The organism is Ignavibacteriales bacterium (assembly GCA_026390775.1).
Classification (GTDB): Bacteria; Bacteroidota; Ignavibacteria; order Ignavibacteriales; family Melioribacteraceae; genus Fen-1258.
On sequence record JAPLFF010000003.1, the window covers coordinates 519,043 to 576,713 of the forward strand.

A 57,671-nucleotide genomic window follows, 5' to 3' on the forward strand; every position below is an offset into this window, starting at 1 on the left:
CGTTGTTTGCATAGCACCGGCATCACTGCCTGAAGCAGGTTCAGTTAAACCCCATGCACCAATTTTTCTTCCGCTGGCTAGATCAGGTAAATATTTATTCTTTAGTTCGTCATTTGCAAATACATTAATGTGATTTGTACATAAACCGTTATGTGCCGCAACTGACAGCGATAACGATGGATCAATCCGTGCAAGCTCTTCTACAACCAAGGCATATTCTACATAACCAAGTCCGGCACCTCCAAATTTTTCCGGAACCAATATCCCCAAAAAACCAAGTTCACCAAGCTGGTGCATCAAGTCTAATGGGAATTCTTGACTCTCATCAAATTCCATTACGCGCGGTTTGATTTTTTCCTCTGCAAAATTTCTGATCGTTTCCTTTATTGCAAGCTGGTTCTCATCGAACTCAAGTGTAAAATTGTTTTCGGTTTTTGTCTCTACCATAACGACCTACTGTTTAAGTGAAGTTTTAAAATCATTAAATAATGTTTCGGCAATTTGATAAGGAGAAGTTTCACCTTCAACAACTTTTGAAAGAGAAGCTTGGAGACTTTCAGCACGTCTCTCTTTCCAAAATTCATCTTTCAACAAATGTTCAACAATCTCTTTGATACGTACTTTATAATTTTTTTCACGATTTTGTTTAAGTAATCCATTTTGTTCCAAGAATTGATGATGTCTTGAAATCTCATCTGCAATTTCTTTAGTACCCGAGTTCTCAGAAGCAACTGCTTTAATAATGTTGGGCAGCCAACTTTTTTCATTATGATCGCGCATCATTAAAATAGTTTTGAGTGCTGTCATAGCTGTATCGGAACCTGGACGATCACTTTTATTAAGTACAAAGAAATCAGCAATTTCCATTAAGCCGGCTTTCATTGCTTGTATTGAATCACCGGATTCCGGAACAAGAACAACGATTGTAGTATCGGCAGCTTTTGCAACGTCAAGTTCGGATTGCCCCACACCGACTGTTTCAAAAATAATTATATCGTATCCTGCGGCATCAAGTACATCTGCTGCATCAATTGTTTTTTTGCTAAGTCCTCCAAGACTACCACGAGTAGCCATACTTCTAATAAATACATTATCATCGCAACCAACTTCACTCATGCGGACGCGATCGCCGAGCAAAGCACCGCCTGTAAAAGGACTTGTTGGATCAACAGCAATGATTCCAACTTTTTTATTTTGCTTTCTGTAAAATTTAGTTAGTTGATTTGTTAAAGTTGATTTGCCTGCACCTGGAGGACCGGTTACACCAATTCGATAAGCATTACCAATATTTTTATGAAGATCCTTTAACAATTCGGTTGAATTTGAATTACCCGATTCAATAATAGTTATAGCTCTCGATATGGCACGTTTGTCGTTGTTAAATATTCTTTCAATAAAATTTTCTGATCTCATAAGATGTTTATTTATATAAACCGTGTTTAGAAATATATTCTTTTACTTTTGATGGGACAAGATAATCAATCGTTTCATTATTTTTAACTCGCACTCGAATTTCAGTAGAAGAAATATCAATCAAAGTGGTTTCCAAAAGTATTGCGGAGCCGAAATATTTATTATGCTTAACCGGTATGTTATCAATCTCACGTTTCATCACTACAACTGTAGCAAGTTGAAGAATATCATCCGGGCGGAACCATTTATTAAATACAATCAAATTATCAAAACCAATGATGAGCTCTAGTCTATCGTAAGTCTTTTTTAATTCAACTAAAGTATTATAAGTATAAGACACATCTCCTTTGCGGATTTCAAAATCAGAAGATTCGAAGTATGGATATTTTTCGATTGCTAAGTTTACCATATTCAAACGATGAATATCGTCTGTTGGTTTCTGATCTGTCTTGTGAGGGGATATATGACAAGGAACGAAAATAATTTTTTCGAGATTTCTTTTTTCCAGAACATCATATGAAGTGATTAGATGTCCCAAATGGATTGGATCGAATGATCCGCCTAATATTCCAACAGGTTTCATTTATACCGAGATAAATTATTTGATAAAAGTGACCGAATCGCTTCACGATTCTTTTCAATCTCTGAAGAATAATACAATTTGTTCAAATCTTTTGCTTTCTTGAATAAATCTCTATTGAATGCAAGACGTATCGCAAATCTTGAATATAATTTTCTAATTCGTTCGTCTATCCAACCTTTCCTAAATCTTAAATGACTACTCAATATTTTTATATGTTCTTTAGGAATCAAACCTAACATATTTTCTTCCAATAGTTCACGTTCGATAATTTTCTTTTCATTATTAATGGATAATCTAAAGATAAATATGAAAAAGAGTATTAAAAAAATCATGAATAAAAAACCGAAGAAGAAAGTACCGGAAAGACTAACTGTAGTATTCCAAATAAAATGAATAAAGATTGCAATAAATAATCCGGCTAAGGGCAAAGTGTTCTTCCCGAAATTTGATGAAAACTTTGCAAGTGCAAGAAAAGCTCCTAATGTTCCTGTAGAGATACAATGCATAAGAGCCGAAAATAATGATCGAATAACAACAAGATAGAGCCAGTTTTCTGGTGTATTACCATAAGTTAAAAAGTAAAGAAAATTTTCCGTCATGCCAAAACCAAGACCAATAGCACCTCCGTACAGTAAACCATCGGTAACATTGTCGAATTTTTTTGAATTAACTGAGTAGAGTAAGAATGCGCCTTTGGCAATTTCTTCACTCAGTGGTGCGAAAATTATTGATTGAATTAATTTAGAAATATTTGAAGTTGAGCCGATTATTCCTGTTAAAGCTCCAAGTAGTAAACTTCCGCAAATTCCCAATATAACTGCACCGAAGGCACCCCATAGAAAATGAACCAGTAAAAAAAGCAATGGTTCTCTATCATACTTGTCCATCCTCCAAAGTACGATAAGATAGAACAGCATTGGTAAGATTGCAGCAATAAATGATGAGATAAGCGGCATTTGATTACACTCTACATTTATATAACAAAAAAAAGGAATTCTTGATTATAAAGGATCGGCTGTATATATTTTGACCCAATTTTTCCATGTTCTTCAAATGATAATAAAATATACTAATTTTTCTGACGGAATTCACAGTTTCCATCTTTCAGAATCCGTTAAAAATTTGGGTTTGGAAGAATTGTTCTTTGGAAATGCTGATGTTGAATGTAAAATGGATAAATCACCGCATCAAATTGTACTTAATTGTGATTTAACTATTCATTCAAAGATGATTTGTGATAGATGTGCGAAAGATTTAGAAACTAAACTCACTAATCATTTCCAAATTAGTTACCTTTTCAGTCGTGATTTACAAGAAACTGATGAATACAACGTAAAATATCTTTCACCGGAAGACGATAAGATTAATATCCGGAACGATGTTTATGAATATGCTGAACTTGCTTTACCAATGAAACGTTTATGCAAAGATGATTGTAAAGGATTATGTCCACATTGCGGTAAAAATTTAAATGAAGAAAAATGTAATTGTAAAATTGAAATAACCCATGATATATGGGAACCATTAAAACAACTTAAAGGTAAATTTAACAACTAAATAAACAGGTTATACGATGCCAAATCCGAAACGTAAGATGTCTAAGAGCAGAAGAGATAAACGCAGAACGCATTACAAAGCTACTGTTCCTTCCTTAAGCCGCTGCTCAAATTGTGGTGAAATTAAATTGAACCATAGAGCATGCCCAAACTGCGGTTATTATGCCGGCAGATCTATGTTCGTTCCAGAATCGTAACAATCAATCTCTTAGATGACAGAACTAAAATTAGAAAAATGTAAGATTGCAGTTGATGCTATGGGGGGCGACTATGCCCCTAAGCATGAAATCCTTGGCGCTATTGCTGCAATGAAGGAAGATAAAAATTTCGATCTGATACTTGTCGGTGATAAGGAAAAAATATTAAAAGTTGCCCACCAAGAAAAGATTGAACTTGATGAGAAACTAATCTATCACGCTTCACAAGTAATTGAGATGGGCGATAAACCTGTAGATGCAATAAAATCGAAACAGGATTCATCATTGGTAATAGGTGCAAAATTAGTCAGAGATAAAAAAGCACATGCATTTGTAAGTGCAGGCAATACCGGTGCTGTTGCAGCTGTATCAACTCTTATAATCGGCCGGATAAAAAATGTAGAGCGTCCAACGATTGGAAGTTTTATACCAAGTGAAACCAACGACACATATCTTTTTGATGTAGGTGCTTTTGTTGATGTGAAACCTCAACATCTATTAGAATATGCCATTCTTGCATCAATATTTGTTAAAGAATTACACGGAATAAAGAGTCCTTCAGTTGCTTTGTTAAATGTTGGTGAAGAAGATGAAAAAGGCAATAAGCAAGTAAAAGAAACTGCTGAGCTGTTAAGAAAATCTGAACTGAATTTTATTGGGAATATTGAAGGAAGAGATATACTCAAAGGGAAAAGTAACATTGTTATTTGTGATGGTTTCGTTGGAAACATCATCTTAAAATTTGGAGAAAGCGTTCCTTCGTTCATGAAGTATCTCCTAAAACAACACGCTGAAAAAAATATTTTTGAAAAAATTAAGATCGGATTATTCAAAAATACTCTCAAGAAAGCGTTGAGTCCTCTGAATCCTGACCTTTACGGCGGCGTACCGCTTTTAGGTGTTAATGGAATAAGTATTATTGGTCACGGTTCTAGTTCACCTTTAGCAATTAAAAATATGATTCTTCGTGCAAAAGAAATGTACGATAAAAATTTAATCAAGAAATTTGAGGAAGCATTAAAGACTTATGCAATCAAAAAATAAAAAAATATACAATGCAGCAATAACTGCTGTCGGGATGTATGTACCGGATAAAATTTTAGATAACAAATACTTTGAAAGTATTGTTGACACGAATGACGAGTGGATTGTATCGCGAACCGGGATCCGTGAAAGAAGGGTGATGGAAAACGGTGCTACCAGTGATATGGCTGTTTATGCAATACAAGACCTTTTCAAAACAACAAAAGTTAAACCTGAAGAGATTGATGTAATCATTGTTGCTACTGTTACGCCTGATATGTTTTTCCCGGCAACTGCATGTTTGGTTCAAGAAAAAATCGGTGCAACAAAAGCTTGGGGATTTGATTTATCAGCCGCTTGTTCGGGATTTTTGTTCGCATTGCAAACCGGCGCAAGTTTAATAGAAAGCGGGACATATAAAAAAGTTATTGTAGTTGGATCGGATAAGATGACAGCGATTACAGATTACACCGATAGAAACAACTGTATTCTTTTCGGTGACGCTGCATCTGCAGTATTGTTAGAACCAACAGAAGATTTGAAATATGGAATTAAAGATTCTTTGTTGTATGTAGATGGATCAGGTAAAGAAAGTTTATACATGAAAGGTGGTGGAAGTTTGAATCCTCCTTCACATGAAACCGTTGATAAGAAGATGCACTATATATATCAAGATGGAAAAGCTGTTTTTAAAGTTGCTGTAATAGGAATGGCTGATATTTCTTTTGAAATAATGGAGAAAAATGGTTTGAAGGGTGAAGATGTAGCTTATCTAGTCCCGCATCAAGCAAATTTGAGGATCATAGATGCTACTGCAAAAAGAATGGGAATTTCGAAAGACAAAGTTATGATTAACATTGATCGTTATGGTAACACAACTGCGGCAACAATTCCATCATGCTTAACAGAATACTATCGCGCGGGTAAAATAAAAAAAGGTGATAATCTAATTCTATCTGCTTTTGGTGCCGGTTATACTTGGGGCGCGATCTATTTGACTTGGAGTATGGATTAATTGGGCAAGAAAGCTTTCATATTTCCCGGACAAGGTTCTCAATATGTAGGAATGGCGAAAGATCTATATGAGAATTCTGTTGAAGCCAAAGAAATGATAAAAATTGCAGAAGATGCAGCCGGAGTTTCTCTTTCACATTTAATGTCTAACGGTCCTGAAGAAGCTCTTAAACAAACTGATATTACACAACCGGCAATTTTTGTTCATAGCGTTATTCTTGCAAGTATAATGAGAACATTAGAGCCGGATATGGTTGCCGGGCATTCTTTAGGTGAGTACTCTGCATTAGTAGCAGCAAAAGCAATCCAATATTATGATGCTGTTGCACTTGTTCGGTTACGCGGCAATTCAATGTTACAAGCCGGAATTGATAAGCCGGGAACTATGGCAGCAGTTGTTGGTTTACAAGCAAATATATTAGAAGAAATTTGCCAAGAAGCATCTGAAAAAGGAATTGTCCAGTGTGCAAACTTTAATTCACCGGGACAGATTGTTATTTCAGGTTCAGTTGAAGGCGTTCATGCTGCAATGGAAATCTCTAAAGCAAAAGGCGCTAAACTTGTAAAAGAATTAGTGGTAAGCGGTGCTTTTCATTCACCGTTAATGAGTAGTGCAAAAGAAAGCTTAAAATTAAAATTGGATGTAACTCCTATTTACGATGCAAAGATTCCAGTTTATTCCAATGTAACTGCTAAACCGGTAACAAGAAGCAAGGAAATCAAAAATTTACTTTATCAGCAATTAGATCATCCGGTTAGATGGGAAGAAACAATTACAAATATGATTAACAATGGCGCTGATGAATTTTATGAAATAGGTCCAGGTAAAGTATTACAAGGACTGGTTAAACGAATTAATCATGATGTGAAAATATTCGGCATAGATAAATATTCCGATGTTGAAAGGTATCTTTAATGCAGACTAAATTTGAAAAGATTATTAACGGGATGTATATAGATCCTCTGATCTTTACACAAAAATTTGTTAAGGGATGTGATGTTTGTATTTGTTCCGGGGAATGCTGCTACTATGGAGTATATATTGATAAAAAAGAATATGAAAAGATCATGTCTGAAAAGGATAAGATCATTAAACATATGGATGATTCCCAAACAAAAAGTCCTGAAAACTGGTTTGAAGAACCGCAAGCTGATAATGATTTCCCATCAGGTATAGCAGTTGGTACAGAAGTTCATAACGAAAAATGTGTTTTTCTTGATAAACAAGGTTTCTGCACACTTCAAAAAATGGCTATGGCGGCGGGAGAATTGAAGTGGAAATATAAACCGCTATATTGTATATTATTTCCATTAGTAATCTCGGAAGGCGTCTTAACTGTTGATGATGAGCATTTGAACGATATGCATTACTGCAGTAAACTCGTTAACCAAATTTCAACAGTTTATGATTGTTGCAAAAATGAACTCAAGTTCTTACTTAGTGAGAAAGGATTCGAGGAATTAGATATTTATCGTAAAGAATATTTTGAAAAAATAGATATTGACGGATCAAAGATTGAAGCTGCTTAATAAGAAAGCGATAGTTACGGGAGGAACCCGAGGCATAGGAAAAGGAATAGTTAAAGAATTAGCGCAAAACGGCTGCAGCGTTGTATTTACATATTTTAGTTCAGATGAATCTGCACGTGCAATCGAAAAGGAATTATCTTCTGATTCAGTTAAAGTATTCGGATTTAAAGCAGATGCTTCTTCTTTTTCTAGTGCTGAAGATACTGTTAAATTTACGATTGAGAAGTTGGGCGGTGTTGATATTTTAGTAAATAATGCCGGAAGAACTAAAGATACTTTAATGCTTAGAATGACTGAACAAGATTTTGATTCAATAATTAATGCGAATCTAAAAAGTGTTTTTAATTATACAAAAGCTGTTTTGAAACTTATGATTGGACAACGTTACGGGAAAATAATTAATATTAGTTCGGTTGCTGGTTTAGTTGGAAATGCAGGACAAGCAAACTATGTTGCTTCAAAAGCCGGAGTAATAGGACTAACTAAATCGAATGCAAGGGAATTGGCGTCTAGAAATATTAATGTTAATGTTGTCGCACCCGGTTTTATTGAAACGGATATGACTGATAAATTAAACGATCAACAGAAAGAAGCGATTTTATCTAATATCCCTATTAAGAGACTTGGTAAACCGGAAGATGTTGCCAAAGCTGTTATTTTTCTTGCAAGCAGCGAATCAGATTATATCACCGGACAAGTTTTAACCGTTGACGGCGGAATGGTAATGTAATTTTTAAATGATTATTAATTCAACAAATAAAAAGGAGCTAAGATGGACGTTGAAGTAAAAGTAAAAGAAATCGTAATGGATAAACTCGGTGTTGAAGAATCACAAGTTGTTCCGGGTGCTTCATTCACAAACGATTTAGGTGCAGATTCTCTAGATATAGTAGAACTTGTTATGGGTTTCGAATCTGCTTTTGATATTTCAATTCCTGATGAAGATGCAGAAAAAATTTCTACTGTTGGCGATGCAATAAAGTATTTGAAAGAAAAATTAGGTAAATAAATTTAGTTAAGACCACGGAGATGATCCGTGGTCGTTCTTTAATCCATCCGTTAAATCCTAAAAATAGGGATCGTATATGAGTAGGAAAAGAGTTGTTGTAACCGGTATTGGTGCTTTAACTCCGATTGGCAATAACACTCAAGAATTTTGGGAGGGATTAATCTCAGGCAGAAACGGAGCCGGTCCTATAACAAAATTTGATCCGTCTGCATTCAACACACGTTTTGCTTGTGAAGTGAAAAATTTCGATCCGCTTAAATATGTAGATAAAAAAGAATTAAGAAGGATGGATCCATTTACACATTACTCTTTAGCTACTGCAGCAATGGCTATGGAAGATTCAAAATTAGACCTCTCTAAAATTAATTTGGAAAGAGCAGGTGTAATTTATGGAAGTGGTATCGGCGGAATGGTAACCTGGGAAGAAGAACATACCGCATATATGAACGGTGGACCTAAACGAGTTAGTCCTTTCTTTGTTCCCAAAATGATTCCCGATATTGCAGCCGGACAAATTTCTATTAAATATGGTTTCAAAGGACCTAATTATGCAACAACTTCTGCATGTGCAACTTCATCTCATGCAATATCTGATGCATTTATTTTGATTCAACGCGGTTCTGCTGAAATTATGATAACCGGCGGAGCTGAAGCAGCGATAACTCAAATGGCAATTGCGGGATTTAATGCCGCTCGTGCACTTTCAACCTGGAATGACCGTATGATGGAAGCATCACGTCCGTTTGATAAAGACCGGAATGGATTTGTTATGGGTGAAGGTTCAGGTACTATTGTATTAGAGGAACTCGAACACGCACTTAAACGCGGTGCAAAAATCTACGGAGAAGTTGTCGGTATTGGTCTAACCGGAGATGCTTACCATGTAACTGCGCCTCCTCCGGGTGGTGAAGGTGCCGTACGTTCTATGAGAGAATGTTTAAGAGATGCCGGTGTTGAACCTATTGTAGTTGATTATATAAATGCGCATGGTACTTCAACAGAACTAAATGATCTTAATGAAACAATTGCAATTAAAACCGTTTTTGGCGATCATGCTAAAAAACTTGCTGTCAGTTCCACTAAATCTATGACCGGACATTTATTAGGCGCGGCTGGTGCAGTTGAAGCTATTGCAACTCTGCTTGCAATTAAAAACAGCATTATTCCTCCTACAATAAACTTTAAAGAAGCTGAACCGGAAATGGATTTAAATTATACTCCCAATATAGCTGTTAAGAAAGAGATCAATTACGCTATTAGCAATACATTTGGCTTTGGCGGACATAATGCGTCTTTACTATTCAAAAAGTTTGTAGGATGATTTTTGTTTGGAAAACTGTTAGATAGGTTTTTCTTTTTTCAAAGAAGAAAATATTTTATTGATCCGGAACTAAGAACTAGATTTCAGAAGAACTATACAATCCTAAAAAAAATTCTCGGTTTTACACCACGTAATAAATCCTATTTCATCAAAGCTCTCACACATAGTTCCTATCTTGAGTTATATCCCGAACTTTCTAAATCGAATGAACGCTTGGAATTTTTAGGCGATTCCGTTTTAAGTATGATCGTTGCTAATTATCTCTTTGAAAATTACAGGAACGAAGAAGAAGGATTTCTTACAAAATCGCGTGCGGCTCTTGTTAACCGTGAACACTTATATATTACAGCGCAAGAAATAGGTTTAGATAAGATTATTCTTTACAATGAAAAATACTTGCGGGATTCGATGGAGGGAATGCAGACAATATACGCAGACGGACTTGAAGCCTTGATTGGTGCAATCTTTTTAGATCAAGGTTTAAGTAAGACTGAAGAATTTGTGATTGAAAGGATAATTAAGCCGTATGAAGTGGATCAAAATTTTTTGATTGACACAAACTATAAAGGACAATTGCTGGAATATGCTCACTCAAAAAAGCTTCAGCATCCGCGTTATATTATACGATCTGAAGAAGGTCCTCCGCACAAAAAAGATTTTATAATTGATGTCTTTTTAGGAGATGAATTATTTGGAACCGGAAACGGTAGAAACAAGAAAACGGCTGAGCAGGAAGCTTCTATGAATGCTATGCAAAAATTAAAAACAGAAGATTGAATAACACTCTGAGCTGTTAGCAATTAGCTTTTAGCTTAGAGTTTTAAGCTGAACGCTAATAGCTGAGTGCTATTAAATTTTCCTTTTTCTGGAGAATATTAAGAAATCATATTTGACTTACTTGAACAATGGAGAAAAGAGAATTGGAATTATGTTATATTCACTAAAAGAGAAGTATCTATTATTAAATGTGATTCAATTCTTTCAGATTAATTTATTGAATAGACTTAAATCATGAAAAAAACTTGTGTGATCATTGTTATTACTATTTCCCTATTAATCTGTTCAAACGGAATAGAGGGACAAACAAATCAAACAAAACTCAATCAGGTCGAATTGATGAAACAGTTTATTGGCTCTTGGAAAGTTGAGAGGTCCACAGACACAACTTTCTTTTGGTATGCGGAATCTTATGGAACTGGATTGGTAGGAAATTATAAAACAGTGACCAATGGGAAAACAGTTTCGGAAGGGAAATTCCTTCAGGGATATGATAAAAGTACTGATAAAAGTATTTACGTTGAAGTGGATTTAGGAAAGGATATTGAGATTAATGCAACCTGGTTTATATCAAATACTAAATATAAATACCTTCCATTTAGTGATATTTCAAATTTTGAAAAGGCATCTTATAAAATCGAGGGTGAATTTATATCTCCCGATATGTTTGTAGAAACTACGATAAGAAATAACAAAACCACTCTAATTGAAACTTATACACGGATAAAATGACTTAATTAAAATCAATGCCCCGCGATTTAACATTTCAGGGCATTTATATTCTGAGCTGCCAGTTAGCGGCAACGTAGTTAAGCAGATTCTATAGAGGTATAATTATGAAACCCGAAAATATTTATTTGATTCTGATTTTTCTTTCTGTTTTACTTTTTAGTTGTACTCAATCAAAACCAGAAAAAGAACTTGCTTCACTTTTAGACAAATATGTTGAGTTTTGGAATACTGGTAACTTTTATGAAATTGAACTGGTCTTACATCCAGAGTTTGAGTTAAGGATGTCGCCGAAATATGAACCTGAAAAAGGCATTGCTCTTTTTAAGGAGAGTGTCGCAAAATGGAGGAAGGCATATCCTGATTTTCACATTGAACTAAAAGAAAAATTTTTTACAAATGAACAAGCTGCTGCGATATGGGAAATTACAGCTACTAACAGTGGTGAAGGATTGCATCCGCCTACGGGGAAATCCATCAAAGTCACTGGGATGAGCATTTTACATTTTTCAAAAGGTAAGATCAAAGATGAGTGGATCGCTTCCAATGATGTTTATTGGATGCAACAACTAGGTTTTGAATTCATCTCACCATTTAAAGCTGAAAAATAAAGTTCTGCCTAACCGCTTATAAGAGAATTAAGTCAATAGAAAATTACCCTGCTATCACTGTGCAACAGTGACAGCAAATGAAATAGATTTTTTCTTCTTCGCCCATTTAATTACATTATAAAAAGGTGAGATTATGAAAAATTTAATTCTGTCATCGGTATTTATTTTTATCTTTTCTTTGCTATTCATTAATTGCAATAATCCGAATTCAATTGAAGGCAAATCAAATCAATGGCTTAAGGGTCAGACAATCTCCACAAAGGTTACTTATGAGAAATATGGTTTTGTTGTTCTATTACATAACGAAACCGCGAAAGACTTTAATCTTATAAATGTTAAAATTACTTATTATGACAAGAACAAAAATGAAATGTTCATAAACCTTTCTGGTCTAAATAATATTTGGTTAGAATCAGGAAAGTATTTTGAATTTCCGCGCTATGGAACTGGTGAAGAGACTATTATTAAGGTCTCTATTTTGCAAAATGATAAAACTATAGAAATATTTTCGGTTACTTTTTAGTCTGCTTAATTATTCTCGGAATAAATCATTTCTTCTACAGTAACAGTACGATCGTGACAACGAGTGATTGTTGCAATTAACTTTAACTTAAAATCCTTTAGCTGAATGCTGATAGCTGAGTGCCGACCGCTGCTAACATTTTCCTTTTGAATAGCTTTTGTTTTTTATAAGTTGTAAACGCAATAAGGGGAATTCCGTAATGGGAAACCAAACAACAACTTCTTTTCTTCTAAACATTCACACGAATTGTACTTCGCAAGAATTAATATAGATTAGATTTTTTTATTAATAAAAAAATTGTTACTGGTTTACAGCGATATCGTTATATACTTGAATTATTTCTTTATCTTAATAAAATATTATTTACTTGGATAGACAGTATGAGAATAAAAAAGATTTGCATCAAAAATTATTTGCCAATTAAAAATTTTGAAATTGATGAATTAGATGATATAGTTTTAATTGCAGGTGCAAATGGTGTAGGGAAAACAAGATTAATCCAAGCTATTATTGGATATCTGCGTAATCCTAATACCAATCCAAATTACTCAATTGAAATTGAAGCTACTTCCAAAACAGAACAGACTGATTGGGGGAATAAAACACTTCTAAATCTATCTGATAATCAAGACCAGCGTTATTTCAATAGCACATTACAACATAATAGAAAAAGAAGAAATTTTAAAAGCAGTCTTTTATGTTATGAAAGTAATCGTCAAATTACAAAAGTTCAACCATTAGCTTTTACTTGGGAATATGCAGACCCATGGGAAGAAGATATAGGTTGGGATTTTTCTTTTAGTCCTTTTCAAAATAGATTCCAAGATACTTTACATTCATTATTTAGAAAAGTACAAAATCAGAAAACTTCGATTGCAAATAAAGCAATTCAACTTAAAGAAGAAGGCAATACTTCAATGCCGCTTAGCTTTTCTGATCCTCTTGAACCATTTAAGGAATCTTTTTACCAGTTATTGTCTCCCAAAAAACTCCAAGGCTTAAATATCCAAAATAATTCATTGTTAATAAAAGATGGAGAAAATACAATAACTGAAAACAATCTTAGTTCTGGAGAACGGGAAGTACTTAATATAATATTTGATTTTTTATTAAGAGACCCATCAGATTGTATAATATTTTTTGATGAACCAGAATTACATCTTCATCCTGAACTAGCCAATAAATTACTAAATACATTAAAAACGATAGGTAAAAATAATCAATTTATATTTTGCACTCATTCTGCAGAATTAATCTCAAGTAATCTTGATAATTCAATTGTATTCGTACAGCCCTTCAATAATGATACTGATAATCAAGCCGTCCTCATTTCGTTAGAAAATCAAACTTATAATGCCTTAAAAGCAATAGGACAATCAATTGGCGTAGTTTCTCTTGGTAAAAAAATAGTTCTTGTTGAAGGGACTACAGCAAGTCTTGATAAAAAAACTTATTTACAAATTCTAAAAGGAAGATTCCCGAATTTAGTGTTAGTCCCTTGTGAAGGGAAATATACTATTCAATCCTTTAGTAATATTGCAAATAATGTTTTAAATAAAACAGTTTGGGGTGTAGATTTTTTCCTTCTCTGTGATAGGGATGCTTACCCCGCCGAAATACGAGAGAAAATAAATAAAAAAGAATTACAAGATAAAATCAAGTCGTTAGACAAATATCATTTAGAGAATTATTTTTTAGACGAGAATATTATTGCAGCTATTTTTAAGGAAATGGAGAAAGAAGATTCTTGGTTGTGCGATCCTGAAAAAATAAAAAATGAATTGGTGAAAATTGCTCAACAAAGAATTTCTTATTCCGTGTCTTTGGCGGTATCAAAATTATTTAGAGATATTATTGGGAATATTGATATAATGCCAAGTAATTGCTCTAATTTGATCGTTCAAGATTTGGAATCAAAATTCGATGAAACGATAAACTCTGAATTGGAAAGAATATCCGACAGTTTGACAAAAGATTCTATAATTCCAACAATAAAAAAATATTATAAGGATTTTGAAGATTCATTATCTAACGATGAATGGAAAGCAAATATTCCAGGAAAACAGATTCTTAGCATTTTTACAAGTAAAGCAAAAATCGGGGAAGATAGATTTAAAACATTATATATTAAGAAAGCTTTTGAATCTACTGACAATCCTTTTAAGGATATCATTGAAATATTTAAAGGATTTTCTGAAAATAATATTTAAGTATATTCCTCAACTATCGCGATGAAACTGTGAAAGCAAGTGGATTAAATCATGCACCTAAAGAATAACTAAATTATTTATCCATTTTTCATCCTTCCGATTTTCATCTTTTACTTATATTTAAAAACAAAAATCTCACTTTTTACTAATCTATTTAATGTGAGAATCATTCCTCGACTGTCACTGTGCACCGTGACAACAAATGAAAGTTGTTTTGGCAATTGCTGCTTTGTTATTTTGTGCAGCACTTTAGTAGCCACATAGTTACCTGATAATTTGTTTTAGTAGAAGAAAAAAATTATTTTTGTGGTATTACAAATGGTAATACCGGAGGATAATATGGCAACAACATCTAAAATTGCTATTTCGATAGATAAAAAGATTCTGAATAGAATAGATAGATTAGTTGAAAAAAAAATGTTTACTAACCGAAGTAAAGCTATTCAAACTGCTATCGAAGAAAAAATAACTAAACTTGATAAATCCCGATTAGCGATTGAAAGTGCTAAATTAAATAAAGCCGAAGAGCAACAATTATCTGAAGAAAATATAAAAGTAGATTTAGCAGAATGGCCAGAATATTAAGAGGTGATATAGTCTGGGCAAATCTGGACCCAACAATAGGAAACGAACAAGCCGGGAAAAGACCGGTTTTGATATTAAGCCATACCATATTTAATGAGAATTCCGGAACTGTTATAGCCGTAGCTTTAACAAGTAAAGAACAAATAGCTGGATTTCCACTTACTCTCGAAATCAATTCTAAAAACCTACCGAAGAAATCTTGGATAAAAATTAGTCAAATAAGAACATTGTCGGTTAATAGATTAGGCGAAAAAATTACTCATCTTAAAGAAGATGAATTAATTAATGTAATAGAAGGACTTAATGAAATAATTGGCGGCTAACATGTTGCCTAACGTTCACTTAAAAAATCCTTAACCATAAGATCTCTCAACTTTTCTGCCTTCCGGTTTTTATCTTTTACTTATATTTGAAAACAAAAATTTCACTTTTTACTAATCAAATTAATAAGAGAATCATTTATGAATAATTTTGAGTTTTATGATAAGTTCGTTGACCGCCACGTTGGTCCAAATGAAGAAGAGATTTCTAAAATGTTATTTGCAATTAGTGTTTCATCTCTTGATGAGTTAATTGATAAAACTGTTCCATCATCAATAAGACTAAAAGAAAAATTAAAACTCGATCCGCCGCAATCCGAATTTGAATTTATGAATCACCTAAAACAAATTGCCGGCAAGAACAAAGTATTTAAGAATTACATCGGACTCGGATATTATCCAACCATCACTCCCGGAGTTATTAAAAGAAATATTTTAGAAAATCCGGGCTGGTACACACAATACACTCCGTACCAGGCAGAAATTTCTCAAGGCAGACTTGAAGCACTGTTAAATTACCAAACGATGATTGTTGATCTTACTGCAATGCCGATAGCAAACGCTTCATTGCTTGATGAAGCAACTGCCGCCGCAGAAGCAATGACAATGTTCTACTCGCTCCGCAAAACTGCAAAAAAGAACGCAAATGTATTTTGGGTATCTGAAAAAGTATTTCCTCAAACAATAGATGTTCTTAAAACACGTTGCGAACCATTAGGAATTCAATTAAGAATTGGTAATCATAAAAATTTAGAACTCACGGATGATATTTATGGAATACTAGTTCAATATCCGTCTGCAGACGGCGAAGTTTATGATTACACGGACTTGTTCAAACAAGCAGAAGCTAAAGGAATATTAAAAGCAGTAGCGGCAGATCTTTTATCGCTTGCGTTATTAACTCCTCCGGGAGAATTCGGTGCTGATGTTGTGCTGGGTTCAACACAGCGTTTCGGTGTGCCAATGGGATTTGGCGGTCCGCACGCTGCATACTTTGCTACTAAAGATGAATACAAAAGACAAATTCCGGGTAGAATAATCGGCGTATCAATAGATTGCAAAGGAAGACGTGCACTGCGCATGGCTCTCCAGACACGAGAACAGCACATCAAACGTGAACACGCTACAAGCAACATTTGCACTGCACAGGTTCTTCTTGCAATCATGGCGGGAATGTATGCAGTTTATCATGGACCGAAAGGAATAAAAGCAATTGCCGACCGTATTCATAAATTGACTTCTCTATTAGAACATTCTCTAAAAAATATTGGAATCAAACAAACGAATAAAAATTATTTCGATACTTTAAAAATAGAATTGAACTCATCTTTTGAATCAGAACAAATAAAATCAGAAGCCTTAAAGAATGAAATTAATTTTAGATACTTTGGTGAAAAGGCGATTGGTATTTCTATTTCCGAACAAACAACAATTAATGATGTAAATCAGATTGTAAAAATATTCTCAACGGCTCTTAACAAAGCTAATGATGAGAAAATAAATATTGCTGAAGCTCAAATCGTAAATCGTAATTCACTAAATCGTAAATCCAGTTTCTTAACACACCCGGTTTTTAATTCTTACTACTCAGAAACAGAAATGCTTCGCTACATCAAAGGATTGGAGAAAAAAGATCTTTCGCTAACTACCTCAATGATTCCTCTCGGTTCATGTACTATGAAATTGAACGCATCGACAGAAATGTTCGGAATCGGTTGGTCTGAATTTGCAGAACTGCATCCTTTTGCACCGCTTAATCAAGCGGAAGGATATTTGCAGATCTTCAAAGAATTAGAAAATGATTTAGCGAAGATGACCGGATTCAATTCCGTTTCTCTTCAGCCGAATTCCGGTGCGGCAGGCGAGTATGCCGGATTAATGGTAATACGTGCCTATCATAATTCACGCGGAGATCATAACCGAAATGTTGTTCTGATTCCATCATCTGCACATGGAACGAATCCCGCAAGCGCAGTTATGGCAGGAAGTAAAGTTGTTGTTGTTAAATGCGATGATCACGGAAATATTGATATGCCGGATTTAAAAGCAAAGGCAGAACAATACAAAGAAAATCTTTCAGCTTTGATGGTAACATATCCATCAACTCACGGAGTATTTGAAGAAGCGATAGTAGAAGCGTGCAAAATAATTCATCAAAACGGCGGATTAGTTTACATGGATGGCGCAAACTTGAATGCACAACTTGGTTTAACAAGTCCGGGATATATCGGCGCCGATGTCTGCCATTTGAATCTTCATAAAACTTTTTCAATTCCTCATGGCGGCGGCGGACCGGGAGTTGGACCGATCGCAGTTGCAAAACATTTATCGCCATTCCTTCCGGGGCATACATTAGTAAAAGTTGGCGGAGAGAAATCTATAACAGCAGTTGCTGCAGCGCCGTGGGGAAGTGCAAGCATTCTAACTATTTCTTATGCATACATAAAAATGATGGGTGCGGAGGGATTAACTCATGCAACTAAGGCAGCAATTCTTAATGCAAATTATATTTCGGCAAAGTTAAACAAATATTATCCGGTGCTCTACACGGGTAGTAATGGATTTGTTGCTCATGAACTGATTTTAGATTGCCGTCAACTTAAAACATCATCTAATGTTGAAGTTGAAGATATCTCAAAAAGATTAATGGATTACGGATTCCACGCACCAACTGTTTCTTTCCCTGTTCATGGGACGCTTATGATCGAACCAACGGAAAGCGAATCGTTGTATGAACTCGACAGGTTCTGCGATGTGATGATTTCTATTAGAAAAGAAATTGAAGATGTTGAGAAAGGAATTATGGGTAAAGAAGATAATCCGTTAAAGAATTCTCCGCATACTGTAGATGATGTAGTGAACGATGTATGGGAACATTCCTATTCACGAGAGCAAGCAGCATTTCCAAATGCTCAGGTTAAACTAAATAAATTCTGGCCGAGTGTTGGAAGAGTAAACAATGCTTACGGAGATAGAAATTTAGTTTGCAGTTGCGTACCAATTAGTGAATACGTTGAGGAAAAAGTAAAATGAACGATGAACAAGAGCTAAAAGAGATATGCAAAATTCTTTCTGAAGCGAAAACTATTGCTGTAATTGGTTTATCGGATAATCCGGATAGAACAAGCAGACAGATTGCAGAATTTCTTGTTGATAAAGGTTACAAAGTTGTTGGTGTTAATCCTAAAATAAAAAAGAGCGGAGAGATTGATGTATATCCAAGTCTCTCTGATGTTCCTTTCGAAGTTGATATTGTTGATGTCTTTAGAAGATCAGAAGATATTCCGGAAATTATTCCTGAAGTACTTAGGAAAAATCCTAAAACACTTTGGCTTCAGCAAGGCATCAGAAATGATGATGCAGTAAAACCGGTTATTGAAAAAGGTATCTATACTATTCAAGATAAATGTATTGCAGTCTATTATAGTTTGTGTAAACCATTTCGAAAAAATTAATTCCACTAAATGAACTTTCATTTCCAACTTAAATATATTTTAGCTGTAATTTCTTTTGCGTGCTTAATCCAGAATTATTTGTTTGCCGTTGGACCGGATTCACTTTTGATAAGAAACGAAGAAACAGTAAAAATTGATTCGATCAGAATAGTTGGGAACGAGACGACAAAAGATTTTATTATCCTTCGTGAATTGACATTTAAAATCGGCGATAGTGTCTCTGGTAAAACATTACGCTTTAACCGCGAGAGAGTTTTTAGTCTTCGTCTTTTCAATCAAGTTGAATTCAAATTAGAAAAAGCAGAAAATAAAAATATACTTGTAATACAGTTAACAGAGAGCTGGTATATATACCCGCTTCCGTTGTTTAGATTACAAGACCATGATTTTAAGAAATCAACATATGGTGTAAATCTATCTTACAGAAATTTTCGCGGAAGAGACGAATCCTTACGTGCAGCAATTGGATTCGGGTATGATCCTTTTTACTCGTTTAATTATGAAAATCCGTCTTTAAGTTATGAAAACGGAATTGGTCTATCATTTGCTTTTGCGTATGTGAAGAGTATAAACAAAAGCGAGAATGCAAAATCAATTATTGGAGAAGATTACACAAACAAAATATATCTCCAAAGTATTTCGATAAGTAAAAGATTTAATCAATTTAATATTGGATTTTTTACAATTGGATTTAATTATATCGAAACTCCTTATTCTCAACCTGGAATAACTGCTTCAGGGAAAAATATAGATAGAGTTCCTTTCGCTGGTTTAAGTTACATATACGATTCACGCGATCTAAAACAGTTTTCAGAAAATGGTTTATATACGTTTGCGTCGTTCACTCATAACGGATTTTCGATAAATGATATCAGCTATAATCAATTCATCATTGATTTTAGAGAGTATAGAAAAATAGTTGATGATTTTGCTGCTAAGTGGCATGTAAAGTATCAAACTGCATTCGGCAATGTTGTACCGTTCTATGATTACTCTTATCTGGGTTATTTTGATTATGTGCGAGGACATTTTCATGACGTTCGTGAAGGTAAAAGTTTTATTTTAACTTCGCTTGAAACTAGTTACCCCATTTTAAAGGAGTGGAATTTTCATGTTAAGATTCCTTTCTTGCCTGAGAAACTAACATCTGCACGAGTTGGAATTTATCTAACAAGTTTCTTTGATGCAGGTAATGCTTTCGATAGGTATGATAAATTAGCAATTAAGAATTTTTATTATGGTTACGGTTTTGGAATTACTTTATTGTTATTACCTTATAACGCAGTTAGATTTGAATACGCAGTTAATGAAAATGGAAAAGGAGAGTTTGTAATTGGGACAGGATTTTCTTTCTGATGTAGAACTTTACTGCACTTCACATTCAATTATTGATGATGTAATTCTGATTGATGGAGAAGAGGCACATCATATCACTCACGTTATGCGTCACTTTAAAGGTGATAGTATTCATATAACTGATGGTAACGGTTCAATTTATAAATCAGTTATTTCAGAAATCGGTAAAAGAAATGTTTTGGCTAAAGTAATCGAAAGAATTCAATATGAGAATAAATTTAGTAAAATCACTTTTTGTATTCCAAGATTAAGAAATATTGACCGCTTTGAATTTGCTTTGGAAAAATGCATTGAATTAGGAATTACAAATTTTATTGTTTTCGATTCTACCAGAACAGTTGCAAAAGGAGAAAAGATAGAACGCTGGCAAAAGATTATACTCTCTGCAATGAAACAATCACTCCGTGCCTGGCTGCCGAAAGTATCTTATGTAAAAAGTATTGATGAATTGTACAAACTAGATGGAACGAAAATTCTTTTCGATCAAAATGCAGAAAAAACTTTTCAATCAATTCTCAACCTGCCTGCCGGTAGGCAAGGTTCTCAATTCTCAATTGGCAATTATTTTTTCATCTTCGGTCCCGAAGGAGGATTTACGGAAGAAGAGAGTAGAGTGATGAGTGATGAGTGCAGAGTGAAATTGACTGATAATCGTTTAAGAAGTGAAACAGCAATTATTACTGCGGCATCAATACTTACAACAACTCTATAGTTTTTTTGATGAGCCGTTCAAAATCTTTTTTAACCATCTCAGCCGTTTCCATAACTTCATTGTGAGAAAGTTTTTGCGGCGAGAGTCCGGCTGCAAAATTTGTAATACATGAAACCGCTGCCACTTTTAAACCGAGTGAAGAAGCATAATACGCTTCGTGAACAGTTGACATACCTACTGCATCTCCGCCAAATTTTTGAATCATCTTTATTTCAGCCGGAGTTTCATAGCTTGGTCCTTTTGTTAACCAATAAACACCTTGTCGCAGAGATATTTTTTCTTCAAGAGCCGCACATATAATTTTATTATTCATTTCGGAAGATGGGAAATCTAAAAATGAATTTTTCTGTTCAAGATTAGCCAAACCTACTAATCCGGTCAATTCGGATTTTATGTTAACTCCGTTAAACGAAGTTGCAAGCATAAGATCGCCGGGTTCAAAATTTTGATTAACTCCTCCGGCTGCATTTGTTAAAATTATTTTCTTACAATTTAATTTTGAAGCAACATGAACTGGCAATACACATTGCGATAAAGAATATCCTTCATAAAAATGAATTCTTCCCTGAACGATCAGTAATTTTTTATTTTCATATTTTGAAAAGTGGAGAAAACCTTGATGACCTTGAACTGTTGATTTAGGATAATTTGGAAGGGAAGTAGTTGATATTGATTTTACAGTTTCAACTTTATCGGCAAAATCACCGAGTCCGCTTCCGAGGACAATACATATTTCCGGTTCAAATGGAATTTGTTTTGCTACAGCTTCAACTGTTTCGCGGTATTTAGCGTTCATATTTATCATTGAACAAGAATACCTGCAAGTGTTGCAGTCATTAATGTAGCCAGTGTTCCGCCAAGAACTGCTCTCAATCCAAGTGCTGCAATATCTTTTTTCCTTGAAGGTGCAAGTGGACCGATGCCGCCAATCTGAATTGCGATTGAAGAAAAATTTGCAAACCCGCATAAAGCATAAGTTGCCATCATCATTCCTTTTGCACTCATGCCGCCGGCTTTAATAATTGTTGTTAAATCTAAGTAAGCTACAAATTCATTTAGAACAACTTTGGTTCCGATTAAGCTTCCAAAATGAAAAGCATCATTCCATGGAACACCAATTCCAACTGCTAGGTATCGTAAAACAATTCCAAATATCAATTGCATAGAAAGAGGTGCACCAAAAGTAGCTTTCAAATAATTGTTAATACCTACCAAATCACCAAAGCTTGTGAACAAATAATTCACTAATGCAATCAATGCAATAAATGCAAGAAGCATTCCCGCAACATTTAATGCTAATTGCAAACCATCACCAGCACCTGTTGCTACTGCCTCAATTACGTTGGATGCATTCTTTTCCACTTTTAATTTTACTGTACCGCGTGTAACCGGTTCTTCAATTTCAGGATAAATAATTTTTGCAATTACAAGTGAAGCAGGTGCTGCCATACAACTAGCTGCAAGTAATTGAATAGCAAACTTAATCTGTGCATCCTGGATCGAGATTTTATAAACTTCCGCAAAAGCCTGTCCAAGTATTTGAATATAACTTGCCATTACACCGCCGGCTATTGTAGCCATTCCTCCAATCATAATTGTAAGGATTTCTGAGTTTGTCATTTTTTCAATATATGGTCTAATCAATAGTGGAGCTTCAGTTTGTCCGACAAAAATATTTGCCGTGTTGGATAAAGATTCGGCTCCGCTAGTTCCCATTAATTTTGCCATTACCCATGCCATTCCTTTAACAACAAGCTGAAGAATTCCAAGGTAGTATAGAAGTGAAGTAAGTGCAGATACGAAAATTATTGTCGGTAAAACTTGAAAAGCAAAATAGAAACCTAGACTTTCCGGGCCATAACTAATAGCGAGTTTACCAAATACAAATTTAGATCCTTCCATTGTGAACCCGAGCAAGCTGACAATTGCAGTACCTAACCAATTGATTGCATCTTTAGGCCAGCCAAGTGGGAAGAACCAGCTTCGTAATGTTTCGCTATGAATAATAAAAATCGCGAAGAGAACTTGTAATCCAATTCCGGTTGCTACAAGTTTCCAATTAATTCTTTTTTTATTGTTTGAAAAGAGAAAAGCTATTCCAAGTATTAGTATTATTCCGCCAATACCTCTTAGAAGAGAAATAAAAAATTCCATTTAGGTCCTCAGATTTATTCGGGAATGTAATGACATTTTCTGCATCGCGCTTCATAACTATCGGAGGCACCGACGAGAACTCTTTCTGTTGAAACTATTTTACGTTGTGTTTTATCGGCGGGATTTCCGCACACAACACAAATTGCTAAAGTTTTAGTAATGTATTCTGCAACTGCAAGTAATTGCGGCATTGGTTCAAAAGGAACTCCACGATAATCTTGATCGAGCCCGGCAACTATAACTCGTTTACCTTGATTTGCCAATTTATTGCAGACTTCTACAAGTTCGTTATTAAAAAATTGTGCCTCATCAATTCCAACAACTTGTGCTTCATCCGAGAGAGTTAATATTTCATTTGGTGAATCTACAAGAATTGATGGCAATGATTGATCGCTGTGAGAAACAATTTCACTATCGGAGTAACGGATATCAATTTTTGGTTTGAAAATCTTTGTATTGAGTTGTGCTATTTTTGCTCTTCGTAATCTTCTAATTAATTCTTCTGTTTTTCCACTGAACATGCATCCGGCTATTACTTCGATCCAACCGGTATTTTTTGGAGATGAATGAGGTGTGAATTCTGTCATGGTTTTAGAAATTCCTCGCCAAATGAATAGGGAAGTAATTCATCGAGAGTTGTTTGTTTATATTCTCCCTTTTGATTGATCATATATACCTGAAGATTTTTTCCGCACAATTCCATTAAAACTTGTCTGCAAGCGCCGCAAGGAGAAATATAATCTTCTGAATCGCCAGCGATTGCAATTGCTTCAAATTCTCTTTCACCTTCAATTATTGCATTGAATGCTGCAGTTCTCTCTGCACAAATAGTTAATCCGTAAGATGAATTTTCAATATTAGCACCAAGAAATATTTGACCGCTTTTTGAAAGTAATGCAGCTCCAACGTGAAAATTGGAATAAGTGGGCAAAGCTTTGCTTTTTGCATCTATTGCTTTTCTGACTAATTCTTTTGCGTCAAACATTTTTTTACTTCTATTTTCTTTATTGCAAGATAATTGATAGATAATTGAAATGGAATTTATTTTTAATAAAAAGAAATCAGAAATAAGAATACAGAATTATCATACTAAAATTCATAACTCATAAATAATAATTATTCTTCAAGAAGCCATTGCTCAGCAGTATCTTCATTTATTCCTTCGATAAAGCGTGAAGGTTTGGCAAATGTAATTCCTTTGGCGCGATCGAAAATGTGCATCGGGTAACAAACATATAGATTTTGTTTCGCACGTGTGGAGGCAACATACATCAAGCGTCTTTCTTCTTCGAGAGTTTCTAGTTTATCAAATGATTGGGAAGAAGGGAAGAATCCGTCAAGAGCATGAATGATAAAGACCGAATGCCATTCTAAACCTTTTGCCGAGTGAATAGTAGAAAGAGTGAGAAATTCATTTTCTTTATCCGGAGCTTCAACTTCAGCAACACTATCTTGCGGCGGATCTAATGCCATATCGGCAAGTAGACTATTAAGACTTTTATAATTTTGTGATATGTTCATAAAAATATCTAAATCTTTTTTGCGTTTATTGAAGTCATCATATTTTTCCATAAAGAGCGGTTCGTAATATTTATAAACAAGTTCGGCTTTATCTGCAGGTAATTGATTCTTAGTTGATATATTATGAATCAATTTGAATAGATTAAAAATCTTATCGTTATATTTTTTTGAAACAGATTTCTCCGGTTCAGATTTGATAGTAATTTGTGAAGTCGCCAATTCATCCATGATCTGCTGTGCTTTCTTAGGTCCAATTCCTTCGTGCAAAAGAAGAACGCGGTACCAGCTTACAAAATCATTTGGATTGGTCGCAATTCTAAGAAACGCTAACATATCTTTAACGTGAGCGGTCTCAATAAATTTCATTCCACCAAATTTTAGGTAAGGCACATTTGCTTTGTTCAATTCAATTTCAAGATCGAATGAATGATATGATGAGCGGAATAAAATTGCAATATCATTTAGAGGAACACCTTCTTCACGTAGTTCTAAAACTCTTTCAACTATAAAACGCGACTGCATACTTTCATTTGCGGAAGAGACTATACCCGGTAGTTCACCGCCTATCTTTCTTGTAAAAAGATGTTTCGGATATTTTTCGATTGCATGTTCAATAATGTGATTGGAAAAATTTAATATTTCTTGAGTGCTTCTGTAATTTTCTTCAAGTGTGATCAATTTTACATTTTTAAATAGTTTTGGAAACTCCATAATATTTCTGAAGTTAGCTCCACGGAAGGAATAGATAGATTGCGAGTCATCACCAACCACCATAATGTTCTGATTAACTTGAGTGAGTCCTTGAATTAACTCGGATTGGATTTTATTTGTATCTTGATATTCATCAACCATAACAAATTTAATTGTTGATAGAAAAGATGTTGCAGCCGGACTAAGTTCAAATAAAAAATTACGCAGATAGATCAATAAGTCGTCATAATCGAGAAGAGTATTTTTCTTTTTATATGATTGATATACTTTTTGAATATTTAAAAACTTATCAAGATAATCTGCAAAGTGAGGATAATCTTCGTTTAGTATATCTTCAATCGTTTTCTCTGTATTTGCACTTAGACTTAGAACTTTGAAGATCGTGGCTTTGTTAGGAAATCTTTTTTTGTGTTGAGACAGATTTAATTGTGCGCGTATTAGATTTATAACATCTTCACTATCGCTTTGATCGAGTATTGTAAAGCCATTATCAATTCCAACTGCTTTTGCATATTTACGAAGTGTAAGATTAGCAAATGAATGAAAAGTACCGCCGTTAATTTTAGAACAACGGTTATCCAGAAGGATAGCCGCCCGGTCAAGCATTTCTTTTGCGGCTTTACGTGTAAATGTTAGAAGAAGAATTGATGCGGGATTATATCCAAGTTCTGTTAATCTTGCAACGCGGTAAACTAGTGTTCTTGTTTTTCCGCTACCAGCACCGGCAATTACAAGATAAGCGCCTTCTAGTGCAGTTACAGCTTCGTACTGTGCGGCATTAAGTTGTTCACGGTAGTTAATATGAAATTTAGATTCATCAATTATTGAACTGCGGGCGGGGATTTCTCCAACTTTCTTAAGAACATATTTCTTGGTCATTATCTGCGGATTGCTTTGGGCTTATTAATTATTTCGGAGATCAAATATAGTTCTCGCAGCGATGCCGGATTTTTTATTTTTTGTTTTATATCCATTGTCCTACGATTAAAACTAAATCCAACTTCATAAGCTATATGTGGTTCATCCGAAAGAGTTTTGGTTTGTTGAGCTTCAAGCGAAATAAGTTTATCGTAATTAATATCCGGGATATTTCTCTTTTCAGAATCTGACACTTTTTCGATCTCAGGTAAGTCAATCTCTAAATTACCAGGATAATTTCTCTGCGGTAAATTTTCATATTCATCACCAGACTTTGGAATTTTTAAACCGAATAGATCCTGAAGAATATCTGTTGTTGAAGAATACTGAGGTTGGGGAGAAGCTTTGGTATTTGCTTCTCCCGTTTCATTCCTCGGAAAATTGTTCTGTGGCCTTTGCGGTTTCTTTTTGCCAAAGAGAGAATTAATAATCGTATAAATGACAAAAAGAAAAATCAGTAACTGAAATATATTATCCATTTGTGTCTTTATTCTTTTTGTCTTCCGGTTTAGCAATCGCATTTCTCATTTCAGTATCGGATTGAATATTTCTAAGATTGTAATAATCCATAACACCAAGATTTCCTTTATGAAATGCATCGGCGATAGCTCTAGGAATTTCCGCTTCAGCTTCAACAACTTTAGCACGCATACGTGCAACTTCGGCGCTCATTTCTTGTTCTAGAGCAACGGCGGCAGCGCGTCTTTCTTCTGCTTTAGCACGTGCAACTTTTAGATCGGCTTCTGCTTGATTGGTTTGTAAAATTGCGCCAATGTTTGAACCAACATCCACGTCGGCAATATCAATCGAAAGAATTTCATAAGCGGTTCCGGCATCCAATCCTTTTGCTAATACAACTTTTGAAATTTTATCCGGATTTTCCAAAACTTCTTTGTGAGAATTACTTGAACCGATTGTTGAAACAATTCCTTCTCCAACTCGTGCAAGAATTGTTGCTTCACCGGCACCACCGACTAATCTTTCAAGATTAGTTCGGACTGTTACTCTTGCCATTGCTTTCAACTGAATACCATCTTTTGCAACACCGGAAACAAGCGGCGTTTCAATTACTTTTGGATTCACAGACATTTTCACTGCTTCCAAAACATCTCGTCCGGCCAAATCAATTGCAGCTGCTTTAGAAAATTCTAAATCCAAATTTGCTTTGTTTGCAGAGATCAAAGCATTTACAACTTTAGTTACATTACCCCCTGCAAGAAAGTGAGCTTCTAAAAGGGAAGTGTTTAATGGAATTCCGGCTTTGGTAGCAGCTATTAAATTACGGACGATCACTTGAGGTGAGACTTTTCGTAATCGCATTCCAATCAGATCTTTGAAGATTTTTAATGTTACTCCGGAAAAGTATGCGGTAATAAACAAACCGATCGGAACGAAATACAAAACCATAATAAGAATAAATACGGCAACAATAATCACCAATATTGATACACCTGTCAAAGCTTCCATTTTTTCTCCTTAATGTTCTTTCATTAACTGAATGCAAAATATCAATTCATTTAGACTAACACAATTAATAGCTTTTAATCTTTTAAAACTCGTGTGATATAACTTGACTAATGAAATTATTCTACATGATTAAGGAAGGAATTTGTTCAATAAGGAAATATTGAATCTTATTATTATATTAAATCATGCAAAAAACAGAAAACTATAAACATAAAATTAGTATAAATGTTCGCTTCTCTGATTTGGATGCAATGGGTCATGTTAATAATGCAGCGTTTTTAACATACTTGGAAGAAGCTAGAATCGAATATTTCAATAAGCTATTCACAATCCCAAGAAAAAATTTAGCATTTGGTGCAGTGATTGCCAGAATTGAAATTGATTATATAGATCAAATTCGGTTAGGAGATGAAATTGAGGTTTATTCTCGTTGCATTAAAATTGGGAATAAAAGTTGTGACATTGATAATCTAATTGTAATTAGGAAAGATCTTAAAAACAAAATTGCCGCACATTCCATTACTAAAATAGTTTCATTCGATTATTCGAAGGGAATTTCTGTCCCAATCCCGCAAAATGTAAAAGAGACAATTGAGGAATATGAAAAATAGAAGGAAGCTCATCCTTCACATTTCATCAACTACTTTTTTAAGCGTCCGTTCTATTTTTTCAATGTTTGTTTTACTCTCCAGAATTTTAGGAGATTCAACTCTTTCTCTACAATCCGATATTTGACAACGTTCGCAAGTATCATTAACAATTATTTCAGGAATTTTAGGATCATTCCAAAAGTTTATCTTCTTTATCAATTCTTCATTCAATAATAAACCGAGAGTAACACTATAATTAGTCTCTCGAAATAATGTAGAACTCTTCGCGATTGATATCATAAGATATTCATCACCTGAGTTAAAAAATTTGGATTTATGAATACCGGCAAGAGGCGAATTATTATTTTTATTTTTCATCTGTTGTTTTTTAAAATCTTCCAGAAGCTTTATCGAAACTAACCTACGGCAATAATTTTCGTCATTTTGATTACTTCCCGGGATAGACCTCGCATTAAGACGTAATTCTTTTGCTAAATAATAATTTATCGAATTAAGAGGGGTATCAAAACGAAAAAAGAAAAAGCTATTAATATTCCAGACAATAGATAATAAATTTGTTATCCGCTGGAAGAGCATATCAGGTGAAGCATTGTATTTAGTAAGTAGCGAGATTATGAAATTATTGTCCCATACTTTTTTGTTAAATAATTTGTTAAGATCATTTATTAGATCATTCTTCTTTATTATTAAAGCTGATGAAAAGTATGAAGCCCTCACATTGTTTAACAATTGATCGAATGAATCAACTTTTAGATCGGAATAAATGAAAGAACGATCTGAGATATTTAAATAATTGTATGCTATCTCTTTCCCGACAATAAATGCCTTCTGAGAATCAGTTAACCTACTATTGATCAATATTTTTTTAGAACCATTTTTGAAAACAACAATTGCTCTTACAGTGCATAATTCATCGTACTCGGAAATGACTTTTTCGTCTATCTCATATTGAAATTTGTTTTTCAAGATATTCATCAAAAAAGAATACTTAATAGGTAAAGTAAAACGATAATCACTCTGCCCACAGAACTTTTCCACCGACTCTTCAAGATCTTCAAAATAATTATCATTGAATTCTTTGTAGGTTCTTATTGCAATACGACTAAAATTATTCTGACTTAATTCTGAGCTTTTCGCCATTTCAATTACTGTAGACACCAAAGCACTTAATTGTAACGAAGCTTTTGACATGAGCTGCAAAAACTTGTTTACATCAATTCCATAGTGATCTAATGGAAGTTCTTTAAGAATATTTGATTCGAGTAGCTCGCCTATAGGAGCCATATTCTTCGATAGTTTTAAAGAAACCATTTTGTCATATGAAACATTTAAGGCATTTGCCAATAATGCAATTTTATTGGTTGTCGGATACTTCTTACCGCTCTCAATTTCATTTAAATAAGAAATTGATAATGTGCTCCTGTTGGAAAGGTCAGATAACGACATTTTATTTTCCTGTCGCAGCTGCTTTAATTTTAGTCCAAAGACAAGTTTTATATTTTTTTCAGATAGTATCATTTGGTATAACTCTTTCGTCATTTTATTTATAATAATAAGACATCCCACATTCAAAAGATAGCATAAATCCTTCAATAGCGAAATTTCGCTTGCTATTTTGTTTCATTAGGTATAATTTAAAATCAAAAGATCATAAATAAATTTAGGATCTAAAATGAACCGACCAATACTTTCTCAGAATAGATTAATTGATTTGATACCATATCAAATTGAGCACTATCCTATAGCCGATGCTTTTTGCGATAAAGTTCTTGGCTCGTGGAGAAAATTTAGTTCTGTTGAAGTTAGTCTGGGGCTTTTAAAGTATGGTATAAAGCCAGGTGAAAAAATTGCTATCATTTCAAAAAACAGAGTTGAATGGAACTTTGCTGATCTTGGGATTCTTCAAATAGGAGGAATTGTTGTTCCACTTTATCCTACTGTTAGTGAAGAAAATTATGAATTTATTTTTATTGATGCAGAAGTAAGGTTGGTATTTGTTGAGGATAAAGATTTATTGAAAAAAGTTCGAACTGCCGCTAAAAAAGTGAAAACAAAAATTGAAGAAGTATATACCTTTACCAAAGTTGATGGCGCGCATCACTGGTCTGAATTGACTGATATGGCTGACGAAAAATATCGCGACGCTCTTGATGAAATCAAAAAGGCGATTAAAGAAAATGATCTTGCAACAATAATTTATACTTCCGGTACGACAGGTGAACCAAAAGGTGTGTTGCTGTCTCATGGGAATATTTTAGCAAATGTGAATTCATTAACGCAAATAATGCCAATTAAATATTTTAAAAGAACCATCAGCTTTTTACCTCTTTGCCACATTTTTGAAAGAACCGCAGCATATTTTTATATGATATTGGGTACGTCAATTCATTATCCGGAAAGTATGGAAACAATTGCAGCAAACATTAAAGAAATAAAACCGCATTTTTTTATAACAGTACCACGACTGTTGGAGAAAGTATTTGAAAAAATAATGGCAGAGGGTTTCAAATTAAGTTTAGTTAAGAAAGTAATTTTTGGATGGGCTGTTAATTTAGCCAACCATTATGACAAAGAAGGAAAAAATAATTGGTTTTACAATTTTAGACTTTTCTTTGCAAGGAAGATTGTCTTTGTAAAATGGGTTGAAGCCCTAGGTGGTGAGATAAAGGGAATAATTAGCGGTTCTGCTGCTTTGCAACCAAGATTAGCTAGAATTTTTACTGCAGCCGGAATTCCTGTGGTTGAAGGATATGGTTTGACGGAAACTTCGCCCGTGCTTACTTGTAATGGGTTTGAAAAAGGATACTATTATTGCGGAACTGTTGGCGAAACAATCCCAGATGTTTCTATAAAGATTTCTGACAAAGGTGAAATACTTGCTAAGGGACCAAACGTAATGGCAGGTTATTATAACATTCCAAAATCTGATCAGCCGTTTGATGAAGAAGGATGGTTTCATACAGGAGATTTGGGTGAATTGATTAACGGAAGATATTTGAGAATCACCGGAAGATTGAAAGAAATGTTTAAAACAAGCGGGGGAAAGTATATTACTCCTGCGCCGCTGGAAAATAAAATTAAGGAATCTTTCTTTGTTGAACATATTATGGTGATAGGTGAAAACAGAAAATTTGCGGCGGCAATCATACAGCCGGAATGTGAGTTTATTAAAAAATGGGCTAAGAAGAAAAAAATTATTCTTTCTACCAGAGAAGAAATAATTGGATCCGAAAAAGTTCAAGAAAGAATATGGGAGGATGTTTCAAAATACAATAAACGGTTTGGTCATGTAGAACAAATAAAAAAAATTGCATTGGTCTCAGACCTTTGGTCAATTGATTCAGGTGAATTAACTCCAACCATGAAAGTTAAAAGAGAGGTTATTTCCGAAAAGTATAAAAACTTAATTGAAAAGATATATATCGAATCAATTGATAAAAATGTAATAACATAATCTTTCATTCATTAATACAATCATTTAATTAGAGAAAAGTTATGAAACGAACAATAACAAAAGTTGCTGTTCTTGGTTCAGGTGTAATGGGTTCACGCATTGCTTGCCACTTTGCAAATATCGGTTGCAAAGTTTATTTGTTGGACATCGTTCCTCAGTCTTTGAAGGAAGAAGAAATCAAAAAAGGATTGACATTAGACAGCAAGCAATTCCGGAACAGGATTGTAACTGAAAATTTTAATAATGTTTTAAAAGCTAAACCGGCACCGCTTTATCAAAGTACATTTATTTCGAGAATCCAAACGGGTAATTTTAATGATGATCTTGGCTGGATAAAAGATTGCGATTGGATAATTGAAGCAGTTGTAGAGAATCTTGATGTAAAGAAAAGTGTTTTTGAAAAAGTTGAAAAATTAAGGAAACCCGGAACACTCATAACAACTAATACTTCAGGAATTCCGATTCATTTAATGTTGGAAGAAAGAAGCGAAGATTTTCAACAACATTTTTGCGGTGTACATTTCTTTAACCCTCCACGTTATTTGCCACTGATGGAAATTATTCCTACTCCAAAAACAAATAAGGAGGTAATTGAATTTCTGTTGTATTATGGTGATCTATTTCTTGGCAAAACTCCGGTTTTATGTAAAGATACTCCGGCATTTATAGCAAACCGAATCGGCGTCTTCAGCATTATGGCTGTCTTCAAGTTGATGAAAGAGATGGATCTAAAAATCAAAGAGATTGATAATCTTACCGGTCCTCTCACAGGTAAACCAAAATCTGCTACTTTCAGAACTGCTGATGTTGTTGGAATTGATACATTGGTGAAAGTTGCAAAAAACATTTACAATGATTGTCACGATGATGAATCACGAGAGTTGTTCCAAATTCCAGATTACGTTGAAAAAATGGTTGAGAGCAATTGGCTTGGTGACAAAACGAAGCAAGGTTTTTACAAAAAAACAGTTGATGAAAAAGGGAACAAAGATATTTATGAATTGAACATTACTACTTTTGAATACGAACCATCCGCTAAAACTAAACATGCATCCGTAACTGCTGCAAAACAAATTGAAAATCTTCCCGGCAGATTAAAATCCCTTGTCTCATCTAAAGATAAAGCAGGTGAGTTTCTTAAAAAACTTTTCTTAATGATCTTTCAATATTCATCAAACAGAATACCTGAAATTGCGGATGAACTTTACAAAATAGATGATGCTCTTCGTGCGGGATTTGGATGGGAATTAGGACCGTTTGAAACTTGGGATGTATTGGGAATAGAAAAAACTATGAAATTCATGGAAGAAGGAAATATTAAACCGGCTGCTTGGGTTTCAGATATGCTGGCTAAAGGATTTAAATCTTTCTATAAAATTCAAGATGGGAAAAAGCAATTTTACGATATCTCAACATCATCTTATAAAGAAATTCCCGGCAGAAATAATTTTATTGTTCTTGAAAACATTAGAACTAATACACCGGTTTGGAATAATGTTGGAGCTGTATTGCATGATATCGGAGATGGGATCGTAAATTTAGAATTCCAGACTAAGATGAATACTATTGGTTCTGAAATCCTTGAAGCAATCAATAAAGCAATAGAGATTACGGAGAAAGATTTTAAAGGATTAGTAATTGGAAATGATGGGCAGCATTTTTCTGCGGGTGCAAACCTTGCAATGATGTTCATGCTTGCTGCAGAACAAGAATACGATGAAATAGATTTGGCTGTGAGATCTTTTCAAAACACAATGATGAGAATTCGTTATTCAAGCATACCTGTAGTTGCAGCTCCACACGGACTAACATTAGGCGGAGGTTGCGAATTATGTTTGCACTCCGATAAGGTAGTAGCCGGAGCTGAAACGTACATCGGTTTAGTTGAAGTTGGAGTTGGAATAATTCCTGCCGGCGGCGGTTCTAAAGAAATGGCGCTTCGCTCTTCTGATAGTTTTACAGAAGGCGCGATTGAATTTCCGGAATTACAAAATAGATTCTTAGCAATTGCTCAAGCAAAAGTTTCAACATCAGCATTAGAAGCATTCGATCTTGGGATTTTCAGAAAAGGAAACGATAGGTACATAGTTAATCAGAACCGGATTATAAGCGAAGCCAAAAAAGCTGCCATGGAATTAGTTGAGCATGGTTACACACAACCTCAACAAAGAGAAAATATTCTTGTCCTTGGCAAACCGGCACTTTCAACATTGTTAGTGGGTGCATATTCTTTCTTCAATGCAAAATATATTAGCGAGCATGATAAAAAGATCGTAGAAAAACTTGCTTATGTAATGTGCGGCGGAGATTTATCAGCTCCAACTCTTGTATCTGAACAATATTTACTCGATTTGGAAAGAGAAGCATTCTTAAGTCTGATTGGAGAAAAGAAAACGTTAGAACGTATTCAAAGCATTCTGACAACCGGTAAACCACTCAGAAATTAATTAGCATTAGGATTAATAGTTGATCAAAAATAATTTATAAAAAAATCAGAAGAATCATTATGAACGAAGCATATCTAGTAACAGGTTACCGCTCAGCTGTTGGAAAAGCAAAAAAAGGCGGGTTCAGAAATTATCGTCCTGACGATTTAGCCGCCGAAGTCATTAAATATTTACTAAGTAAAGTTCCGCAACTCGATCCGAACCGCATTGATGATTTGATTGTAGGTAATGCAGTTCCGGAAGCTGAACAAGGATTACAAATTGGAAGAATGATTGCACTCCAGTGCCTTCCAATAGGAATTCCGGGAATGACAGTTAACCGTTATTGCGCTTCGGGTGCCGAAGCAATTGCAATTGCTGTTTCGAAAATACGAGCCGGAATTGCTAACTGTATCATTGCTGGCGGCGCAGAATCAATGTCATTAGTTCCAACTGCAGGATGGAAAATATCTCCAAATTATAAAATTGCGAAAGAACATCCGGAATATTATTTGAACATGGGATTGACTGCTGAAGAAATTGTCCGTGATTATAAAATATCACGACAAGCTCAGGATGAATTTTCATATCACTCACATCGAAAAGCTATTAACGCGATTAAGCAAGGATATTTTAAAGATGCGATAGTACCTATAGAAGTTGAAGAAGTATTTCTTGAAGGAGGGAAAAGAAAATCTAAAAAATATGTAATTGATACTGATGAAGGTCCAAGAGAGGACACAACAATCGAAGCATTAGCAAAATTAAAACCGGCATTTGCTGCCGACGGAACTGTTACGGCTGGAAACTCATCTCAGATGTCTGATGGAGCTGCGTTTGTTCTTGTTATGTCTGAGAATTTGGTAAAAGAATTAAATTTAACCCCAGTAGCAAAATTAAAAAGTTATGCTTTAGCCGGTGTTGATCCTAGAATTATGGGAATTGGTCCTGTTGAAGCTATTCCAAAAGCATTAAAGCAAGCCAGCTTGAAGTTAGCTGATATTGACTTGATAGAACTTAACGAAGCTTTCGCTGCTCAATCCTTAGCTGTTATTCAACAAGCGGGATTAGATAATGAAAAAATAAATGTGAACGGCGGTGCTATTGCATTAGGTCATCCGCTTGGTTGTACCGGTGCAAAGTTAACCATTCAAGTTTTGAATGAACTCCGAAGAAGAAAAATGAAATACGGAATGGTTACAGCATGTATCGGTGGTGGACAGGGTGTGGCTGCTATCTATGAATTATTAAATTAATTTTAATAAATAAGGAAATGCTCATATGTCAACAGAACAAACTAAAGTTGGTGTATTGAAAGGCGGAGAATTTCTAATAAAAGAAACAGATCCGCAAATTGTTTTCATACCGGAAGATCTAACTGAAGATCAACGGATGATGGCTAATTCTGCAAGAGAATTTGTTGAAAAAGAAATTTGGCCAAAACTCGATGCAATTGATAAACAAGAACCTAATCTTACTGTCAGCTTACTTGAGAAAGCTGGTGAACTAGGATTGCTTGGTACCTCAGTACCGGAAGAATTTGGTGGATTAGGAGAAGATTTTAATACTAACACTGCAATCGCTTTGGAAATGGGTGCAAGTCATTCATTTGGAGTTTCGTTTGCTGCGCATACCGGTATAGGTACATTACCGATACTTTATTATGGAACAGATGAACAAAAGAAAAAATATTTACCAAAATTAGCAAGTGGTGAATTAAAGTCGGCGTACTGTTTAACAGAACCGACCTCAGGCTCAGATGCACTGGCTGCAAAGACTACTGCTAAACTTTCGAATGATGGAAAGTATTATGTTTTGAATGGACAGAAAATGTGGATAACGAACGGAGGATTCGCAGACATATTGATAACTTTTGCTCAGGTAGACGGAGACAAATTTACTTGTTTCATCATTGATGCAAAATCGGAAGGATTTAATAGAGGAGAAGAAGAAAATAAACTTGGAATTAAAGGCTCATCAACACGAGCACTTTTCTTAGACAATGTAAAAGTTCCTAAAGAAAATATATTAGGTGAGATTGGCAAAGGACACTACATTGCGTTCAACATCTTGAACATTGGCAGATTTAAACTTTGTGCCATGACCACAGGAAGTGCAAAAAAAGTAGCAACAATCTCTGTAGCGTATGCCAATGAACGAAAACAATTTAATCAACCCATATCTAATTTCGGCGCTATCAAACATAAGATAGCAGAGCAGGCAATTAAAATATTTGTTTCAGAATCCGCTACATATAGAGTAAGTGATTTAATAAATAAAAAAATAAAAGAACTTCAAGCTAAAGGAAGTAAATACGAGGAAGCCGCATTAAATGCAGCCGAAGAATATGCAATTGAATGTGCCATGCTAAAAGTTTATGGTTCGGAAATTTTAGATTATGTTGTTGATGAAGCTGTTCAGATCCATGGTGGATATGGTTATTCTGAAGAATATCCTGCCGCAAGAGCTTATAGAGATTCGCGTATAAACAGAATCTTTGAGGGGACAAATGAAATCAATCGTCTTTTAACTGTTGATATGTTAATGAAGCGTTCGATGAAGGGCAGACTTGATTTAATAAGTCCGGCAATGGCTATTCAAAAAGAGTTGATGTCTGTACCTGAATTTGGCGGTACTAACAACGCATTGCTCGCCGCTGAATATAAAGCCATTCAGAATGCAAAAAAAGCAATTTTAATTATTGCCGGTTCCGCTGTCCAAAAATTAATGCTGAAACTTAAAGAAGAGCAAGAATTAATTATGAACGTTACCGATATGATGATAGAACTTTTTGCATGTGAATCGGCTTATCTTAGAACACTTAAATTATCTGGGATGAAGAACGCAACTGAGCTACAGCCATACATTGATATGACTCAAGTGTATATAAGCGACGCGATTGAGAAAATAAATCTTTACGGAAAACATGCAATTTCTTCTTTCGCAGAAGGTGATGAATTAAAAATGTTATTGATGGGTTTGAAACGATTTACTAAATATGACCCGATCAATACAACAAAGTTACGCAGAAGTATAGCAGATAAATTAATTGATGCGAATTCATATTGTTTCTAAGAGCGAATATTTACATCTGACAATTTTTGCATTTGTATGTTTGATAAATTATTACCACACTGGCAATGATTTTGTAAAATAATTGGAATATTATGGACAAGAATTATTTAAAACCGATGCTCAAAGAAGATTCCTTGAAAGACAAAGTAGTAGTTATAACCGGTGGGGGAACGGGATTAGGTAAAGCGATGGGGCAATATTTTCTAGAGCTCGGCGCTGTTCTTGTTATTACAAGTAGAAAAATAGAAGTGTTAGAAAAAACGGCTGCTGAGTTACAAGAAAAAACTAAAGGAATTGTTCTTCCTATAAAATGTGATGTCTCAGACTATAAAGATGTAGAACAACTGCTCGCTACTACAGTAGAAAGATTTGGTAAAGTTGATGTCCTGGTTAATAATGCGGCTGGTAATTTCATCAGCCCGACAGAACGTTTATCTAATCGAGCTTTTGATATAATCGTGAATATCGTATTAAAAGGAACTTACAATTGCTCTTTAGCTTTTGGTAAGCATTGGATTTCAAAAAAACAAAACGCAACTGTTCTAAATATTGTTACAACATATGCATGGACGGGATCGGCTTATGTTGTCCCGTCTGCTTGTGCAAAAGCCGGAGTACTTGCTTTAACGCGTTCTTTAGCTGTCGAATGGGCAAAATATGGAATTCGTTTTAATGCCATCGCTCCGGGTCCGTTTCCTACCAAAGGTGCGTGGAGTAGATTACTACCCGGTGATTTAATGAAGAAATTTGATTTTACACAGAAGGTTCCTCTCAAACGTGTTGGTGAACACCAAGAACTTTCTAACCTTGCTGCATATTTAATTTCTGATTACTCGGCTTACATTAATGGCGAGGTGATTACAATTGATGGTGCCGAATGGTTAAAAGGTGCAGGACAATTCAATATGCTTGAAGCTGTTTCCGATGAGATGTGGGATGAAATTGAAAAAAGTATAAGGAATGTTAGTTCTACTCAAAAATAGAATTACTTAGATAAGAAACTTAGAATAACTTCAGAATAATTTTTGTTAACGTTTTATTTAATCCAACCTTACGCTTCTACGCAAGTGAAATCTACCAGATCTTCTTGTTTTATAGGTATTAAGTTCCTTGATATGAGGACAAGCAATCTATATATTTAAGAAACGATTTTGACAGTTTTACTGTTTAGATAATAGAATAATAAAGGAAATACGATGGATGGCAATTTTTCAGAACGTGTACAGGAAGTAATAAGACTTAGCCGGGAAGAAGCCTTAAGGTTAGGACATGATTATATTGGTACAGAACATCTGCTTCTCGGGATCATTCGTGAAGGTCAAGGTGTAGCAGTTAAAATTTTGCGAAATCTTGATGTTGATTTGGTAAAATTAAAAAAAACTATTGAAGATACTGTTAGAACTTCTGGCGGAACTTTAACAATTGGTAATATACCGCTAACAAAACAAGCTGAGAAAGTTTTAAAGATTACTCAGATCGAATCTAAAATTTATAAATCAGATGTTATTGGTACAGAACATATTCTTCTTTCACTTCTAAGAGATGAAGATAACATTGCCACACAAATTTTACATCAGTTTAATGTTACTTATGATAATTCTCGTTCCGAATTAAATAACATTCTTAGTAGTAAAGATCCCGCAAAAGCTGCAGCACAACAAGCATTTACTGCTACATCAAAAAAAGTTGATAAAACAAAAACTCCTGTTCTTGATAATTTTGGTCGTGATTTAACAAAATATGCAATTGAAGATAAACTCGATCCGGTTATTGGTCGCGAAAAAGAAATTGAACGCGTTGCTCAAGTTCTAAGCAGAAGAAAGAAAAATAACCCGGTACTAATTGGTGAACCTGGTGTCGGTAAAACTGCTATTGCAGAAGGATTGGCTTTACGAATTATTCAAAAGAAAGTGCCGAGAATTCTTCAGGATAAGCGCGTTGTTACTTTGGATCTTGCAGGATTAGTTGCAGGTACAAAATACCGTGGACAGTTTGAAGAAAGAATGAAAGCTTTAATGAATGAACTTGAAAAAGCCGATGATGTTATTTTATTTATTGATGAACTTCATACGATAGTTGGTGCAGGCGGAGCTTCAGGTTCTCTTGATGCTTCAAATATGTTTAAGCCGGCATTAGCAAGAGGCGATATACAATGTATTGGAGCTACTACATTAGATGAGTACAGAAAATATATTGAAACAGACGGCGCGTTAGACCGCAGATTTCAAAAAGTTATGATTGATCCTCCATCAGTTGATGAAACTATTCAGATACTTGAAAATATTAAATTCAAGTATGAAGAACATCATCATGTGCAGTATTCAAGTGAAGCGATTCATGCAGCAGTAAGATTAAGTGAAAGATATATTACTGACCGGCATTTACCTGATAAGGCCATTGATGTTTTAGATGAAGCCGGTTCCCGAGTTCATATGGGCAACTTTACTGTATCTGATGAAATTCTAAAACTTGAAGAAGAAGTTGAAAAAATAAAACACCAAAAAACTCAAGTTGTTAAGCAGCAAGATTATGAAGAAGCTGCCCGCCTAAGAGATAAAGAAAGAACTCTTCAATCAGATCTTGAAGTTGCTAAACGTGAATGGGATGCAAAGACAAAAGATATAATTTATGATGTAAGTGAAGACGATATTGCAACTGTTGTTTCCATGATGACAGGAATTCCGGTAACTCGTGTTGTTCAAGCTGAATCAGACAAATTGATGAAAATGGAAACTGCTTTGAAAGGCAGGATTGTTGGTCAGGATGAAGCAGTTTTGAGATTAACAAAAGCTATTAGAAGAACTAGAGCTGGATTGAAAAGACCATCTAAACCGATAGGCACTTTCATATTTCTTGGACCAACAGGAGTAGGGAAGACGGAATTAGCAAAAGAATTGGCCAGGTATTTGTTCGATTCGGAAGATGCACTTATTAGAATTGATATGAGCGAGTATATGGAAAAATTTGCAGTCTCACGTCTAATTGGAGCTCCTCCTGGATATGTTGGTTACGAAGAGGGCGGACAACTTACTGAACGTGTTAGAAGAAAACCATATTCTGTCGTTCTGTTCGATGAAATCGAAAAAGCTCATCCGGATGTCTTCAATATTCTTTTACAAGTATTAGATGATGGTGTTTTAACAGATAGTCTTGGCCGTAAAGTTGATTTTAAAAATACTATCATTATTATGACTTCAAATATTGGAACTAAAGAGATAAAATCTACCGGTGGTTATGGATTTAGCGGTGACTCTGATGCTGATCAGTATTCTTACCTAAAAAATACTGTTGAAGATGCAATGAAGAAACTTTTTAATCCGGAATTTGTAAATAGAATTGACGAAACAATTGTATTTAGGAATTTGGATAAAGAGGCTATTAAGAAAATAATTAGTATAGAAATGAAAGATCTAATAAAAAATATCAGCGATAATAAGATGACCATTGAACTTCATAAATCTGCTACAGAGTTTTTAGCTGATAAGGGATTTGATCAAAAGTTTGGAGCAAGACCGCTGAAACGTGCTATTCAAAAATATGTTGAAGATCCATTAGCTGAGGAGCTACTTCTTTCGCATTTTAAGGAAGGCAATAAGATTATAATAAAGCATAAAAAAAATACCGAAGAACTTTACTTTATTGCAGATAAGATTGCTGAAAAAGAAGAACAAGATAATAAAGAGAAGAAAACAATTTAGTAATTCATGGAAACAATTTGAATGCAATCACTTAGTACAGAAGAAGTAAAAAACAGTTTAGATAATTTAGATGGCTGGTTTTACCTGAATAATTCAATTGAGAAAGAATTTACATTAAAATCATTTACAGATGCAGTGGCTCTTATTGTTAAAATTGGAATTGAAGCAGAGAAAATTGATCATCACCCGGATTTGCTCCTTCACTCTTGGAATAAAGTTAAAGTAATTCTATCCACACACTCAGAAGGTGCTGTTACAGAAAATGATTTCAAGTTAGCCCAAACAATAGACGAAATTAGAAAGTGAATAATCAAGAAATCCTCCAAATATTTCAAAAAACAAATGCCCTTTTAAACGGGCATTTTTTATTAACCTCAGGACGGCATAGCAATCAATATTTTCAGTGTGCTTTAGTTTTACAATATTCTGAGTATAATGAAATCATCTGTGGTATGATTGCAAACCATTTTAAGAATTATGAGATTGATATTGTAATTTCTCCGGCTATTGGCGGAATTGTGGTTGGACAAGAAGTAGCCCGACAATTGGAGAAAAAATCAATCTTTGCTGAAAGAGAAGATAAAATATTAACTCTAAGAAGAGGATTTCAAATTGAAGAAGGTAAAAAATATTTAGTTTGTGAAGATGTGGTAACAACCGGCGGTTCTGTGTTTGAAGTAATTGATATTGTTAAAAGTAATGGCGGAATTGTTTCAGGAGTCGGTTTTATTGTAGATCGCAGTAATAACAAAGTTCAGTTTGGAGTTCCGCAATTTAGTACTCTACAATTAGAGGTAGTCTCATATTCACCGGAAGATTGTCCTTTATGTAAACAAAACATTCCGGTTATAAAACCCGGCTCTCGAAAAGTAATATCATAATTTTTTTGAGGATATATAAAATGGAAAAAATGTTGTTAGTCTTTTTGTCTCTAATTGTTACTACAAATGCACAAGTAAAATATGAAGACTACTTTACAGACAATACATTGCGTCTCGATTTTTACCAAACCGGTAATAAAACGTTAGAAACTATTTCCTTTGAGAAACTGGTCGAAGAAGGACAATGGAGCGGTCCGAAGAATAACTTGATAGACAAATTCGGTTACGGAAATTATTTTCTGAAAGTATTAGATGCTTCTTCCAAATCGTTAATCTTTTCAAGAGGGTTTTCATCTTTATATCAAGAATGGCAAACAACAGAAGAAGCCAAAAATACTCTGCGTTCTTTTTCCGGTTCCGTGTTAATGCCTTATCCAAAAGAGAAAATTATTGTGGAAATTTATAAAAGAGACCGCCGGAATAATTTTGAAAAGAAATTTGAAAAGGAAGTTGATCCTAAAGATTACTTTATTGTAAAAGAAAAGATTAAACCGTTCAATAATTTCAAAGTTCATTATTCAGGAGATCCGTCTACTAAGCTGGATATCGTTTTTATACCTGAAGGATACACGAAAGAGGAAATGAATAAATTTCATAATGATTGCGAACGATTTGCCGGGTATTTATTTGATTATTCTCCGTTCAAAGAGAATAAGGGGAAAATAAATATTTGGGGAATAGAAGCTCCTTCGAATGAGTCGGGTACAGATGTTCCGGGTAAGAATATTTGGAAAAATACTCTTCTCAATTCACATTTTTATACTTTTGATAGTGAACGATATTTAATGACTACTGATTACTTTACTGTTCGTGATGTTGCTGCAAATGCACCTTATGATCAAATATTCTTGATGGTAAATACTTCTACTTACGGAGGTGGTGCTGTTTACAATCTTTATTCTATGACATGTGTGGACAATAAAGTTACTAATCAAGTTTTTGTGCATGAATTTGCTCACGGATTGGCCGGGCTAGCTGATGAATACGGAAATGATCCGACTTATCAAAATATGTATCCGCCTGATGTTGAGCCGTGGGAACCTAATCTGACAACACTGGTAAATTTTGAGAGCAAATGGAAAAATTTAATTGAACCGGGTACACCAATTCCTACTCCATCAGATAATAAATACAAAAATAAAATTGGAGTCTTTGAAGGAGGCGGTTATGTCGCAAAAGGAGTTTTCAGACCGACTTATAACAGCATTATGAATTCTTTTACTTCCAATGAATTTAATCAAGTATGTAAAGATGTTCTTCAAAAATTTATAAACTATTATTCAGAATAATTCCAGTATGGATCAAAAAAAATTATATAGAACCATCGAAAGTGTAGCTTCGCAGAATTTTGCTAAGGATAGCGAATTACTTGCAGATGTAGTTCAACAGATCGTTAAGAATGAAAAGATACAATTAACAGGCGGAAGAATTTGGAAATTTGATTTACGAAGAAAATCATACCGTATAATTTTCCAAACAGGAAAAGTGCAAAAGATTTCTGATGATTTCACGCTTCAACTTAAAGACTATCCTTTATTTGATATCATTTCTACAGAACGAACAATACTTGCTGATGAAACTAATAAGACATTACGCAGTAAAGGAATTTTCAAGTACTCTGCTTCCGGAGTTGGTAGAAAAGTCCGGTTAGGTGAAAAAAAATATTATGAATATCTTCTTGCTGTGAACAGTAATATGATTGCGGATGATCTAAGAGATACATTAAATATTGTTGCTACAGTTTTAACATCAAAATTAAATGAGAGATATTTAAGTCAGTCTAGAAAAAATTTAATTGCCGATATTGATAAAGCGAAACAACTTCAACGCAGTATCCTGCCTGCACATGAACATAAATTTCATTCATATGATGTCTTCGGAGTAACAATTCCGGCAGATACTGTTGCAGGCGATTTTTATGATTATCTAAAAATTGGCGATGATGAAGAACGGTTGGGAATCGTTGTAGGAGATGCGGCATCAAAAGGATTAGGCGCTGCAGCTGAAGCAATGTATATTTCAGGCGCATTAAGAATGGCTAGCACGTTCCAGATTAAAATATCACCAATGTTATTTAGATTAAACCAGCTTGTGAATAAAATATTTAGTGATGATAAATTTACAACACTTTTTTATGGTGAACTTTCTAATGATAAAAAAGGTCTCTTTCTTTATGCAAATGCCGGTCATAATCCGCCGATGTTTTACGACAAAAAAAATAATAACATAACTTATTTACAACCAACTGGTCCATTACTAGGTCCGGCGCCGAATTCAAAGTTTGAAACCGACAGCATAAATTTTCATAAGGGTGATATACTTGTAATTTACTCAGACGGAATAGTTGAATCTGCAAATGAGAAATACGATTTTTACGGCGAAGAGCGGTTGCAGAAAATAATTTTGGAAAGTGTAAACAAAACTCCGAAAGAAATTACTTCATTAATATTAGACGACGTTTTAAAATTCAGTACGAGTGAAAGCCAATATCAAGATGATAAAACAATTGTTGTTATAAGACAAAACGGATAAAATGGATCTTGTAAAAAAAATATTTGATGCCGGCGTTGTAGGAGCTGGCGGAGCGGGATTTCCTACTCACATTAAAGCCAAATCAAAAGTTGAGTATGTTTTAGTAAACGGTGCGGAATGTGAACCGTTGATCCATAAAGATTATGAACTGATGAAAAATTTTGCACCGGATATTGTAAACGGTGTTGACTTAATGATAAAGCAAACATCTGCAAAAAAATCTTACTTCGGAATTAAAGCAAAAAATACTGCGGCAATTGAAGAAGTTGAGAAGAATTATAAAAACGGAAAAATTGATACTTGTCTGCTTGGTGATTTTTATCCAAGCGGTGATGAATATGAATTAGTTTATGCTGCAACAAAAAGATTAATTCCTCCTTACGGTTTACCGCTTGATATCGGTTGTGTTGTAAATAATGTTGAAACTTTTTATAACATATCACGTGCGATTGAGGATAAATCTGTAACACAAAAATTTGTTTGTATTGCGGGCTGCGTAAAAAATCCTTCATCGTTTTTTGTCCCGATCGGTACAACATTAAAAGAACTTATTGAACACGCCGGAGGAACAACAGTTTCCGATTACGGAGTTTTTGTAAGTGGAATTTTGATGGGCAAACTTACTTTTGATCTTTCTGAAGTTGTTACAAAGACAACTGCGGGAATAATTGTTCTACCTGCAGATCACTATCTGGTGAACCGAACAAAGAGATCTGCGGAATCTAAAAATAGAATCGGTAAATCAGCATGCGATCAATGCAGTTACTGTACGGAATTTTGTCCGCGCTACCTACTGGGTTATGATGTACAACCGCATAAGGTTATGCGTTCACTCGGTTTTTCTACTACCGGACAAGCTGTGTGGAATCAATATGCCGATCTTTGCTGTTCTTGTGGATTGTGTTCTTTGTATGCATGCCCAGAAGATTTATATCCGCGCGAAGCTTGTGATCAAGGAAAAGTTGAAAATAAGAAAAACGGTACAAGGTACGAACAGCAAAAGCCGGTTAAAGTTCATCCTATAAAAGAGGGAAGACGCGTTCCGTTAAAACAATTAATGAAAAGAATTGATGTGTTGAAATATGATGCACATACTCCGTACACAAAAAATTCACCTATTCCATCGCAGGTTAAAATTTTATTGAAACAGCATATGGGAGTTTCGGCTAAACCTGTTGTTAGACTTGGAGACGTTGTACATGAAGGAACATTGATAGGTGATATTGAAGAAGGCGTGCTCGGTGCAAAAGTTCACGCGTCTATATCCGGAAGAGTAACACATGTTTCTGATGAGTTTATAAGAATTGCAAAATAAATCATTGCGTTCTTTGCGTTTAAATCTTTAACGCAAAGATCGCAGAGGAAAATAAAATAATGGAAATGAATTCACTCGGTTTAATTGAAATGACAAGCATAGCAGCCGGTATGCAAGCGGCAGACATTATGCTTAAAACTTCACAAGTTGAATTGATCTTATCACGTACAATTTGTTCAGGTAAATATATTGTGCTCATAGGCGGAGAAGTAGCCGCTGTTCAATCTGCAGTTGATGCCGCTGCAAACCAAATTGATTTTGCCGTGATTGATACATTCGTTATTCCAAATGTTCATAAAGATATTTTTCCAGCTCTATCCGGACATTCCGATGTAAGTTTACTCGAAGCTTTAGGTATTATCGAATCATTTTCAGTTGCTTCACTAATAGAGGGCGCTGACGCCGCTGTTAAAGCTGCTAACGTAAGAATAATTGAGATCCGTCTTGCTATGGCTCTTGGCGGAAAAGCTTTCTGCACATTAACCGGAGAAGTTGCAGCTGTTACGAGCGCAGTTGATGCCGGGGCAAAAGTAATTGCTGATAAAGGATTGCTTGTAAATAAAATTGTAATCGCTCAACCGCGACCGGAACTACTGAGCGAGATGATTTAAAAGTATTATTCCAAAATTTCAAAATAAATTATTCCGTGGTCGGAATAACGCTTGATCCATTCATCTTTCTTTTCTACAGTTGATTCTTTTGGCCAGCCAAGCACAGTTACTTCAGCACCTGAGTACTTTTTAAATTTAAGATTATCTGAAACAACAACTTGATCTAAATTTGACGGCGGTGTTTTAGATTTACTTCCGTTCCACCAACTTGCCGGTTCATCTTTTTTTAGAATTCTCATTTTAACTTTTAGTGCTTCTTTCTCTGCAAGTTTTTTGATTTCAGTCTTTGCATTGATTGATTTCCCGTACGGATAATCCATTCCCATTGTATTTAGATCACCGAGAAAGAGATATTTGGAGTTCCACTTTGTAGAAGCGTTCTTATCAAGGACGGTTCTAAAACTGCATGCTCTTTTGAACATATCATCCCGCAATCCTAAACCTAAAGGATCATTTCCGCTTTTAGTATGTAGAAAAAGAAATGAATAATTTTCATTAGTTGCAGTTATAGTTAATAATGCACCCGGTCTTAAATATTGATTACCGGATTTGAATTCTAATTTCTGAGTGAAGAAAGACGAAAAATTATTTTTAGCACCGACCAATATTTCCTGAGTTTGCGGTCCTTCCGTTATGTGAAAACTATAATCAGGCATTTTGGAAGTTAGTGCACCAAACACTTCTTTGCCTTCAACTTCGTAGAGAGCAAATACATCAGGATTAAGATTTTTAATCTGTGTTGTAACATCTTCAACACGTTTTTCTACTTCACCTTTGAAATGTTCAACATTCCACGATAAAACAGAAAATAATTTTGCCATTTTCCACCCCTTGTTATTTTGTTTATGAAATTAATTTATAGAACAAGTAGGGAGCTATTCCTATCCAAATAAGAATTAGTATCCACACCCGACCTTTAAATATATTATAGTCGCGTAATATTATCTCCCACGAATTTTTAAATATGTAATGACCGGCAAGAAATTCAAATGCTTCTGTTAAGCAAAGCCACATTAATCCAATAAGAAGAGCTTGATTTGATGATTCAATTTTCCAGTAATTAAAGATAACCCAGAAATAAATTCCGAAAATAATAATGCCGGTTACAGTTGATATTTGATGCGCTAACAGATCGCCTAATGATTTCTTATAAACTCCTTCACGTACCGACCCATTAATAATTGCAATTATTACAAGCGGAAACCAAAGTAAGAAATAAACTAACATTGCACTCTCCATTTTATTTATAATTTATAATTATTTATTTCTTCTTAACGGTGCAATCTTTTGCTCTTGTGCAGAATCGCTTATCAAAATATTTAATCTTCTTAAACGTGTATCTTCAAGCTTAGCGCTCATTACCCAATGGATAGCTGGTTTTTGGTAAGAGGGGACTTGACTGGAAAAAGATTTCCAGGCTTTTTTATTCTTCTTAAAAAGGGTTTCATAATTCTCATCAAACTTTACGACTCTCTGTTCGAATGAATAAATTATAGATTTGCTTTGATCGAGTTTTTTGAATGCAGCAATTCCAGCAGGCTTCATCAACCCGAGTTTAGTAAGATTTTCTACCTTCTTGATATTTACTGCACTCCAAATGCTCTTAGGATTGCGGGGAGTGAATCGAATTGAATAACTGATCTCATCAATTGATCTTCTAATACCGTCAATCCAACCGAAGCATATAGCTTCATCTACAGATTGAGGCCAAGTTATACTTTCTCTTCCGGAATCTTTTTTGTAAAAACCAATTAGAAGTTCTTTCTCCTTCTTGTGATTCTTTCCAAACCACTTTCTAAGATCAGTTTGCTTTGCGAAAAAGATTGGTCTCATAATCTTAATAATTGATTCGAAATTCTTTTTGTCAAACTTCTTTTAGGAATAATTTATGAATTAGTGAACCGGCGTATGAGCCGATGAATGCAATTATCAAAGCTAGTATAGCCGTGTAGTTCTTGAAAAATAAAACATTATATAACGGAATCCACAAACCTACTGTTAATGCCCAAACCCAAGGATGGTTACGCATGATAAATCCAAAGAAGGCACTTACACTAAATATAGCAACGGCAGTTATACCGGTATCATCCCAATTAGGACGTGAATCAATCCAGGTGATAAGAAGACCAAGAGAGATGGAAATAACTAAGGAGATCAAAAATTTATAATTTGATTTCATAAAATACTTTTACATAGTTAATAATTATTTAAAAGTCATGATCATTAATCTTGTTTTTTTACTTGCTTGAGCAAATGTAACAACCGATCCGCCAACTCCGCTCCAGGAATAAGCTGTTATACCAAAAAGGCTTTTTTGTGAAATGGATTGTCCGTACTTTTTTATAAGCACTCCGTTTAAGATATTAAATAATTTCTGTGCATCTTCTTCTGTTTCTTTAGCATTGAAGATCCCTTTGCTAACGGGTTTACCGTCTTTCTTGAACATAAAATTAATTCTAATCGATATCGGTTCGAGCCATTCATAATAAGTTATTATATTAAAAGTACCGTCTAAATTTTCTCCATATTTTTTATCTGCAAGCAGTTCTTTAACTTCAGAAAAAGTTTTATTCAGAGGTTCATCCAAAAATGTTTCAATCGAAAATTGAGCACAAAGTTTAAAATATCCCAATATCAAGAGCAGAGAAATAAGTTTAAGAGTTTTCATACTAATTCCATATTTAATTCACTGTCTACCAATCTTTGATAGCTATTCTTAGAACAAAGCAATAAAAATAAAATAATGCTAGAGGAATCAGCTCGATTACAAATTTGTAAGTTGAATCAATATTCAGAAATAATGTGCCGGAAGCAGGAATAATTACCAGCAAAAAGAAAAATATTATCCATCCAAAACGTCTTTCTTCGAACAATACTTTTAGCATAAATGGAGTAAATATGAATGCGGCTATTATCATCAGAATTAATGCAAGGTTCCAGAACCAGCTTAAGAGCATTAGCATAATTGTGGATAGTTCGTAATCCAGCCATTGCTGAAGTCTGCGTATATTATAATTTTTTGATATTTCAATTTCCATAACAAAAATAATCTGTTCTAAATATTCAAGGTTGATTCCTTGATTGAATCTCAACTACTCTCGTCAAGGAGTGGTCCTTGACAACCAGTGAAATATTTAACCAACTTTATTAACTGGAACTCCTTTCTGTTTTAAGAAGAAATAAATACTGAAATAAAATATTGTTCCTTCAACCATACCTTGAATAATACTTATCGGTAAAAATGAAATAGAAAAATGATTACCGGAGTATTGAAGGATGTTTAATATTTCACCAATAAGTCCATCAACTAAATTGCCAATCGGGACCCAAAGAATAAAAGCCCACCATTTAAATCCCCAAGTCCTCATAGCTAAACTAAGAGAGAGCACAAGGAAAAATGACCAAGTAAAATTGAATAATAAACCAGCAGATGTATTGCTGAGAATTAATCGGAATAACAATGAAAGAATTGATGTCCCAAATCCCATTGCAACGGCAACAAGCCAATCATTGCGTAGTGTATGCAATAAAAAAATCAACAGAACGGAATATAAAATTGCAAGAGGTATTCTAAAAGCAAAGAAAAATGAAGCCGTCGGAAATTGTAAAGTGTAGCCCTCCCATAATGCGTAATAGATTCCGTATAAAAACCATGAGATTACTAATGTCAAAAATAGCCCAAGTCCAACATAATAATTAATACCAAGTTTTTGTTTATTGAAAAGGGAAGTAAGAGTTTTGCCGATTTCAAGTGAAGAATCTACTTGAACCTCTGCTATTTTAGGATATGTTGCTTGTACTCTTTTGGAACGGAAGAAATAAGTCTGCCAAATTGAATTAAGTAATATTGCAGAAAAAATTCCTCTGATTATTTCGCCTTCTTCATTTATAACATAATATCCGCTTGGCGCTTCGAGACCGGTAATGGCAACAATAATACTTCCGATCAAATACGTGATCATATAAATACGAGCAGCCCATACAGCATAAATGTTTCGGACAGTTATTAACATTATAGCCGTTATAAGAGCGAACAAACCAAGCAAGGATGCAACATACGGATTTGATACCAGCATATTTCCACCGCTCAAAAAAGAAGTAGAACCGGTTTGTGCAACAGTTATAAAATTTATCACGGCGCTGACAAAAGTTCCGATTATAAATAGAAGAAGCCATCCGCCGATTCCTTTCAAAGGTGGAAGTGGAGGAACAGGTGGGATCGTACTTTTTTCGTTTTCTAAATTCTCATTGATGTCGGTCATCTTTATTTCTCCTAAATAATTTGAAAATTAATTATTCAAACATTCCAGACAGTAAAGATCCACACACAGAAAAAATTTATATTACTCTAATTAAGGAGCTCTTTTTGACGACCGAACAGTAAGAGATGATAGACGAACAAAAACTACTACAATATAAATTTTGTAAACTATTTTTTCTTTTTCGTGAATTTGGTTAGATCCTTAATTAGAATTTTCTGAATACCATTTTTATTTTCCATAATAATTACTAAAGTTGTACCTGAATGTTCCTTCTCTTCACCGAACACACCGGTGACCTCATTTTGATATATTGTAGATAATACTTTTGGAAATCCTAGGGAAACAAAAGATCCATCCTTTAAAAATTCAATTTGCATACCTCTACTTTTAGTATAAAGCTTTGACATAGCATAAGATATTAGTTCTCCTTCATCGGGTGCTGTTTTATCCTTAAAAGCCATAAGAAGTAGGGGACGTGGTGAAGCTAGCGTATCAATAAGTATTCCTTGTTCATCAATACTTTTTATGACCTTTCCGGAAATTAAATAGTAGTTAGCTGTATAATGAGCTACTGAATCAACTTTTTTTACTAGCGGAACTCTTATAATCAAATTACTCTTAATAGTTCCTTCAACAATTTTTCCGGACTTTAATTTTACTTTGGATATAATTTGAAGTGAATCCGGAAACGTAGCTGCATGAGTATTGTAAACAAAAAAAGAAGAACAGTAAAAAGTAAAATATATTTCGATGGGATTTTATTAATAATATTTGTTCCGTTTATGAATATTAAATAATCTCTAATGCTTAAATTATTTTTCATTTTATTACCTCATTAGAAATTAAAAATGTATTTAACCATCAATTACCACATTCTAAATATAAACTTTCCGCTCCTTCAATTATTCGAAATTAGGAAAAAAATTATAACGGCTTATTGCCTTCACTCTCAGAATCAAATAGCTTTTGGAATAATTTCTTCTCTAACAAATTCTTTTTGATCAATATCAGTATTGATAGAATAAGGGCAAGCAAACTTGCGATAGAGAATATCCACAATCCGGTTCCGGCTATATAATTAGGTTCTTTACCCAAAAAATTATACAGTAAAAGGGAATAGATACCGGAAAAAGCGCATATCAATGAAAAGATAAGTGTGAGTATTCTCCATGCTATGTGTTTATTAGCAAGTGAAATACTAACTATAAAAAGAAGTGTACACAAAATTGACAAAGAATCGAACGCGTAATTTTTAATCCCAAGAAAATAACTTATCCGAGTCAAGTATAAATTTTCTTGCCCGGTGTAGATTTCCCACGGTATAAAGACCGAGACGAGCATAATAATTCCGAAAAAAATACCAATCGCTTTCATAAAATCCTCCAGCTTTAGTAATTATTCTTTTTTATATCGATCTCAAATAATAATTCATCACCTTCTTAATCGTTCCGTATCGAAGATGCGGTCGGTTTAAAAACGTGTTAGGTATATAGTTTTATTTTATTAGCAACATCTTTTTATTAATTGCCGAATTACCTAATTGTAATTTGTAGAAATAAACACCGCTTGATAATTTACTACCATCAAATTCTGCTTGATAATTACCTGGCTGTTTTTCTGCATTTACTAATGTTGAAATTTCTTTTCCAAGTGTATCATAAATTTTTAATGTAACAATACCGGTTTTAGGAATTGAATATTCGATGTTAGTAATGGGGTTAAAGGGATTGGGATAATTTTGAGACAGACTGAATACTAACGGTTTCATTGGTTCTTCAATTGCAACACCGGTTATAATATTGTTGGCTTTATTAATTGCACTGTTAAGCAATAGATTGGTATAAAAATGATTATGAACTCCACCGCTCTCATCAGATTCTGCATATGTCATATTAAATATGGCGTCTTCGAGAGATTTAATTTTTACCAAGTCTGTACTGCCGGTCAACATGGATTGTGCAACAGCAACTTTCGCCTGCGCTAAGGAATCCAATGATTGGAATTCGTCTTTCCATTTTGTTACAAAAGTCATTGAAGCAGCTGCTGACGTTGTTGCATGGCAATTAGTACATGATGAAACAACGCTTCCATCCGGTTCTTTAATAAATACTGACCAGCTATGTCCTTTGTAATTTTTAGAATTCGTTCCATCGGCGTCTGTTTTATACATATGACAGTCCACGCAACTTGTGTTCATTGAAAGCAAATCTGGAATCCCCTTACCTCCAGTGCCGGATTCAATATTGTAACTCAAATGGTTTGTATCTGGAAAGCGTAAGTCACCATGACATTGTCCGCACAATTCGTTGGATGAGTTCATTACTTGATAAGATTTTGTTGATGAATTGAAATAAGAAATTGCGTTTGGATTGTGAGGATCGTGGCAAGTTATGCAACTTACATTCGGCCAATTCAGAGTATCGGCAGGTGCTGTTGCCGATGTGAAACTTCCACTTGAATTAGAAAAGAAATTTCCAAGCGCTTGAGCTTCTGTAATTCCTCCTTTTAAATTAACGGAAGTTGGGGCATGACATGCAATACAATCTTCACCAGAAATAACTTGATCGGGAGTTTCTCCTGCGTGACTTGAGGCTAATTCTGAAGCGACATCGGCTTGACCTTTATGACCGTGTTTGCTCAATTGCCAAGCATTGTAAATACTGTGATCGGTTTCGACAAACTTCAAATTACCATGACATTGCCCGCATAGTTCGTTGGAAGTACGAACGGCATCGTACGTAAGAGTCTTAGAGTTGAATGCGCTAATACCGACAGGATGATTAGCCTGAGGGTTATGACATGACTCGCAAGAAACGTGAAGCCAATCCGAAGAATTATTTGCGACTGTTAAGGCGGTATACTTTCCGTTCACAGAAGAAAAAAAGTAACCCATCGCTTGGATTTCGGTCATCCCGCCTTTTATGGTAACGGATTTAGGCGAATGGCATGACAGGCAGTCTTCGGCTTGAGAGCCAGCTATGACAGAATCGGGCGCTTGCCCAACCCAATTAGCAGCTAATTCATTTGCGACATCATATTGAGTATTTGCGTGTTTGCTCAAAATCCAATGGTTGTACTCTTTGCTATGACAAGTTTGACAAGTAGATTGTTGACCAAAGATTAAATGATTAGAGAATGCTGAAATTAAGAGAGCTGCTAAAGTGATAAAGTGTTGTAATCTATTTTTCATAAGAACCTCTATATGGTTGATCAATCCTTGCATATAATTCATCGTAGATCTCAAAAATTCACAGATACAGTTTATATGAAATAATCTTATCTGCGATTAAAAATTGAATAAGAAGACTTTGTAAGAATAATTAAGAAAAGTGAAAAAAATTTCATTTTTGTTTTTCTTTGTGTTGTTAAAAATATTTTATTAAATATTTTTTCTAATCACATTTTTAAGAACAGCAAACTTTGTAAAGCTAAACCCAGAAAAACTTCACTAAGACCTCATCAACAGATGAGGTCAGGCTGAGACGCTGGTTGTGTGCTGGCTTTTATTCATATTTGATAAACAATTACGGCAATTTAATTTTTCATCTTCACATTAGTTTCGATTTCAGTTAAATGCGTATGCTTGAAGTTGTCTAGATATTTAAAACCATAATCAAATACCCTATCTATAGTTGAATGTGCAAATAAAATAATGCCTATTAATTGAGTTGTCTGAGAGTATATTATTGCTCCAATAATATATAAGGAAATTGAAATAGCCCGATGATGAACAATGTTGTAAGCTATTGCCCCAATTCTAGTGTTGAAAATATAACCAATCATTCCTATATCTGGAATTAATAACAGTGCTGGAAACCACCACCACGATATTTCTAGTTTTGAAAAAAGATAAATAGAAAGTATGAATAAAAATAATTCTTCCATTTTTAGTAAATATTTCATTTAGACCTCTTGACTCACATCATTATAATAATCTGTGTTTTTAAAATAAGTCTACTTACGCATATAATCAAATTCAAGATCTTATAACACTTTTGTTAGCACATAACGGCGTTGCAACTAAAGCGCCGCCAATAACAACGATGCCACAATTGCAAACGACTTTATTATTTTTAAATCAATTCTTTTCTGCAAATCAACTTTGAATAAAAAACAACCTTTAAAATACAAAACCCAATAACATTATCAAAAGACTGCATCTTAGATGCGGTCGCTTTGAGTTGCTGGTTATGTTACCTTTCTTTACAATGAGAATATTATTCTATTTTAATATCGTCAAACCAAACTTTACCGCCATTATTTACCGGAGCTGAAATACCAGCTCTTATGGTAACTGTTGCCGTACCTTCCGGTACTATAAAATCAGTTTTAACTAAAGTCCAGTCCTTATTACCTTTAATTGGATACTCTTTTTGTGTTGTAAAAAACCCTTTCATATTATTACTCTCGTCCCAGCACTGAACCAGGATAGACGGAGGTCTCTTAAGATTTTCTGTTTTTATCCAGCCGCTAATTGAATATTTTTTGCCAATTTCAAAATTTTCGAAATTACGTGTCCAATTGTAATATACTTCATCTTGAGGATGTGTTGAATCGATTGTAATTGAAACAGAATATGAACCACTATGATGTTCTGTTGAATCCCAAGCAAAAACAACAAAATCTTTTGTTTGTGGGACACGAGTTGCGAACCAGCTAACGGGTTCATTTTTAAATAAAGATTTGATTTCAAATCCACCATTAAAATTCTTTTGACCCATTGTAACTTCGGATCCAAATAACATTAGAATAATTATTAAAAATAACTGGAAGCATATAAACCGTGATAAAACACTATTCCCCTTTAACATAATATTCTCCTTTTTTTGGTAACATAACTATTAATTAACCCGCCAACGGATATGATGGCGAGGAATGTTATCACCAACCACTAACTCATTTCACTGCAATGCACTCAATTTCAATCAGTACATCTTTAGGGAGACGAGCAACTTGCATAGTAGAACGTGCGGGTTTGTGAGTTCCAAACTCCTCTGCATATAGAGTGTTCATCTTTGCAAAGTCGTTAAGGTCTTTCATAAAAACTGTACACTTAACAACATTGCTTAGAGTTAGGTTTTCAGCTTTCAACACAGCGCGGATGTTTTTAAAAACTTGCTTTGTCTGTGTTTCTATATCTTTACCAACTATTTGCATTGTAGCGGGATCGAGAGCAATTTGTCCCGAACAGAAAACTAAGTTGCCTACAGATATTGCTTGAGAGTAAGGACCGATAGCGGCGGGTGCTTCCGGTGTAGTTATAATCTTGATTGGCGATTCGGTTTTGGTTTGTGCGGCGAGTGTGATTGCGAGAAGGAAGAAAAGAAAGTAAAAATTAGTCTTATTCATGTTCCCCTTGAAAATTTCTAATTCAATATGCCGAGGATTTGTTAATTTATCAATAAGAAAAAATAATAGAACGCGGATGTCGCAGGTTACGTGGATTAACACTGATCAAAATGGGTACAAAAATGACACTTAAAGAAAAATACGGCAGCTGGGCATTAGTTACCGGTGCATCATCGGGAATCGGGGAAGAGTTTGCAAGACGGCTTGCATCAGAAAATCTAAATTTAATTTTAGCCGCACGCAGAATAGAAAGATTAGAAAAACTTTCTAAAGAGTTGATTGAAAAACATAATATCAAAGTTGTAATAGCTCCCGTTGATCTTTCAAAAAAGAAGTTTATGGATGAGCTGAAAGAGTATGTCGGCAAAAGGGAAGTCGGGCTTCTTGTAAACAATGCCGGTTTCGGTTACAACGGAGAATTTGTTGAAGCTGATCCGGAAATATTTAGAAAGATGATAAAAGTAAACTGCATTGCATCAACCGAAATAGCGCATTATTTCGGAGCGCAAATGGCTAAGAGAAAAAAAGGCGCAATAATATTTTTAGGAAGTCTCGTCGGTTATAATCCAACACCATTAACAACAGTTTACTCTGCTACTAAAGCATTCAATCTTTTTATGGGTGAAGCGCTCTGGTATGAATTGAAAAAAAATAATGTTGATGTTCTCGCTCTTAATCCCGGTGGAACTGCTACTGAGTTTCAGCAAGTTGCCGGAACTTCTGCAGGTCCTGTTGCAAGAAGTGTTGAAGAAGTTGTGAACACTGCGATGAAAAAACTTGGCAAGAGACCGAGCGTTGTGGACGGATTTTTCAATAAAGTTCTTACAGTTATACCTAGGTTTATTACAAGAAGATTAACATTGATGCTCGCCGGATATATGAGGAAGAAATTATACTCAGCCTCATCAATTAATCCCAAATGATTAGAAATCCTTTTGAAGTGAGCTGTAAGCAATCTTGAGATAAGTATAAATGATAATGATGGAAATTATAATAATTGGAATTAATGCTTGGAAAAAAACAGTAAGATCGAAATATTCCTTGATCATTATCGAAAGGAATAATTGGCTGACCGGTTTGAACAACATAACGATAAGAAAGAGCATGTAAACTATATCCGTTAAGAAAGAAAGTGTTGCCCCTTGTGATGAAGAAAGTCTGATTGCATTCTTTTCTTTATAGTTTGAAAAGATTCCACCCATTCCAAAGTTGATCGAAATTATTGCTGCCGACGCAAACAAAGTAACAGTTAACGAAAAGATCGTAAGAAGAAATCCAAACTTGTAGTTTGAAAAGAGACTTAATCCGGCGCCGATAATCAAAATGATCGAGCTTAAGACGATCAGTTTATTCTTGATAAAACTATTAACCTCTACAGGTGCTGATTTTAATTTCCAGTATGCCAATCCTTCTAAACTTATCAGCGGAAAGATAAATCTTAATGACAGAGTAGAAATAAAAAAAAGATTAAAAAGAAAAACAGAGAGATAAATAATCGTCTGCAGATAAAAATTACCAAATCCAACGAACTTCATTCCCGAGACACTTAGAATAAAAATCACTATTAAGAATAAAAGTACAATCGAATGAATAACCTGACTCGGTTCACGGAGGAAAAGAAGAAGATCGCGTTTGATAATTGATTCTGTCTGACTTTTTAGAATAGAAATCTTTTCGAATGCAAAAAACGGTTTTGATATTTTACGGTTTGCATTTTGATCCGATGTAATCTTGGAATTAAGGAGCCATGTTTTAAAATACA

Annotated in this window: 60 protein-coding genes (2 of these 60 only partly in view); 34 read left to right on the forward strand and 26 right to left on the reverse strand. The window is 34.5% G+C overall.

From position 1 onward, the window contains the following. The 4 genes in view from NTZ27_02630 to NTZ27_02645 are tightly spaced (at most 7 nt apart) and all read right to left on the reverse strand, a layout consistent with a single transcriptional unit that may run on beyond the window. On the reverse strand, positions 1 to 447 hold the beginning of the coding sequence (locus NTZ27_02630; protein ID MCX6173629.1) for an acyl-CoA dehydrogenase family protein. 723 nt of this gene lie to the left of the window's left edge; 447 of the gene's 1,170 nt are visible here — the first part of the coding sequence; its start codon is at positions 445 to 447; its stop codon lies beyond the left edge, outside the window. A 6-nt stretch (positions 448 to 453) separates the two neighbouring features. Then, entirely contained in the window at positions 454 to 1,413 is a 960-nt protein-coding gene (meaB, locus tag NTZ27_02635; protein MCX6173630.1) for a methylmalonyl Co-A mutase-associated GTPase MeaB, read from the reverse strand. 7 nt (positions 1,414 to 1,420) lie between these two features. Further along, complete coding sequence (nadD, locus tag NTZ27_02640; protein MCX6173631.1) at positions 1,421 to 1,996, reverse strand: nicotinate-nucleotide adenylyltransferase; 576 nt, start codon at positions 1,994 to 1,996, stop codon at positions 1,421 to 1,423. After that, complete coding sequence (locus NTZ27_02645; GenBank protein MCX6173632.1) at positions 1,993 to 2,952, reverse strand: PrsW family intramembrane metalloprotease; 960 nt, start codon at positions 2,950 to 2,952, stop codon at positions 1,993 to 1,995. Before NTZ27_02645 ends, nadD begins: the two co-directional genes overlap by 4 nt. A 97-nt stretch (positions 2,953 to 3,049) precedes the next feature. Here NTZ27_02645 and NTZ27_02650 point away from each other — a divergent pair, with 97 nt between their 5' ends. The 20 genes from NTZ27_02650 (at position 3,050) to NTZ27_02745 (ending at position 20,924) form a co-directional block, all read left to right on the forward strand. Beyond that, the gene (locus NTZ27_02650; GenBank protein ID MCX6173633.1) at positions 3,050 to 3,553 is read left to right on the forward strand and encodes a DUF177 domain-containing protein; all 504 of its coding nucleotides are present in this window, start codon (positions 3,050 to 3,052) and stop codon (positions 3,551 to 3,553) included. Positions 3,554 to 3,569: 16 nt separating this feature from the next. After that, positions 3,570 to 3,749, forward strand: coding sequence for a 50S ribosomal protein L32 (rpmF, locus tag NTZ27_02655; GenBank protein MCX6173634.1), 180 nt, complete (start codon positions 3,570 to 3,572; stop codon positions 3,747 to 3,749). 15 nt (positions 3,750 to 3,764) lie between these two features. After that, positions 3,765 to 4,793, forward strand: a complete 1,029-nt coding sequence (gene plsX / locus NTZ27_02660) for a phosphate acyltransferase PlsX (GenBank protein ID MCX6173635.1) — start codon at positions 3,765 to 3,767, stop codon at positions 4,791 to 4,793. Continuing rightward, the gene (locus tag NTZ27_02665) at positions 4,777 to 5,787 is read left to right on the forward strand and encodes a ketoacyl-ACP synthase III (GenBank protein ID MCX6173636.1); all 1,011 of its coding nucleotides are present in this window, start codon (positions 4,777 to 4,779) and stop codon (positions 5,785 to 5,787) included. Before plsX ends, NTZ27_02665 begins: the two co-directional genes overlap by 17 nt. Then, on the forward strand, positions 5,788 to 6,702 hold the full coding sequence (gene fabD / locus NTZ27_02670) for an ACP S-malonyltransferase (GenBank protein ID MCX6173637.1): 915 nt from the start codon (positions 5,788 to 5,790) through the stop codon (positions 6,700 to 6,702). Beyond that, positions 6,702 to 7,316, forward strand: coding sequence for a DUF3109 family protein (locus NTZ27_02675; protein MCX6173638.1), 615 nt, complete (start codon positions 6,702 to 6,704; stop codon positions 7,314 to 7,316). Before fabD ends, NTZ27_02675 begins: the two co-directional genes overlap by 1 nt. Further along, a complete protein-coding gene (gene fabG / locus NTZ27_02680) occupies positions 7,303 to 8,046 on the forward strand; it encodes a 3-oxoacyl-[acyl-carrier-protein] reductase (GenBank protein ID MCX6173639.1) in 744 nt (247 codons plus the stop codon). Before NTZ27_02675 ends, fabG begins: the two co-directional genes overlap by 14 nt. Before the next feature lie 42 nt (positions 8,047 to 8,088). After that, a complete protein-coding gene (locus tag NTZ27_02685; GenBank protein ID MCX6173640.1) occupies positions 8,089 to 8,325 on the forward strand; it encodes an acyl carrier protein in 237 nt (78 codons plus the stop codon). Positions 8,326 to 8,401: 76 nt separating this feature from the next. After that, entirely contained in the window at positions 8,402 to 9,646 is a 1,245-nt protein-coding gene (fabF, locus tag NTZ27_02690; GenBank protein MCX6173641.1) for a beta-ketoacyl-ACP synthase II, read from the forward strand. Positions 9,647 to 9,649: 3 nt separating this feature from the next. Next, positions 9,650 to 10,423 (forward strand): ribonuclease III, encoded by a 774-nt coding sequence (rnc, locus tag NTZ27_02695; GenBank protein MCX6173642.1) that lies wholly within the window; start codon positions 9,650 to 9,652, stop codon positions 10,421 to 10,423. A 339-nt stretch (positions 10,424 to 10,762) separates the two neighbouring features. Continuing rightward, positions 10,763 to 11,155 (forward strand): hypothetical protein, encoded by a 393-nt coding sequence (locus NTZ27_02700; protein ID MCX6173643.1) that lies wholly within the window; start codon positions 10,763 to 10,765, stop codon positions 11,153 to 11,155. 104 nt (positions 11,156 to 11,259) lie between these two features. Next, a complete protein-coding gene (locus NTZ27_02705) occupies positions 11,260 to 11,763 on the forward strand; it encodes an ester cyclase (GenBank protein MCX6173644.1) in 504 nt (167 codons plus the stop codon). Positions 11,764 to 11,896: 133 nt separating this feature from the next. Next, positions 11,897 to 12,286, forward strand: coding sequence for a hypothetical protein (locus tag NTZ27_02710; GenBank protein ID MCX6173645.1), 390 nt, complete (start codon positions 11,897 to 11,899; stop codon positions 12,284 to 12,286). A 380-nt stretch (positions 12,287 to 12,666) separates the two neighbouring features. Next, a complete protein-coding gene (locus NTZ27_02715; GenBank protein ID MCX6173646.1) occupies positions 12,667 to 14,496 on the forward strand; it encodes an AAA family ATPase in 1,830 nt (609 codons plus the stop codon). Between the two features lie 339 nt (positions 14,497 to 14,835). Next, the gene (locus tag NTZ27_02720) at positions 14,836 to 15,081 is read left to right on the forward strand and encodes a ribbon-helix-helix domain-containing protein (protein ID MCX6173647.1); all 246 of its coding nucleotides are present in this window, start codon (positions 14,836 to 14,838) and stop codon (positions 15,079 to 15,081) included. Then, a complete protein-coding gene (locus NTZ27_02725) occupies positions 15,066 to 15,404 on the forward strand; it encodes a type II toxin-antitoxin system PemK/MazF family toxin (GenBank protein ID MCX6173648.1) in 339 nt (112 codons plus the stop codon). The genes NTZ27_02720 and NTZ27_02725 overlap by 16 nt, the downstream gene beginning before the upstream one ends. 138 nt (positions 15,405 to 15,542) lie before the next feature. Continuing rightward, positions 15,543 to 18,434, forward strand: coding sequence for an aminomethyl-transferring glycine dehydrogenase (gcvP, locus tag NTZ27_02730; GenBank protein MCX6173649.1), 2,892 nt, complete (start codon positions 15,543 to 15,545; stop codon positions 18,432 to 18,434). Next, positions 18,431 to 18,856 carry a CoA-binding protein gene (locus NTZ27_02735; GenBank protein ID MCX6173650.1) on the forward strand — a complete coding sequence of 142 codons (426 nt, stop codon included), beginning with the start codon at positions 18,431 to 18,433 and terminating at the stop codon, positions 18,854 to 18,856. The genes gcvP and NTZ27_02735 overlap by 4 nt, the downstream gene beginning before the upstream one ends. Positions 18,857 to 18,865: 9 nt before the next feature. Continuing rightward, positions 18,866 to 20,212 carry a hypothetical protein gene (locus NTZ27_02740; protein ID MCX6173651.1) on the forward strand — a complete coding sequence of 449 codons (1,347 nt, stop codon included), beginning with the start codon at positions 18,866 to 18,868 and terminating at the stop codon, positions 20,210 to 20,212. Further along, positions 20,190 to 20,924, forward strand: a complete 735-nt coding sequence (locus NTZ27_02745; GenBank protein MCX6173652.1) for an RsmE family RNA methyltransferase — start codon at positions 20,190 to 20,192, stop codon at positions 20,922 to 20,924. The genes NTZ27_02740 and NTZ27_02745 overlap by 23 nt, the downstream gene beginning before the upstream one ends. Here the strand turns inward: NTZ27_02745 and NTZ27_02750 are convergent. From NTZ27_02750 to floA, 7 genes are all read right to left on the reverse strand, one after another. Beyond that, complete coding sequence (locus NTZ27_02750; GenBank protein ID MCX6173653.1) at positions 20,908 to 21,720, reverse strand: purine-nucleoside phosphorylase; 813 nt, start codon at positions 21,718 to 21,720, stop codon at positions 20,908 to 20,910. The two genes, NTZ27_02745 and NTZ27_02750, sit on opposite strands and share 17 nt — an antisense overlap. A 5-nt stretch (positions 21,721 to 21,725) precedes the next feature. Continuing rightward, a complete protein-coding gene (locus NTZ27_02755; GenBank protein ID MCX6173654.1) occupies positions 21,726 to 23,078 on the reverse strand; it encodes a NupC/NupG family nucleoside CNT transporter in 1,353 nt (450 codons plus the stop codon). Positions 23,079 to 23,092: 14 nt separating this feature from the next. Continuing rightward, a complete protein-coding gene (locus NTZ27_02760) occupies positions 23,093 to 23,665 on the reverse strand; it encodes a thymidine kinase (protein MCX6173655.1) in 573 nt (190 codons plus the stop codon). Continuing rightward, on the reverse strand, positions 23,662 to 24,105 hold the full coding sequence (cdd, locus tag NTZ27_02765; protein MCX6173656.1) for a cytidine deaminase: 444 nt from the start codon (positions 24,103 to 24,105) through the stop codon (positions 23,662 to 23,664). The genes NTZ27_02760 and cdd overlap by 4 nt, the downstream gene beginning before the upstream one ends. A gap of 89 nt (positions 24,106 to 24,194) precedes the next feature. After that, positions 24,195 to 26,189 carry an ATP-dependent helicase gene (locus NTZ27_02770; GenBank protein ID MCX6173657.1) on the reverse strand — a complete coding sequence of 665 codons (1,995 nt, stop codon included), beginning with the start codon at positions 26,187 to 26,189 and terminating at the stop codon, positions 24,195 to 24,197. Beyond that, positions 26,189 to 26,707, reverse strand: a complete 519-nt coding sequence (locus tag NTZ27_02775; GenBank protein ID MCX6173658.1) for a hypothetical protein — start codon at positions 26,705 to 26,707, stop codon at positions 26,189 to 26,191. Before NTZ27_02775 ends, NTZ27_02770 begins: the two co-directional genes overlap by 1 nt. Beyond that, positions 26,700 to 27,695, reverse strand: a complete 996-nt coding sequence (floA, locus tag NTZ27_02780) for a flotillin-like protein FloA (protein ID MCX6173659.1) — start codon at positions 27,693 to 27,695, stop codon at positions 26,700 to 26,702. Before floA ends, NTZ27_02775 begins: the two co-directional genes overlap by 8 nt. A gap of 185 nt (positions 27,696 to 27,880) precedes the next feature. Between floA and NTZ27_02785 the strand changes: the two genes are divergently transcribed. Continuing rightward, the gene (locus tag NTZ27_02785) at positions 27,881 to 28,306 is read left to right on the forward strand and encodes a thioesterase family protein (protein ID MCX6173660.1); all 426 of its coding nucleotides are present in this window, start codon (positions 27,881 to 27,883) and stop codon (positions 28,304 to 28,306) included. Between the two features lie 15 nt (positions 28,307 to 28,321). Here NTZ27_02785 and NTZ27_02790 read toward each other — a convergent pair whose 3' ends face one another. After that, positions 28,322 to 29,824 (reverse strand): XRE family transcriptional regulator, encoded by a 1,503-nt coding sequence (locus NTZ27_02790; GenBank protein MCX6173661.1) that lies wholly within the window; start codon positions 29,822 to 29,824, stop codon positions 28,322 to 28,324. 154 nt (positions 29,825 to 29,978) lie between these two features. Here NTZ27_02790 and NTZ27_02795 point away from each other — a divergent pair, with 154 nt between their 5' ends. The 12 genes from NTZ27_02795 (at position 29,979) to NTZ27_02850 (ending at position 46,298) form a co-directional block, all read left to right on the forward strand. After that, entirely contained in the window at positions 29,979 to 31,760 is a 1,782-nt protein-coding gene (locus tag NTZ27_02795) for a long-chain fatty acid--CoA ligase (GenBank protein ID MCX6173662.1), read from the forward strand. Positions 31,761 to 31,801: 41 nt separating this feature from the next. After that, positions 31,802 to 34,207 carry a 3-hydroxyacyl-CoA dehydrogenase NAD-binding domain-containing protein gene (locus NTZ27_02800; GenBank protein ID MCX6173663.1) on the forward strand — a complete coding sequence of 802 codons (2,406 nt, stop codon included), beginning with the start codon at positions 31,802 to 31,804 and terminating at the stop codon, positions 34,205 to 34,207. 59 nt (positions 34,208 to 34,266) lie between these two features. Next, positions 34,267 to 35,442 (forward strand): acetyl-CoA C-acyltransferase, encoded by a 1,176-nt coding sequence (locus tag NTZ27_02805; protein MCX6173664.1) that lies wholly within the window; start codon positions 34,267 to 34,269, stop codon positions 35,440 to 35,442. 25 nt (positions 35,443 to 35,467) lie between these two features. Further along, positions 35,468 to 37,261: an acyl-CoA dehydrogenase family protein gene (locus NTZ27_02810; protein ID MCX6173665.1), complete on the forward strand. Its 1,794-nt coding sequence runs from the start codon at positions 35,468 to 35,470 to the stop codon at positions 37,259 to 37,261. Positions 37,262 to 37,353: 92 nt separating this feature from the next. Then, a complete protein-coding gene (locus tag NTZ27_02815; GenBank protein ID MCX6173666.1) occupies positions 37,354 to 38,244 on the forward strand; it encodes an SDR family oxidoreductase in 891 nt (296 codons plus the stop codon). Positions 38,245 to 38,457: 213 nt separating this feature from the next. Then, entirely contained in the window at positions 38,458 to 40,959 is a 2,502-nt protein-coding gene (locus tag NTZ27_02820; protein MCX6173667.1) for an ATP-dependent Clp protease ATP-binding subunit, read from the forward strand. A gap of 21 nt (positions 40,960 to 40,980) precedes the next feature. After that, positions 40,981 to 41,265, forward strand: coding sequence for a 4a-hydroxytetrahydrobiopterin dehydratase (locus tag NTZ27_02825; GenBank protein ID MCX6173668.1), 285 nt, complete (start codon positions 40,981 to 40,983; stop codon positions 41,263 to 41,265). Beyond that, entirely contained in the window at positions 41,262 to 41,840 is a 579-nt protein-coding gene (pyrE, locus tag NTZ27_02830; protein ID MCX6173669.1) for an orotate phosphoribosyltransferase, read from the forward strand. Before NTZ27_02825 ends, pyrE begins: the two co-directional genes overlap by 4 nt. Before the next feature lie 20 nt (positions 41,841 to 41,860). After that, entirely contained in the window at positions 41,861 to 43,129 is a 1,269-nt protein-coding gene (locus tag NTZ27_02835; protein MCX6173670.1) for a M64 family metallo-endopeptidase, read from the forward strand. 7 nt (positions 43,130 to 43,136) lie between these two features. Further along, positions 43,137 to 44,372: a PP2C family protein-serine/threonine phosphatase gene (locus tag NTZ27_02840; protein ID MCX6173671.1), complete on the forward strand. Its 1,236-nt coding sequence runs from the start codon at positions 43,137 to 43,139 to the stop codon at positions 44,370 to 44,372. A 1-nt stretch (position 44,373) separates the two neighbouring features. Continuing rightward, positions 44,374 to 45,687: a 4Fe-4S dicluster domain-containing protein gene (locus NTZ27_02845; GenBank protein MCX6173672.1), complete on the forward strand. Its 1,314-nt coding sequence runs from the start codon at positions 44,374 to 44,376 to the stop codon at positions 45,685 to 45,687. A 59-nt stretch (positions 45,688 to 45,746) separates the two neighbouring features. Continuing rightward, positions 45,747 to 46,298, forward strand: coding sequence for a BMC domain-containing protein (locus NTZ27_02850; protein ID MCX6173673.1), 552 nt, complete (start codon positions 45,747 to 45,749; stop codon positions 46,296 to 46,298). A 5-nt stretch (positions 46,299 to 46,303) separates the two neighbouring features. Here the strand turns inward: NTZ27_02850 and NTZ27_02855 are convergent, their stop codons facing one another. The 13 genes from NTZ27_02855 to NTZ27_02915 all read right to left on the reverse strand — a co-directional run bounded on the left by NTZ27_02855 (position 46,304) and on the right by NTZ27_02915 (position 55,909). Further along, complete coding sequence (locus NTZ27_02855; GenBank protein ID MCX6173674.1) at positions 46,304 to 47,119, reverse strand: hypothetical protein; 816 nt, start codon at positions 47,117 to 47,119, stop codon at positions 46,304 to 46,306. Between the two features lie 22 nt (positions 47,120 to 47,141). Then, positions 47,142 to 47,525: a hypothetical protein gene (locus NTZ27_02860; protein MCX6173675.1), complete on the reverse strand. Its 384-nt coding sequence runs from the start codon at positions 47,523 to 47,525 to the stop codon at positions 47,142 to 47,144. Between the two features lie 30 nt (positions 47,526 to 47,555). After that, positions 47,556 to 48,131, reverse strand: a complete 576-nt coding sequence (locus NTZ27_02865; GenBank protein ID MCX6173676.1) for a YdeI/OmpD-associated family protein — start codon at positions 48,129 to 48,131, stop codon at positions 47,556 to 47,558. Positions 48,132 to 48,162: 31 nt separating this feature from the next. Then, complete coding sequence (locus NTZ27_02870) at positions 48,163 to 48,477, reverse strand: hypothetical protein (GenBank protein MCX6173677.1); 315 nt, start codon at positions 48,475 to 48,477, stop codon at positions 48,163 to 48,165. Positions 48,478 to 48,501: 24 nt separating this feature from the next. Continuing rightward, entirely contained in the window at positions 48,502 to 48,966 is a 465-nt protein-coding gene (locus NTZ27_02875; GenBank protein MCX6173678.1) for a hypothetical protein, read from the reverse strand. A gap of 25 nt (positions 48,967 to 48,991) precedes the next feature. Further along, positions 48,992 to 49,390, reverse strand: a complete 399-nt coding sequence (locus tag NTZ27_02880) for a hypothetical protein (GenBank protein MCX6173679.1) — start codon at positions 49,388 to 49,390, stop codon at positions 48,992 to 48,994. A gap of 42 nt (positions 49,391 to 49,432) precedes the next feature. Beyond that, the gene (locus NTZ27_02885) at positions 49,433 to 50,560 is read right to left on the reverse strand and encodes a DUF2569 family protein (GenBank protein ID MCX6173680.1); all 1,128 of its coding nucleotides are present in this window, start codon (positions 50,558 to 50,560) and stop codon (positions 49,433 to 49,435) included. A gap of 167 nt (positions 50,561 to 50,727) precedes the next feature. After that, the gene (locus tag NTZ27_02890; GenBank protein MCX6173681.1) at positions 50,728 to 51,171 is read right to left on the reverse strand and encodes a hypothetical protein; all 444 of its coding nucleotides are present in this window, start codon (positions 51,169 to 51,171) and stop codon (positions 50,728 to 50,730) included. A gap of 313 nt (positions 51,172 to 51,484) precedes the next feature. Continuing rightward, positions 51,485 to 51,934, reverse strand: coding sequence for a hypothetical protein (locus tag NTZ27_02895; protein MCX6173682.1), 450 nt, complete (start codon positions 51,932 to 51,934; stop codon positions 51,485 to 51,487). Positions 51,935 to 52,055: 121 nt separating this feature from the next. Continuing rightward, positions 52,056 to 53,750 (reverse strand): ammonia-forming cytochrome c nitrite reductase subunit c552, encoded by a 1,695-nt coding sequence (locus NTZ27_02900; protein MCX6173683.1) that lies wholly within the window; start codon positions 53,748 to 53,750, stop codon positions 52,056 to 52,058. Positions 53,751 to 54,094: 344 nt separating this feature from the next. Further along, positions 54,095 to 54,463 (reverse strand): DUF4260 domain-containing protein, encoded by a 369-nt coding sequence (locus NTZ27_02905; GenBank protein MCX6173684.1) that lies wholly within the window; start codon positions 54,461 to 54,463, stop codon positions 54,095 to 54,097. Positions 54,464 to 54,777: 314 nt separating this feature from the next. After that, on the reverse strand, positions 54,778 to 55,281 hold the full coding sequence (locus NTZ27_02910; protein MCX6173685.1) for a hypothetical protein: 504 nt from the start codon (positions 55,279 to 55,281) through the stop codon (positions 54,778 to 54,780). A 175-nt stretch (positions 55,282 to 55,456) separates the two neighbouring features. Then, entirely contained in the window at positions 55,457 to 55,909 is a 453-nt protein-coding gene (locus NTZ27_02915; GenBank protein ID MCX6173686.1) for a RidA family protein, read from the reverse strand. Positions 55,910 to 56,031: 122 nt separating this feature from the next. Between NTZ27_02915 and NTZ27_02920 the strand changes: the two genes are divergently transcribed. Next, a complete protein-coding gene (locus NTZ27_02920; GenBank protein MCX6173687.1) occupies positions 56,032 to 56,832 on the forward strand; it encodes an SDR family NAD(P)-dependent oxidoreductase in 801 nt (266 codons plus the stop codon). Here NTZ27_02920 and NTZ27_02925 read toward each other — a convergent pair whose 3' ends face one another. After that, a protein-coding gene (locus tag NTZ27_02925) for a hypothetical protein (GenBank protein MCX6173688.1) crosses the window boundary here: on the reverse strand, positions 56,833 to 57,671 show its 3' end. 850 nt of this gene lie beyond the right edge of the window; the window shows 839 of its 1,689 coding nt (coding positions 851-1,689); the start codon falls outside the window, past its right edge; the stop codon is at positions 56,833 to 56,835.

Coding starts and splice junctions, on each gene's coding strand:
- NTZ27_02840 (MCX6173671.1), top strand. CDS start 43,137: ATGGATCAAAAAAAATTATATAGAACCATCGAAAGTGTAGCTTCGCAG.
- NTZ27_02870 (MCX6173677.1), bottom strand. CDS start 48,477: ATGAAATCAAATTATAAATTTTTGATCTCCTTAGTTATTTCCATCTCT.
- NTZ27_02705 (MCX6173644.1), top strand. CDS start 11,260: ATGAAACCCGAAAATATTTATTTGATTCTGATTTTTCTTTCTGTTTTA.
- rpmF (MCX6173634.1), top strand. CDS start 3,570: ATGCCAAATCCGAAACGTAAGATGTCTAAGAGCAGAAGAGATAAACGC.
- NTZ27_02750 (MCX6173653.1), bottom strand. CDS start 21,720: ATGAACGCTAAATACCGCGAAACAGTTGAAGCTGTAGCAAAACAAATT.
- floA (MCX6173659.1), bottom strand. CDS start 27,695: ATGGAAGCTTTGACAGGTGTATCAATATTGGTGATTATTGTTGCCGTA.
- NTZ27_02810 (MCX6173665.1), top strand. CDS start 35,468: ATGTCAACAGAACAAACTAAAGTTGGTGTATTGAAAGGCGGAGAATTT.
- NTZ27_02770 (MCX6173657.1), bottom strand. CDS start 26,189: ATGACCAAGAAATATGTTCTTAAGAAAGTTGGAGAAATCCCCGCCCGC.
- gcvP (MCX6173649.1), top strand. CDS start 15,543: ATGAATAATTTTGAGTTTTATGATAAGTTCGTTGACCGCCACGTTGGT.
- NTZ27_02885 (MCX6173680.1), bottom strand. CDS start 50,560: ATGACCGACATCAATGAGAATTTAGAAAACGAAAAAAGTACGATCCCA.
- NTZ27_02720 (MCX6173647.1), top strand. CDS start 14,836: ATGGCAACAACATCTAAAATTGCTATTTCGATAGATAAAAAGATTCTG.
- NTZ27_02845 (MCX6173672.1), top strand. CDS start 44,374: ATGGATCTTGTAAAAAAAATATTTGATGCCGGCGTTGTAGGAGCTGGC.
- NTZ27_02855 (MCX6173674.1), bottom strand. CDS start 47,119: ATGGCAAAATTATTTTCTGTTTTATCGTGGAATGTTGAACATTTCAAA.
- NTZ27_02875 (MCX6173678.1), bottom strand. CDS start 48,966: ATGAAAACTCTTAAACTTATTTCTCTGCTCTTGATATTGGGATATTTT.
- NTZ27_02685 (MCX6173640.1), top strand. CDS start 8,089: ATGGACGTTGAAGTAAAAGTAAAAGAAATCGTAATGGATAAACTCGGT.
- NTZ27_02735 (MCX6173650.1), top strand. CDS start 18,431: ATGAACGATGAACAAGAGCTAAAAGAGATATGCAAAATTCTTTCTGAA.
- NTZ27_02755 (MCX6173654.1), bottom strand. CDS start 23,078: ATGGAATTTTTTATTTCTCTTCTAAGAGGTATTGGCGGAATAATACTA.
- meaB (MCX6173630.1), bottom strand. CDS start 1,413: ATGAGATCAGAAAATTTTATTGAAAGAATATTTAACAACGACAAACGT.
- nadD (MCX6173631.1), bottom strand. CDS start 1,996: ATGAAACCTGTTGGAATATTAGGCGGATCATTCGATCCAATCCATTTG.
- NTZ27_02910 (MCX6173685.1), bottom strand. CDS start 55,281: ATGGGTCAAAAGAATTTTAATGGTGGATTTGAAATCAAATCTTTATTT.
- NTZ27_02760 (MCX6173655.1), bottom strand. CDS start 23,665: ATGACAGAATTCACACCTCATTCATCTCCAAAAAATACCGGTTGGATC.
- NTZ27_02820 (MCX6173667.1), top strand. CDS start 38,458: ATGGATGGCAATTTTTCAGAACGTGTACAGGAAGTAATAAGACTTAGC.
- NTZ27_02865 (MCX6173676.1), bottom strand. CDS start 48,131: ATGAGACCAATCTTTTTCGCAAAGCAAACTGATCTTAGAAAGTGGTTT.
- NTZ27_02805 (MCX6173664.1), top strand. CDS start 34,267: ATGAACGAAGCATATCTAGTAACAGGTTACCGCTCAGCTGTTGGAAAA.
- NTZ27_02815 (MCX6173666.1), top strand. CDS start 37,354: ATGGACAAGAATTATTTAAAACCGATGCTCAAAGAAGATTCCTTGAAA.
- NTZ27_02850 (MCX6173673.1), top strand. CDS start 45,747: ATGGAAATGAATTCACTCGGTTTAATTGAAATGACAAGCATAGCAGCC.
- plsX (MCX6173635.1), top strand. CDS start 3,765: ATGACAGAACTAAAATTAGAAAAATGTAAGATTGCAGTTGATGCTATG.
- NTZ27_02795 (MCX6173662.1), top strand. CDS start 29,979: ATGAACCGACCAATACTTTCTCAGAATAGATTAATTGATTTGATACCA.
- NTZ27_02860 (MCX6173675.1), bottom strand. CDS start 47,525: ATGTTAGTTTATTTCTTACTTTGGTTTCCGCTTGTAATAATTGCAATT.
- NTZ27_02775 (MCX6173658.1), bottom strand. CDS start 26,707: ATGGATAATATATTTCAGTTACTGATTTTTCTTTTTGTCATTTATACG.
- NTZ27_02920 (MCX6173687.1), top strand. CDS start 56,032: ATGACACTTAAAGAAAAATACGGCAGCTGGGCATTAGTTACCGGTGCA.
- NTZ27_02825 (MCX6173668.1), top strand. CDS start 40,981: ATGCAATCACTTAGTACAGAAGAAGTAAAAAACAGTTTAGATAATTTA.
- NTZ27_02645 (MCX6173632.1), bottom strand. CDS start 2,952: ATGCCGCTTATCTCATCATTTATTGCTGCAATCTTACCAATGCTGTTC.
- fabF (MCX6173641.1), top strand. CDS start 8,402: ATGAGTAGGAAAAGAGTTGTTGTAACCGGTATTGGTGCTTTAACTCCG.
- NTZ27_02710 (MCX6173645.1), top strand. CDS start 11,897: ATGAAAAATTTAATTCTGTCATCGGTATTTATTTTTATCTTTTCTTTG.
- NTZ27_02740 (MCX6173651.1), top strand. CDS start 18,866: ATGAACTTTCATTTCCAACTTAAATATATTTTAGCTGTAATTTCTTTT.
- NTZ27_02895 (MCX6173682.1), bottom strand. CDS start 51,934: ATGAAAGCGATTGGTATTTTTTTCGGAATTATTATGCTCGTCTCGGTC.
- NTZ27_02675 (MCX6173638.1), top strand. CDS start 6,702: ATGCAGACTAAATTTGAAAAGATTATTAACGGGATGTATATAGATCCT.
- NTZ27_02725 (MCX6173648.1), top strand. CDS start 15,066: ATGGCCAGAATATTAAGAGGTGATATAGTCTGGGCAAATCTGGACCCA.
- NTZ27_02715 (MCX6173646.1), top strand. CDS start 12,667: ATGAGAATAAAAAAGATTTGCATCAAAAATTATTTGCCAATTAAAAAT.
- NTZ27_02915 (MCX6173686.1), bottom strand. CDS start 55,909: ATGAATAAGACTAATTTTTACTTTCTTTTCTTCCTTCTCGCAATCACA.
- NTZ27_02785 (MCX6173660.1), top strand. CDS start 27,881: ATGCAAAAAACAGAAAACTATAAACATAAAATTAGTATAAATGTTCGC.
- NTZ27_02790 (MCX6173661.1), bottom strand. CDS start 29,824: ATGATACTATCTGAAAAAAATATAAAACTTGTCTTTGGACTAAAATTA.
- NTZ27_02650 (MCX6173633.1), top strand. CDS start 3,050: ATGATAATAAAATATACTAATTTTTCTGACGGAATTCACAGTTTCCAT.
- NTZ27_02835 (MCX6173670.1), top strand. CDS start 41,861: ATGGAAAAAATGTTGTTAGTCTTTTTGTCTCTAATTGTTACTACAAAT.
- NTZ27_02905 (MCX6173684.1), bottom strand. CDS start 54,463: ATGAAATATTTACTAAAAATGGAAGAATTATTTTTATTCATACTTTCT.
- NTZ27_02800 (MCX6173663.1), top strand. CDS start 31,802: ATGAAACGAACAATAACAAAAGTTGCTGTTCTTGGTTCAGGTGTAATG.
- NTZ27_02665 (MCX6173636.1), top strand. CDS start 4,777: ATGCAATCAAAAAATAAAAAAATATACAATGCAGCAATAACTGCTGTC.
- NTZ27_02900 (MCX6173683.1), bottom strand. CDS start 53,750: ATGAAAAATAGATTACAACACTTTATCACTTTAGCAGCTCTCTTAATT.
- NTZ27_02700 (MCX6173643.1), top strand. CDS start 10,763: ATGAAACAGTTTATTGGCTCTTGGAAAGTTGAGAGGTCCACAGACACA.